The organism is Caldithrix sp. (assembly GCF_056497305.1).
This window is the reverse complement of the sequence record NZ_JBSMDE010000194.1, coordinates 1-57,671: the sequence shown is the minus strand read 5'-3', so window position 1 is coordinate 57,671 and position 57,671 is coordinate 1. Positions and strand designations below refer to the sequence as shown.

Below are 57,671 nucleotides of genomic sequence, written 5' to 3'. Positions count from 1 at the left end.
AAAGTATTTGACAAAGATGACAAAAATGAACTAAAAATTGATTAAAATGCTAAAGCGGGGGAGAACAAGCAGGTTAAGGAAAGCGATTGCCTGATGGGACATTAGGGGAATGAAATTTTGTTTTGACAAATGGTTTAAACTTAATTAAATTAAATGCTCAATTTTTTAAAGAGTAAATTTATTCTTAGGAGAATAGCATGTACGCTGTTGTGGAAATAGCAGGAAAACAATTCAGAGTGGAGCCCGATACAAATATTAAAGTCCCGTTTTTACATGTAGAAGAAGGTAAAAAGGTCAATTTTGACAAAGTCCTCTTGTTTGCAGATGATAAGGGTAAACGCCATATTGGCGCGCCGGTTGTGGAAAAGATGAACGTACAGGCCACTGTTGTGGCCCACGGGCGCGATAAAAAAATTGTTGTTTTCAAGAAAAAACGTCGCAAAGGATATCGTGTAAAAAAAGGCCATCGCCAGCAGTACACGCTGTTACATATTGAAAAAATTGCCCGAACACGTGCAACACGGGCACCAAAAGAGGCAATAGAAGAAAAAGGCGAGGCAAAGGAGGCATAAATGGCACATAAAAAAGGTGTAGGAAGTTCGCGCAACGGACGCGAAAGCGAGTCCAAACGTCTGGGCGTTAAAGCTTTTGGTGGGCAGTTTGTGACAGCCGGTTCCATCATTGTCCGTCAACGTGGGACTAAAATCCATCCTGGTGAAAATGTGGGGCGTGGTAATGACGACACACTTTTTGCCAAAATCGATGGGTACGTAAAATTTGAACGCAAAGACCGCACAAGGAAAAAGGTGAGTGTTTATCCGCAGGCGGTAAACTAAAAAGGTTCATTTAATATAGGAGGACGTCCCATGAAAAAAAATGTTGGCGGTCTGGACCGCTGGATCAGGATCATCGTGGGGATCGTTCTGATCTTATTGGCATTTGTCGGCCCTCAAACAAAGTGGGGCTGGATTGGTTTAATACCTTTATTGACCGGAGTGTTCAATTTTTGCCCATTGTATTTACCCTTCAAGTTCAGTACGCACAAAGAAGAGTAGATTCAGGTTATTTAAAAATGCAGGCATAAGCCTGCATTTTTTTTGGCTGTTGAGTTAATCTTCTTTAAAAAATAACTTGAAGTCTGGTACACCAGGGCCGGATGTACCGTTGAGGCTGTCGTCAACAAAATTTAAGTGGAGTAAAACCATAATGGTAAAAAGAGGGCTGTCAGTTGTCATTGCTGCCTTTCTTCTATGGATCGGTAATGGGTATGGACAAAATAAAGCGCTATTTGATCATTTGAAAAAAATTGAAAAAAAACAGAAAAACTACAATGCATTACAACCCGGCTGGAATGTCAACCTTTCCAGTACTCTGACGGTAACCCAAACCGCCTACCATCAATGGGCTGCCGGAGGCTCCAATGTTTTTGTGTGGATTGCCGGGCTGGATGGCAGCGCCATTCTGGATACCACAGACTGGAACTGGGCCAATGAATCCAAAGTTTTATTTGGTCGGGCCAGGCAAAACGGTGAACCGGCACGCAAAACAGATGATTTGATCGATCTGGAGTCTGTGTTGACCTATAAGCGAAAAGAGTTCCTGAATCCCTATATTTCGTTAAACTTCCGAACGCAAATGGCCCCTGGTTATAAGTATGTCCAGCAAAAGCGCATTAAGATTTCCAACTTTTTTGATCCTGCCTATTTAACGAACGGAATTGGTGTGGGATATGCTCCGAAAAAGACGTTTCGAACCAGGATCGGGTTGGCCACGCAAACCACTTTTGCCAATCAGTTTAAAGAGTTTGCGGAAAATAAACGAATTAACATGGAATCCGGTGTGCAGTGGGTGACCCATGCCGAGCGCCGCTTGTGGGAAAAGCTGCTAATCCGTTCTCGATTGAATATGTTTTCATCTTTTGAAAAATTCCAATACGGCAATATTTTTTGGGATACTTTGATTCAGGCTTCGATTACGCGCTATATTATTGTCAATTTACAGACACTGGTTTTGTATGATGCCAAGGTCTCTCCCAAAACACAGGTTAAAGAAGTGCTCAGCATCGGCATAAAATATACTTTTATTTAATCAAAATCCTTTGTATATTACATAACTCGATAATCATAAAAAATTTGACTATCGAAGCGATAATCTTTAAATTTGCCGTTTCGTTTTGATTTAAAATTTGGAGGAATGTCTTGAAAACCTATATAGCGAAAGAGCAGGAAATTCAAGATTCTAAACGCTGGTACGTGATTGATGCCGAAGGAAAAGTTTTGGGCCGTTTAGCCAGTCAAATCGCTACTATTTTACGTGGCAAGCATAAACCGATCTATTCGCCTCATCAGGACACAGGCGATTTTGTGGTGGTGATCAATGCCGAAAAGGTGCGTTTGACCGGTAATAAAATGCAGCAAAAGCAATATTTTCGTCATTCTGGTTACATTGGCGGAGCAAAATTCACTCCGGTCAGTCTGATGCTTAAAACCCATCCGGAACGAGTGATCGAGTTCGCCGTGAAAAGAATGTTGCCCAAAAATGCGCTGGGACGTAAGATGTTTAAAAAGTTAAAGGTCTATGCCGGTCCTCAGCATCCGCATCAAGCACAAAAGCCAGAAGAATTAGAATTGAAAGCTTAATCTTAAGGAGCGATTTTAGATGGAAGTTTATGTTGCAACTGGAAGAAGAAAAGAGGCTGTGGCCCGCGTGCGAATGAGGCCAGGTAGTGGTAAATTCATTATCAACGGTCGGGAAGGGTTGCTTGAATATTTTAAACGTGAAACCTTATTGATGGATATTGAACAGCCACTCATTTTAACCGATACGCATGGTAAATTTGATTTTTTTATTCGTGTAAATGGTGGCGGTTTGACCGGTCAGGCTGGCGCTGTGCGTTTGGGTATTGCCAGAGCTCTGGTAGCTTACAGCGAAGACTTCAGGCCTGCTTTGCGTAAAGCCGGTTTCCTGACCCGTGATCCGCGTCAGGTAGAACGGAAAAAATACGGTCTGGCCAAAGCCAGAAAACGTTTCCAGTTTTCAAAACGTTAATATTTTTTATTCAATTCACACACCATTCGTTTCCTTTCTGGGTGTCTGTTTTTGATAAAAAACAGATTGGGAAGGTTAGAGAGTGGTGGAGGCTTAACCCAAAATTTTAAGGAGAAGTTTTATGCCATCCGTTACTCTTGAACAGCTTTTAGCTGCCGGTGTCCATTTTGGGCATTTGACCCGTCGCTGGAATCCCAAAATGAAGCCTTACATCTTCATGGCTAAAAATGGGATCCACATCATTGATCTCAAAAAAACACAAAAAGCCCTCGATAAAGCGCTGGATGTAGTGCGTCAGGTGGTGGGCGAAGGCTATGAGGTATTGTTTGTAGGAACCAAGCCTCAGGCCAAGGATATCGTTACTGCAGAAGCGCAACGCTGTGGAATGTTTTACGTGACCCACCGCTGGTTGGGAGGCATGCTGACCAATTTTGCTACCATAAAAAAATCGATTAAGCATTACAAGAATCTGGAAAAAATGAGTACCGATGGTACCTACGAGAAAATTTCCAAAAAAGAGCGCTTAATGATCGATCGCGAAAAAGAAAAACTACATCGCGTATTGTCTGGCATTCTGGAAATGAAACGTTTACCCGGCCTGGTCTTTGTGGTGGATATTAATAAAGAGCATATTGCCGTTGCCGAGGCCAAAAAGATGAATATTCCGGTGGTGGCCATGGTCGATACCAATGTGGATCCCACCAAAGTGGATTATCCTATTCCGGCCAACGATGATGCGGCCAAGAGCATTAGTTTGATTACCAGTAAAATTGCTGACGCGGTTATTGAAGCAAAGCAAAAATACCAGGACCAAAAAGCATTGGAAGAGGCTGCTAATAAAGAGAGAGAAGCAAAGAAGCCGGAAGAGAAGAAACGTCCGGCCAAGGCAAAGAAAGAAGCCGCTTCTAAACCTAAAACAGAAAAAACGGAAAAAGTGGTAGAGGAGTCGAAATAATGGCAGAAATTACTGCAGCAATGGTAAAAGAACTGCGCGAAAAAACAGGCGCAGGCATGATGGATTGTAAAAAAGCCTTACAGGAAGCCGAAGGCGATTTTGAAAAAGCAATTGAACTGTTGCGTAAAAAAGGTATTGCAAAAGCAGCAAAACGGGCCGAACGTGAAGCCAATGAAGGTGTGGTTACGGCTTACATTCATCCTGGAAGTAAATTAGGCGTTTTGGTTGAAGTAAATTGTGAAACCGATTTTGTTGCCAAAACAGATGATTTTCAGGCCTTTGCCAAAAACATAGCCATGCACATTGCCGCCAGCAGCCCGCTGGCCGTTTCACGGGAAGAACTGGATGCGACCCTGCTGGAAAAAGAGAAAGAGATTTATCGTGAGCAGGCTCTGGCTTCTGGTAAGCCCGAACACATTGTCGAAAAAATCGTTGAAGGCCGCATGGAAAAATATTTTAGTGAAGTGTGCTTGTTAGAACAGCCTTATGTTAAAGATCCCGATAAAACCATCAAAGAGTTGTTGACAGAGACCATTGCCAAAGTTGGTGAAAATATCACGATTAAAAGATTTGCCCGTTTCCGTATTGGGGAATAAATAAGCATGGGATCTGCTCAGAAGCCCAGATTCAAAAGAGTACTTCTCAAGTTAAGCGGAGAGTCCTTAGCAGGAGATGCCAGAGTTGGCATCTCCGTTTCTCATTTACAATATTTTGTCCAGGAAGTTAAGTCTGTCGTTGAAAGCGGAGTGCAGGTGGCCATTGTTATTGGCGGCGGAAATATTTTTCGTGGGATCTCTTCTGACGACTTCAATGTGGCCCGCGTGGATGCCGATAAAATGGGAATGCTGGCCACGGTAATCAATGCACTGGCTCTAAAAAGCGCTTTCCAGAAACAAAATCTACCTGCCCGTGTTCTGTCTTCCGTTTCTGTCGGCTCCTTTGTAGAACCCTTTTCCAATGAGCAAGCTATTGAACACCTTGAGGCCGGCCGAATTGTAATTTTTGCCGGCGGCACAGGAAATCCGTTTTTCACCACCGATACCGCCGGTGTTTTACGGGCCATTGAAATCGATGCCGAAGTTATTTTAAAAGGCACCAGAGTCGATGGCGTTTACAATGCCGATCCCGAAAAATTTGAAGATGCCATTCTTTTCGATGAATTAACCTACATGGAGGTTGTACAGAGAAAATTACAGGTAATGGATATAACGGCCATTACCCTGGCCATGGAAAACAATCTGCCCATTGTTGTTTTCAATTTCAATAAAACAGGGAACCTGAAAAAGGTTGTGATGGGTGAAGCAGTAGGAACCAAAGTACAGGGGTAAAACGATGGACGCAAAAGAAATCATTCGCGATGCCAAACGACGCATGGATGGGGCCATTTCTGCCTTTCATGACGAACTGGTCAAAATTCGAACCGGACGCGCCACGCCAAATCTGTTGGATGGTGTAAAGGTGGAGTATTACGGACAGAATGTTCCCCTAAATCAGGTGGCTACAATCACCGCCCCGGAACCCCGGCTCATTGTTATTCAGCCATGGGAAAAGAAGATGCTTGCCGAAATAGAAAAAGAGATCCTGAAAGCCGATTTAGGATTTAATCCTAGCAACGATGGCACGGTTATCCGAATCCCTATTCCTCCTTTAAGTGAAGAGCGCAGAAAAGATCTGGTTAAGCTGGTGCACAAATTTGCTGAAGATGCTCGCATTGCCGTGCGCAACGTGCGCAGAGATGCCAATGACCATCTGAAAAGATTGGAAAAGGATCATGAAATCAGTGAAGATGAATTGAGCGTCTATCTGGATGAAGTGCAGGAACTCACAGATGAGCACATCAAAAAGATTGACGAGATGATGAAAACAAAAGAAGCTGAAATCCTGAAAGTTTGAGTAGTTGAGGATTTCATATCCTCAACTTCCTTGCTTCCTTCTTTTAGCAATCCAAAAAACTTAATTATCAGTAAAACTTTCCGATTAAATATATTATGTGAATAAATTTGTTGCAAAAATGCAATAAAATGAGCGCTAATTTGGTAATTTTGATTTTTAACACACTTTTTCTAAAAGGAATGTTGTAAAATAAGAGCGCTTTTAAAAATGGAATTTAGTTTTAATCTGTTTAGAGAAAAGAATGCAGAAAGTTCCTGAAAAAAACACATTGATTATCGGCTGGAATGTTGAAGCTGTCCAGTTGTACGATCGGTTGCTGGAAACGCCTGCCCTGGGATTTAATATTAAGGGCTTTATCCGGCCCGCAGGTAATGATCGAAAAAGACATTACAAAAATGTTCCTGTAGTCGGTGATCTGGAAAATTTTTCCGAATGCGTTAAAAAATATAAAATTACCGACGCCTTAATTGTTCTTTCGCCTTCAGAAAAACCGTTTCTCCCTCAGATTATTGATCTGTGTTCTAAAAACAATGTTGACTATTCCATCGTCTCAGATGCCTATCAGGAAGACTATGATCATGTCATCCGTCACGTGATTCGCGATGTCATTAGGCCCAGAGAATTTGGTTTCCGGAGAATATTTGACATCTTAATTTCGTTAAGCCTTTTGATTATGTTGTTTCCATTGTTTTTGATTGTGGCAATAGCTATCAAACTGGACTCTCCAGGCCCCCTCTTTTATTCCCAACAGAGACTGGGTAAGGATGGAAAGATATTTAAAGTATATAAATTCCGTTCCATGGTTCAGGACGCAGAGAAACTAACTGGACCGGTTTGGGCGGGTAAGGAAGACCCCCGTATCACCAGGGTAGGTAAAATATTAAGGAAAACGCGAATTGATGAGCTGCCGCAATTAGTTAATGTGCTGATGGGCGATATGAGCTTTATTGGCCCCAGACCAGAACGCCCCTTTTTTGCCCAGCAATTTAGAAAGCAGATCCCATTTTATATGGCGCGATTAAAAACTAAGCCTGGAATTACCGGACTGGCACAGGTGACTGTTGGCTATGATGAAACGATTGAAGACGTGAAAGAAAAGATCAAAAAGGATATTGAATATATTGAAAATAAAAATTCTTTGCTCCTTAATTTAAAAATTTTATTTAAAACCGTGCTGGTAGTCTTGAAAGGTGAAGGCCAGTAACTTTTCAAAATTAATTAATATTTTTTTGATTTTAGACGAATTATTTATTCGATGTTAGGCACGCAAATTAGAAGCAAATGTGCTATTTTAATATTAATCAGAGTGGTTTTGGATGATATTGTAGATTACACTAAAATGGTGTAATTGACGTGGCGGAGCTATAAATAAAGGTAGAAATGATGGAAAAATTACAAATTGAATCAAAATTTGCCGATCAGAGTGGTGAGATTATGTTGGTTGAGCTGGGCGGCCATGTTGACCAGTCCAATAGTTACCAGCTGGAACGGTTATTTGACAATATCATCGAAAGTGGATGCTATCGCGTCATTGTTGATTTTAGCAAAGTTCATTATATGAGTAGCGCTGGCTGGGGCGTGTTTGTGGGCGAGATTAAGCGATTTCGTGATCGTGGAGGGGATATCAAACTGGCCAATATGAATCCCGATATCTACGAAGTGTATCAGATGCTGGAATTTTATCATATTCTTGAAGACTATCCTAGTATTGAAGCGGCTGCCGCCTCCTTTAAAAAAGACGAAGAAGAGATTGACATGGTCATTGAGGAAATCGGCCAGGACGAAACGGAAGTTGTCCAACCTGAGCCGGTAGAAGAGATGGAAGAAACCGTTGAAGAAATAGACCTGGAAGAAATTGTTTCTGACCAAACAGAAAAAAAGCCAGAAGGCAAAGAGCAAGAAGACAAAAGGGAGACGCCCTCCCCTCTGTCTTCAACCGAATTTGGTAAAGAAGCTACCCATGAATTTGTGCCCACTTCTTTGCAATCGGAAGTGAAACTGGCCGATTTGCCTCTGCCGGAAAAGGTCAAACGTGTCATTGCTCAGAATCCGTTAGTGGGTATCTGGGGGATTAAGAAAATTTTAAGGCATCCTCATTTTGGCAAGACAAAAGTAAGCATCTTTCGGCTGTACAAAATTTTACGCGATTTAGACCTGGATACGAAAGCCAAAAGATATCGTTTTTATCGATCATGTTAAATTAATAGGTGAAGATATGCGAAAACTGATCTTTATTCTTTTTCTGTTCAGCATGAGTGCGTCGGTTTATGCTCAGGATTCGTTATTAAATTTTTATATGGATCCGGGATGGGCGCAATTTCCTTTTAAACCCGGCGATGCTTTGATGGTTTCTACCCTGCCCGATACCACTTCCATTTTAAACGGTGTTTATCCTATTGATGATCGTGGTTTTGCGGAATTCCCAATTATTGGAAAAGTGCAGGTAACCAAATTGAGCGTACCGCAGTTAGTCACCTTTCTTAAAAAACATTACGAAAATTATTTGCGCTATCCCAATGTCTATGTTAAACCACTGGTCAGAGTCAGCCTTTTAGGGGGCTTCACCAGGCCAGGGCTTTATTATGTGGATATTAACAGTTCACTCTGGGACCTGGTTAATCTGGCCGGAGGCACTTTGATGGAGGACGGGATTTACGAGATGCACTGGCAAAGGGGAGAAGATGATCGATCTGGCGATTTAACCAAATTTTTTGAAAACGGCGTTTCTCTAAAAAATATGGGTTTTCGATCAGGCGATATTTTTTGGACGCCTTCCCCAACCCGGCGAACGTTCTGGGACACGGTACGCGATGTCATGCCCATCCTGACCTTTGCCACGACCATCTGGGCTATTTACAATACGTATCAGCGTGATGTTTTAATTTTACGGAGTAGATGATAGTTAAAAGGGAAAATTATGAATAATCAAAAGAAATCACCGGATTTAAATTTAACCGATTCCAAGATGGACTGGCATCATTACTTACGCTTGTTCAGACGAAAAAAATGGCTGATGCTGGCGCTTTTTATCATTGGCTTCTTATTTACGGCCGCTTTTCTCTACAAAATAAGTCCCAGGCCGGTTTACCAAACTCAGGCTTTGCTGCAGTTTCAGGATACACGCTCTTTAAGTGAAATTGATTCAAGAGGCCGGCCGGATTTTGAGAGTAAGCTGGGTATTTTAATGAGCCGCAAGTTTTTGGGTAAAGTGGTGGATGACCTTAGTCTGGTGGTGCGCTTTAGCGGTGTGGATCGCCATGAAGCAGCCGATAGCGTATTTTTACAACCCAATTACCTGAAGGGGCGATTTGTCCTGAAAAAACAGGGTAATAAGTTGTTGTTGTTTTACACCAGTCAGGATCATACCATTGAAGACAAAAAAGTTCTGGAAGTGGACTACCCCGAAGATGGAATTGTGGTTTATGGCGGCGTGGGACTAAAGTTAAGAAAAGAGTATTGGAACGCTCATAAAGAATTAATTTATACGGTGAATTCAAGACCTCGGGCCATTGAGAATTTATTGAGTTCTTTGAGTTATCAGTTTAAAAATAGAGCAAGAACTCTACTTCTTTTAACCTTAAAAGGCGAAGACCGCTATTTAATTACGCAAACACTCAATGAAATTGTAGATCAGTTTGTACAAGAAAATCTAAATCTGAAAAAATACCAGACCAGAGAGGTGTTGAGTGTTCTGGAAGAACAGCTACAAACCGCTAAAAAGGAATTGGACGAAGCGGCTCAGGAACTGAAAAGATTTCGTGAAAGAAATCCATGGGTCGGTTTAACTGCAGATGCCACAGGGGCCATCAGTAGTGTTTCTGTTCTGGAAACGCAAAAAACGCAAATCTCCAATTTAAAACATGAATTGGAAAGTTTGATCAAGCGCCTGGAATCCAAAACTGGAGAAGATCGGTATTCTGTGTTAAATGAAATTATTTCATTTTTAGGTTCTCAGGGAGCCCCAACAGCCCCGGCGTTGGCCTCGGAATTTACCACATTAACCGCTGATCGAAACCGCTTATTGGGACAGTACGCCCCCTCTCATCCTTATGTAAAAGAAAATGCCAAAAAATTAAAAGATCTGGAGAACAAAGTCCTGTTAACGGCCCAAAACGTCCTTAAAAATTTTGACAATCAAATAACCGATTTAAATCGCAAGATTTCTGAAAACACAAGCAAAATACGAAGATTACCGGCCAAAGAGTTGAAATTGGCCGAACTGGAACGCAGACGTTCTGTGGCCGATGAAGTGTATTCTTCTCTATTAGTCCGTTACAATCAGGCTAAAATTGCCGACGCCGTGGAAGTTGGTGATGTAGTTGTTTTGGACAGAGCCGTGGTCCCTTTGAAAATCAGTGAACTCAAAACTTATTTGAAGATTGCCCTGTTTGGTTTGCTTGTAGGCCTGGGATTTAGTATTGTGGTCGTTCTGGTTTTGGACTTTTTTGACAAAACGGTTCGTAGCGCCGAAGAATTGGAAAAGAACATTCCCTTAAAGGTGATTGGTAAAATCCCGGTTATTAAAACAGAAAAAGAGATTGTGGATGTAAAATTTGATGATGCAGTGCGCGTGGACCCTAAGCTGGTAACGGCGGACTATTCTCCTACACCGGTAGGCGAAGCTTACAGAAGTTTAAGAACCCAGTTGTTGTTCAATTCGGATCGGAAATTGAAATCAATCTTTATTACCTCGCTCAATCCAGATGAAGGAAAATCCTTGAATGCCGGTAATCTGGCCATTACATTTGCTCAGCAAAAACTGCCGACCATTCTGATCGACGCCGATTTGAGAAGAGGCGTATTGCACAACTCTTTTGCCTGCAAAAAGAAACCTGGTTTTTCCGATTTTCTTTACAGTAATGCCGATATTACGGATGAGAATGTGCGCAAAATTATTCAATCCACCCATATCCCCAATCTGTATTTGATCAGCAGCGGCGTTCCTATCCCCAATCCATCTGAATTGTTGGGGAGCAGCCGAGCACAGGAATTGATTGCCTTTCTTTCCCACCGTTTTGGTTTCGTCATTATGGATACGCCCCCTCTGGCCGTGGCTTCGGATGCAGTCATTGTATCAAGGTATGTAGATGGCGGTTTGCTGGTGGTAAGGGCGGGCAAATCGAATATTGTGCAATTAAAAACCAAGATCAATGAATATCGCGACCTGAACAAAAAAATGGTCGGTGTTGTACTGAATTTTGCCAAAGAAGATTTTGATCATAAAAAATATCGCTACACTTATTACAATTATTGAGATTGTTTTTAAAAAAATGTTCAATTGTTTCAAAAGAGTGGGGATTTGATGTCTGTCGAATCCCCATTTTATTAATAACGCGGGCGAGAACATGCATTTAAAAAAACTGACTGAAGAGAGGCATCAGGATTGGGACCGATTTGTAGATAACCATCCCTGGGCCAAAATCTATCATAAAACCCTATGGAAAACTATCTTCGAAACCGCTTTCGGTCGGGAGACTCTCTACTACTTTGTGGAAAACAATCAGCAGCAGATAGAGGGCATCCTGCCTGTGGTGCGTTTTCATACCTTTATTGCCGGCAAACAATTGGTTTCGTTACCCTATGTAAATTATGGGGGGCCCCTCTGGACGTCGGAACAGGCCAAAAGCGCGTTGTTGACGAAGATGCATGAATTGCTCACAGAGACGGAATCAGATGTGCTGGAGATTCGTTATCATCAACCGCAGGCCTTCGATTTACCGGTAAAGACCAACAAGGTGACCTTTTATCTGAATTTGCCGGAAAATGAAGAGGAGCTGTTAAAGCGTTTTAAAGCAAAAGTACGCAGCCAGATAAAACGCCCTACAAAAGAGGGCATGTTCGCGCGCAGCGGGCATCTTGATTTATTGGATGATTTTTACTATGTATTTTGCCGCAACATGCGTGACCTCGGAACACCGGTGTATTCAAAAAACATCTTTCAGATCATCCTGAAATTACTTCCAGAACAAACGCATATTGTGGTTGTCTATTCCAAAGACCGATTACCGGTTGCAGCCGCCTTTTTAATAGGCTATAAACAAACAATGGAAATTCCCTGGGCGTCTTCATTGCGCAAATACAATCGTTTTAGCCCCAATATGCTCCTCTACTGGGAAGCTTTTAAAGTAGCTATTGAAAATGGCTACCGCGTTTTTGATTTTGGACGGGGAACACGTGATGGCGGTACACATCGCTTTAAAAAGCAGTGGGGGGGAGAGGAAATACAACTTTACTGGTATTATCTGTTAGGGCCGGAAGGGCAGTTGCCGGAAGTGAACAAAGAGAATCCCAAATTCGAGCTGGCCATCAAAATATGGCGAAAACTGCCACTATGGTTTACCAATTTGGCCGGCCCTTCAATAGTGAACAAAATACCATAACATAGAAAGGATCTATGAATTTAATCCAATATCACTTTAAAGAAATCGATAAATTGACAGAAGACTGGAATCATATCCAATCGAGTGAAAACAGGGCAAATCCTTTTACTTCGTTCGAATGGATTAATCTCTGGATACTTCACTTTGTCGAAAATAAGGATAATAATATAATCCACATTATTACCGATGATGAGAAACAAATTATTGGTATCATCCCGCTTATTAAAAATCAGCAAGAAATGCACTTCGGTTTAAAATTTAAAGGTCTGAGCTTTACCGCCAATTCGCATTCCTTCCGTACTCAGTTGACATTGGCGCCTCAAAAAAAAGAAGCCATTTTTCGTTTCTGGTTAAAGGCTGTTCAAAATAGAGACCAATTTGATTTTTTTAAGTTTCGGGAATTCATTTATGATGATCTGACCATCAAGGTATTAAAAGAAGAAAAAATAAAATTTAGCCTGGAGGAGCAAAAACGACCTCCCTATCTGGATTTGACAGGCGACTGGGAAAGCTATTTTGCCGGTTTGCGAGGGCATTTTCGACGGAATTTAAGACGACGCATGCGCAATGCAGAAAAAGAACATGGCAAGATTGAATATCGCGTTTTTGAGGGAAATGCTCAGGAGCTGGAAGCGTTTGTCCGGGCCGGGCTGGAACTGGAAGCCAGCGGATGGAAAGGTAAACAGGGGTCGGCCATTCTGAAATCGCAAAACGTCAAAAATTTTTATTTTGATGTGGCCCATCACTTTTACAAACGAGGCCTGTTACATCTTGGGGGACTCTATTTTGGCCAACGCCTGGTGGCCTTCAATTTTTCGATTATCTACGATCAGGTTTTTTACCTGCTCAAAGTGGCCTATGATGAATCAGTGGCTAAATTTTCACCAGGACAAATTATGATCTATTTTTTGTTGCAAAAATTGTTCGAACAAAAATTACAACGTTTCGATTTTTTAGGCCCTTCCATGCCCTGGAAGCTGGAATGGACCAACCAGCTAAATCAACATGCGACCCTATACATCTATGGAAATACATTCAAGGGGCGCCTGTTGTATCAGGTCAATGCAAAATTACTGCCGGCTCTAAGAAAGGTAAACTTCCTGAGAACTCTAAAACAGAAGATTGTGAAATAAGATGAAATATATTCCATCCCTGCAGGCCATCAGCCCCTTTTATTTTTTGAAACTTTCCAATAAGGTGTTTGAGCGCTATTTCCCATTCAATGCCACTGGTTTACACCTGTTTTATTTTGCCCGTAATGGCATCTATTTTTTAGGTAAATATTTAAAATCGAAAGGCATTGACCAACTGCTTTTTCCGGCTTACAACCATGGCAATGAAATCAGGGCCCTTTTGGCAGCTGGTTTGCAATTGGCGTATTACAATGTACATAGCGACACAACCATCGATTTTGAAGGGCTCGAAGAACAGTTAAAAACCAGGGTCTTTCGCGTTTTGTATTTCATCCATTATGTGGGTATTCCACAGTATCTGGACAAAATTCTGGAGTTGAAAAAAAAATACAATCTGATTTTGATCGAAGATAATGCTCTGGGATTATTTTCCACTTACAAAGGCAAACCTCTGGGTAGTTTCGGAGATTTTGGAATTTTTTGTTTCTACAAGAGCCTGCCCATTCCCAATGGTGGTGGGCTGGTTATTAACCAGAAAAATTTCCAGTTTGAGATTGAAACCCAGGCGCCGCAGATGTTGTCCACTTTGAGTAGAAGCGCCGGTCTGTTTTTTAACTGGCTTGATTTAAGATTTAACGGAATGGGACGAAAATTACAGGCAGCCAAAAGCAGGTTGTCATCCGTGGCTGATAAAATGGAAGTGGAACGCGTCCCTGTGCTCGATACCGGATTTGATGAAACAAAGGCAACCTGGGGAATTTCAAAACTCTCTCGTTATTTAATCAATAAAATTTCGGTTGATAAGGTGATTGCCAGGAGGAGAGAAAATTTCAGGTTTATGTTACAGCATATTCCTGAGAAATTTCATCTGTATTCAGAATTGCCCGAAGGCGCAGTGCCCTGGTTTTTCCCGGTGAAGATTGACAACAGAGAAGCCGTATTTCAGGAATTAACCCGACGTGGCATCGACTGTGCCAGGTTCTGGCGTCAGTGGCACCCTGATATTCCGGCAGATCGTTTTCCGGAAGTAGCGAACCTGCGCCAGACGATCCTGGAGTTACCCATTCATCAGGACCTGACTGCCAAACACTTAAATTTTATTTGCGAACAGTTTAATCAATTGGCGAAATAACACATGGCTAAATTCATATTCTGGATCACGTTCTTCATTTTAATCTACATCTATCTGGGCTATCCATTTCTTTTAATCCTTTTGGCAAAGTTTAAAACAAAAGCGGTAAAAGAGGACAAAGATTATTGCCCGTCTGTTTCCCTGATCATTTCTGCCTTTAATGAAGAAAGTGTCATTGCGGACAAGATACAAAACACTCTGGAACTGGATTATCCTGCAGATAAGCTCGAGGTATGGGTGGTTTCAGATGCTTCTACCGATCAAACCGATAAACGGGTTCAAGCATTTCGGGATCAAAGGGTACATCTATTCCGAATTAAGGAGAGAAGCGGAAAGACCTTTGGAATTACCAGAGTAATGGAAAAGATTGACAGCGAGATTGTGGTCTTTTCTGATGCCAACTCCATTTATGATAAACAAGCTATTAAAGAACTGGTCAAATATTTTGCCGATCCCGGGGTGGGATATGTTGTGGGGCATGCTCGTTATTATGAAAATCAAAGCCAGGCGTCGGCCAACCAGGAAGAGCTGTACTGGTCTTTTGAGATCAAAATGAAAATCAATGAGTCGAAAATCGGTTCTGTGGTAGGCGGCGACGGAGCCATTTATGCCATCCGTACAAAGTTGTTCAAACCACTGGCCGCCGATGATATTAATGATTTTGTAAACCCGCTGCACATTATTTTACAGGGGTATCGTGGCATTTTTAATCCCCATGCCATTTGTTATGAGGAAGCCGCGCCCTCTTTTCTAAAGGAATATTGGCGAAAACGCCGGATTGTGAATCGTAGCTGGCGCGGGTTGTGGAAAAATGTCCAGGTGCTCAACCCTTTTAAAACCGGATTGTTTGCCTGGGAAATCTTCAGCCACAAATTGTTGCGCTGGTTGGGGGGACTCTTTGTGCTGATTATTTTTGTAAGCAATGCTAAGATAACAGGTCTAAGCTCCTTTTACCGGTTGAGCCAGGTTGCACAGATACTTTTTCATGCTCTGGCTTTCTGGGGCTACCTGCGCGATCGTAAGGGGAAACGTTCAGATTTTTTTGTTAATTTCATCTATTATTTTGATATGGTTAATCTGGCTTCTTTACAGGGCATCTGGGATGCTTTTAGGGGGAAAACGTACACCACATGGAAGACAATACGCCAGGAGTAAACGATGGGATATCATGTTAAAGTAGCTGATCTGGAAAAGGATAAAGAGACGATTGTTGCCATCCTCCAGCGGAACAGGAGCCGCACCGATACGGATTACGAAAAACGATTCGATTGGATCTATCTAAATAATCCGTTCGGTCGGGCCACAGCCTGGCTGATCTATGATGATAAGACGGGAAACCCCGTGGGCTTTACCGGGGTTTTTCCCAGGCCGATATTTGTAGAAGGAAAAGAATATATGGCCTGGAATTGCGGTGACTTCTCAATTGACCAGAAATATCGAACCCTGGGGGTAGCTCTAAAATTACGGCGTGAAGCTAAAAACGGTGTGGATAGCGGTCAGGTGCCTTTCCTTTATGCCCATCCCAACAAGAGGATGGAGGTCATTCATTTTAGAGTGGGGCATAAAAAAATGAGTGAAATGCGTCGCTTTGCCCTGCCCTTAAAAATAGATCGCTATCTAAAAGATAAAATAACTATTCCCACACTGGCCAGAATGTTGGCCTGGCCTGTAAACACCGTATGGCGTGTAAAATATGCCCTGGCCGGCTCCGGAAGAGTGCAGGGTAAAATTCTACCAAACGTCCAGTGCAACCAGCAACACGAACAGGTGTTCGATGAGATGAAAAATCAGTTTAAAGTCATTGGAATCAGAAATTGTAAATTTTTAAACTGGAAATTTGCCCAACATCCCAACTTTTCATATCAGCAATTTGATTGCTTTTTGGATAATAGATTACTGGGGACGATTTTTTTTACGGTTAAACAGGACGTGGTGCATGTTATCGATGTGCTGATCCGAGACTATCACAGGCAAATTCAAGCGCTTTTTATTGAATTCATTAACACGGTGTACAAAAAGAGGTTCGGAGGCACACTTTCATTCATCTTACAGATAAATAATCCGATAATCCCATTATTACAAGAAATCGGCTTTAAGGAGCGAAATGACGCTACTTCATCGGTAATTGCCTATGCCAATGAATCGCAAAATGAAAGATTAGCTAATATGGTTTTAAATGGAGCCAACTGGTTTATGACCGTTGGCGATAGAGATGCGTAATGAAGGAGGTGAAATATGGATCTGCACAAAGAAATCATAAATTTCTTATATGACGAATCGTTGAAGGAAGAATTTGAACAACTCGACTACGATGACTCCCTTTTAGAACTGGGAATCATCGATTCGGTTAAAATGTTGGATCTCATTAATTTTATCGAACAAAAATTTAATATTCAGGTAGATGACGATGATCTTTATCCTGAAAATTTTGATAGTATTAATGCAATTGTGAATTACATTCACTCCAGACAGTCATAATCAACAAAAGGCATTGAAATTATGAATTTGAATGATTTAAAACGAATTCAAAAGGAATTTGGCTTCAGGGGCGTTTTGCATGCGCTTAAATATTCGTTTTTAAATAAGATTACTTTTTACAAAGAATTGCAAGGTATGATTGTTACCATGCAGACCCTGAATCCAAAGTATTTACAGGGCAATCCGCAATACACGCACAAGTTTTTAACCGTTGATGAGGTTAAAAAATACAGTGATGATCCGGAAACCCAGTTGTCAAAAAAATTTTTAGACCGCGCTTTGTCCAATGGCGATCGCTGCTTTGCTATCCTGGATGGAGACTTTTTGGCCAGTTATGGATGGTATTCCACCAAACCAACGCCCATCACCAGAGACCTGGTGCTGTATTATGATCCTGTGTGGGTGTACATGTACAAAGGTTACACGCATCCCAAATATCGAGGGCAAAGATTACATGCCATCGGTATGGCCAAAGCCCTGGAGACGGTTACCAATGAGGGGTATAAGGGACTCATTTCCTACGTGGAAACCAACAACTTCGCTTCACTGCGGTCTGTTTATCGCATGGGGTATGTTAATATTGGCAAGGTAAGCATCATAAAGATTTTAGGCCGTTACCACATTAAGGCCGACGCCGGCTGCGAAGCCTATCACTTTACAGTAAAAGCAAAAAATCCGGAAGAGCCGTCGCTTAATGTGCCCTCCTTCCGCTAATTTACGAGGAATCTGACATTGCCCAAAGATTTAAAAGAGCGCACAAAAGTCGCTGTTTTATGGAATATTTTCAATATTCTGTTTTCTAAAACTTCGCGCTTGATTACGTCCATTATTCTGGCCCGCATTTTATTTCCGGAAGATTTTGGGCTTTATGGTTTAACTCTGATTGTCATCCGATTTGGTCGGCGTTTAACCAATTTTGGCTTTTCGACCGTTCTGATTCAGAAAAAGGAAATTAATAAAAACGAAATAGACACGGTTTTTACGGCCAGTTTAATCATAAATCTGCTGGTGTTTACCGTGCTCTTTGTTGGAGCGCCATATTTTTCGCAATTCGTTCACAGCCAGCGCGTCATTAATCTGGTACGCGTTATTTCGATCAGCTTTATTTTAAATACATTTATCATGATTGCCGAAAGCCTTTTAAAAAGGGACTTAAATTTTAAAGGCATTTCCATTGCCCGCTCCGCGCGTTCCATTACCAGTTATTCGATCGCTATTGTCCTGGCTATCTTGCAATTTGGCGTCTGGAGTTTAATTATTGGAGAGGTGGCTTCGGTTTTCGTTAACCTGATTCTGGTGGTTATTTTTGCCCGCTTTGTGCCAAGACTCTATTTTAAACGGTCCATCTTTAAAAACCTGTACTCCTATGGCATGCGCGTTTCTTTTGTTCAATATCTAAACTATTTCATTAACAATATTGATTATCTGTTGATCGGGCGATTTTTGGGCACCGAAGCATTGGGTTATTATGAGCGGGCCTTTAATCTGATGGACATGACGCGTCGGCAAATCGGTCGTTCCATGAACGAAGCGCTTTTTTCTGCCTTTTCTAAGATCAAAGATGACGCTCAACGCGTGGTGAAAAATCTTACTCAGGTATTGAGCTACACCTCTCTGGTGGCCTATCCCATATTGATCGGGCTCATCTTTTTGGCGCCTTCACTGGTTTACAATTTGTATGGCCCCCGGTGGTTAAATACCATTGTGCCTTTACAAATTATGTGCGGCTCCGGCCTGGTCAAGACCATCATTTCCACCTTTTTTCCGGTGATCTTTGCCATGGATTTTATTAATCAAAGAATAAAAGCTCAGGTTGTTTACCTGATTTTGTTAGGCGGGGCCATCATGCTTTTTATGCCTTACGGAATCAATGGCGTAGCGGTAGCCGTGGTGCTTTCTACCCTGGTGTATGGTCTTTTGATTTTACGAATCATCCTGAAAGGCCTGCCGTTCGGCTTAAAAGAGTTCTGGACAACGCAAAAAGCGCCGGTCATGTACAGTTCGTTTCAGATTTTTTTTAGTCTGGTGGCATTAAAAATAGCGCTTCCCTATTTTGACATTAAAAGCATTCCCATGTTTTTTATCCTTGCAGGTACTTCGCTTGTTGCCCTGATTGTGGCCCATCTCATCATAAGGGATGCTACCTACAAAAACCTTTTACAGGAAATAACTTCTGTGTTGCAGAAATTCAATCGCACTAAACAAAAAGCGGTGAGTAAATGAGTGTGATATCGTTGCCCTGGGGCGCATGGTATCGGGATTCATCCCTGGATATTGAATTACCGGCTGAAGCTCATATCGATTATTACGATTTGAAAAATCAGCCACGCATGACTGAAACAGCCATTGTGGAAAAACTGGTTGATCTGGACAAAGCCATAAACCAACAAGCGCCCAAAAAAATAGTCATTGTGGTCGATGACCTGACCAGGCCAGTTAAGCTGGAGCCTTTGATTAAAGTTATTTTACAAAGGCTTCATGTTCTGGGCTTTGCAAAGCAACAAATCTCGTTTTTAGTGGGGTTGGGTTCTCACCGTCCGTTAAACAAAGCAGAAATGGCTCAAAAAATCGGACAGAGTGTTGTTGAGCAGTATCTCTGTTTAAACCACAATCCGGCAGAAACACTGGCCACCGGATTGCAATGGGGCAAAACCGAGGTTAAGATAAACAAGCACTATTTGCAAGCCGATTTCAGAATGGTAATTAGCGGCTTAACCCCCCACAGTTTTGCCGGATTTAGCGGTGGGGCTAAAATGTTGATCCCGGGTATTTCGGATCTTGAAATTATCAGCAAAACCCATAAGTCGGTTTTAATGGGCTTTATGGGTAAGCTGGGCGATGTTGAACATAATAAATTCCGGTCGGTGATAGAATCTCTTGTGGAACAGATTGGCCTGGAATATTTTATGGGTGTGGTCATTAATGCTGACCGTAGTATGGCCGATCTGTTTACCGGCGATTTTAAGGAGGCCCACCGCCAGGCGGCTGAAAAAGCGCGTCAGCTCTATTTAACTTCCGTACCTCGGGAAAAGGTTTACGACCTGCTCGTTCTCAATGCCTATCCCAAAGACACAGAATTGTTACAGGCCGAAAATGCTTTTATCCCCTTAAAATCGGCCGGGGGTTCCCTGCTCAGTGAGCAGGGAATGGTGCTGGTCACTTCGGCCTGTTCCGAAGGATTGGGGCATCACGGCCTGTTTGAACCCGGCGGGCGGCTTTACCGAAAGCCCAGGCCTTTGCGCTTTTTAAAAGGTCGAAAATTAATCTTTTATTCGCCGAACATTTCGGACGATGCATTTTATGCTGTTTTTCATTCCGACTATTTGTTGTTCAGAGAGCGAGAAAAGCTCAGCGCTTTTTTAGAACAGAATTTGCCGCGCCGACCGCGGGTAGGCGTTTTCCCTTTTGCCAGTTTACAATTAGCGAGCCGTTGAACCATGTCTATTTCAGCTATTTTATTCTTAATACTCTATTTTACGGGTCTGGTTTTAACTTTTCGGCATCCGTATTTTGGCGTGGCCACCTATATTTTTGAATGGCACAACCATCCTCCCTATCAGTGGTGGGGGAGCAGCTTGCCCGATTTTCGCTGGTCTTTTTTAATTTCCGTAGTCACGCTGGTCAGTTTGATTATTAACCGGAAAAAGCTAAAACCTCTGCACAGCGCAGATTACAAACTCATTTTCTGGCTCATCGGTTTTACGCTCTGGATGTATTTTATCAGCGCATTCTTCGCGGTTGATCCCAAGGCGAGCTTTAAAAAAGCGGAAATCTTCTACAAACTAACCATTCAAATTTTTTTAATGATGTACATCATTCGCGAGACAAAACACTTTCGTTTTATTATCTGGGTGTTGTTGTTAGGGGTGGCAAATTTCGGGCGCATCGCCTATGAACGGGGCTCGAACAGAGACCTGGGCGTCATCGCGCCCAATTCAACAGAAGAAAATGCCATTTCCGCACATGTGGCTGCCATGCTGCCCTTTTTTGGTCTCTACTTTTTAATCGGTAAAAACTGGGAGAAGGTGATTACGCTCATCTCAGTCCCTTTTCTGATCAATTTAATCATTCTGGCCAATTCAAGAGCGTCTTTTGTGGCAGTTCTGGTCATCGGTTTGCTGGCCGTTTTCTGGATTAAAGGCCGATTGCGCTGGCGCGTTATTCTAGCGCTGGTGGGTGGGGCCATTTTGGTTTTCACCCTGGCCAACGAACAATTCTGGGAACGGCAAAAGACCATCGATAATTATGAACAGGAAGGTAGCGCTTCCAGCCGCATTTACCTGTGGCGCGGAGCTATTGAAATGTGGAAAGATCATCCTATTGGAATTGGAGGCGACGGCTATCAGACGCTGGTCATGGATTATGTTCCAGAATTACGAGAGGTCATGGAAGAAAAGGGAGCGAAGACCGTCCATAATACCTTTTTCCTGGTGCTGGTAGAATGGGGCTTTGTGGGCGTTATCTTATTTTTTGGCTTTATTATTCACACATTCCTCATATTGGGCCGCATTCGGCGCGATCGCTTTAAGGCGCCGAGCTATCGCTACTATGTGGATGCCATGGCCATTCAAATGGGATTAATCGGTATTCTGGTGGCCGGAATGTTTCACAATCGGCTCTACTCAGAGGTTATTTATTGGTTTGGGGCCTTTGCCGTGGCTTTAAGAAATATTCAGGTCAATGAAATTTATGAGAATGCCGAAAAGGAATTAGCCCTGGAAGAAGTTTAATCATCATTATTAAAGGTTTAATATGTGTCAAAAGAATATTCTATTTGTGACGGTCAATTTCCCACCCAATCCATCGGTGGGAACGCGACGCGTGGCTAAAATTTTGAAATACGTGGACCACAATACATTTAATTTTTCAGTATTAACCTTAAAGGAAGAATATTACAATCAGGAGCTGGGCCAGTTGATGGGCAATCAGGCCAAGATTCCCCCATCGGTTAAAGTATTTAGAACGCACAAAAGCGATTTAACCCATCTGTTTACCTTTTTAAAACAGAGCCTGGGTTCCCTGTTAAAAAAACGAAAAAAAACCTCCGGAGCGGTTAAAATTTCAGTCGATAAAAAAAAGGCAGGAATTGTTGCGTCCTCCGGGGGGAGCTGGAAAAGTAATGTGATTGACGCCTTGCGTCGTTTTTTCTTTGCTATTTTTGAATTTCCTGATAAATATATCGGCTGGCTTCCGCACGCTGTGGCCGAAGGAATTCGGGTGATCAGACATGAAAAAATCGACATTATCTTAACCACAGCTCCCCCGCATTCGGCCTTTATTATTGCCATGATTTTAAAAAAGTTGATGCACAAAAAATTAGTGCTCGATTTTAGGGATCCCTGGGCCCTCTCGCGCTGGGATCGAGGCCATGTTTTGCGTTACCTGGCTGAGCGAGCGGTGGAAAGATTGTGCGTTAAAAGCGCCGATAAACTGTTTTTTGTTACCTCTAAAATGCGCGATGAATATTTAAAGTTGTACAAAAATGAAAAGCCGGAAAAGTTCATCCTGTTTTACAACGGGTTTGATCCCGATGATTTTGTATTGGATTCCACCCCACCGGTTGTTAACTCGGCAAAGGGAGTCTTCCGTTTTGTCCATCTGGGTACATTGTACAAACGCAGGAATCCGGAACCATTACTGGAGGCCATTCGCCAATTGCATCAGGAAAAATTGATTACGCCCGGGCAGGTCAAATTTGAGTTTATCGGAAGCGTGGTCACGGAATTAAAATTCATTTATCAAAAGGTACAAACACTACAGGTAGAGGATTACGTTGTTTTTAAACCGCCGGTGAGTTTTGCGGAAAGCATTCGAACCATGTACCAGGCAGACGCCCTGTTGTTGATTCAACCGGAAACCGACCTGCAAATTCCGGCTAAATTATTTGAATATATTTACACCGGTAAGCCCATTCTGGCCATTGCAGAGGAGAACAGCGCTACGCATCAAATTTTAAAAGGAGGAAATTTGGGACTACTGGCGCCTTCAAAAAATATCCAGGCCATTGAAGAGGCCATTCTGGCCATTTTGAATCGTTCTTATCCCTTTAATCCGGATCCGGACTACATCGACCAGTTCAATTATCAGAAATATGCCAAACAATTTGAAAAGGTTTTGAATGAACTCTAAAAAGATTCGCGTGGCTCATCTGATTAATTATCTTTCACCAGCCGGTAAAGAGATGGGCATTGTCAAGCTGCTCAACGGGATGGACAGCGAACGTTTTGAAACGTTTTTGATCGTTTTCGATCGAGTATTTGATACGTTGAATCTGGACACGGAAAAAACCAGATTGATCCCCCTGAACAAAAAAGAGGGCAACGATCCTTCTCTAATTTTAAGATTGCGGCAAACCTTTAAGAAAGAACAAATCGACATTTTGCACAGTCATTCCTGGGGCACACTATTGGAAGGCGTTTTAGGGGCTAAACTGGCCGGAGTACCGGTCATTTTGCATGGCGAGCATGGTACGTTTCACAAGGATTTCAAGAGAAAATGGATTCAGCGTTTACTCTTTAACTTAACCGATCAGTTGCTTTCGGTTTCGTCCTTACTGGCTGATGAACTGAGCCGCACTATCGGGATTAAGCGCGAAAAAATTGTTACCATCCTCAATGGGGTCGATGTAACGCGTTTTAAGCCGGACGCGCAAAAAAGAGCCAGGTACCGTAAGGAATTGCTTGCTGATGACCAGACCATCCTGATCGGTACAGTGGGCCGGCCAATGAAGGTCAAGAATCATCAGTTGATGATTCGCGCCCTGGCCGAACTTAAAAAACAAAATTTGGCAGCTAAATTTATGATCATTGGCGATACGCCCAAGTATTCTCTGGTCGAAGAATTAAAAAAATTGTCCCGCGATTTAAATCTGCAAAACGATGTGCAGTTTTTGGGCTATCGAAAAGATATTCCAGGATACCTAAATGCTTTTGATATCTTCGTCTTGCCTTCTTTAAGTGAGGGTTGTTCAAATGTCATTCAGGAAGCCATGGCCACAGGGCTGCCGGTGGTGGCCAGCAATGTTGGGGGCACGCCGGAATTAATTGACCATCGCCAGAACGGTTTACTATTTGCTTCCAATTCCGTTGAGGAGTTGAGCAAAGCGTTGCAATGGTTAATCCGGAATCCTCAGAAAGCCAGAGAATTAGGCCAGAACGCCATGCGTAAAGCAAGAGAAGAATTTTCTTTGCCGGTGATGATCCAGAATTACGAAAATCTTTATCTGCAATGGATGGAGAAAAAGAAGGTTTTTTATGCGTGATTTAATCAAAGGAGCTTTTTTTATTCTCTGGGATTTGATGGGTAAAAATAGGGAGGCATTCCGTAAAAAATGGCCTTCGGTTACCATTTTTACCTATCACTCCGTTTTGCCCGATGCGGTAAACATTACCGCTTACGAAAATCGGAATGCGGTGTCCGTTTCTGAATTTGATCGACAACTAAAATGGCTGAAAAGCGTCTTTAAAGTTATTTCGTTGAAAGAAGCTCACCGTGTGCTGACCTCCGGTGATTTGCAGGAAAACTACGCGGTTATTACCTTTGATGATGGTTACCGGAATAACTTTGAGTATGCCTGGCCGATGCTGCAAAAAAACGATCTGCCGGCTGCTTTTTTTGTAACCACCGCGCTGGTGGGGAGCAACGACTGCCTCTGGACCGACTGGGTAAATTACCTCTTATTCCGAACAGCCCAAAAGGCGGTGACCCTGGAATTTAAAGAGCATAAGTTCCATTTTACATTGCAATCAGAAAAAGAAAAAATCAGAGCTTCCTCAGCGTTACGCAAATACATGAAGACGCTCAAACGCCAGGAAGCGGATCAGTTGTTACAACAACTGAAAGCTAAAACAGAAGTGTCTACCCATCCAGTGCAGGAAGTGCCGGAACGTTACGCTTTTATGGATTGGCCTCAAATAAAACAGATGGCCGACCGGGGCATGGACATTGGTTCGCATACGCACACCCATTCTTTGTTGAGCATGCTAACCCTTCAGAGTGTAGAGCAGGAGTTGAAACGTTCGAAAACGTTGATCGAAGAACACACGTACCAGCCCTGTACATTTTTTGCCTACCCCAATGGTCAGCCGGGCGATTTTACCGGGGAACACATCGAGATCATGCGTAGTCTGGGCTTTGCCCTGGCTCTAACTCAGATCCCGGGCTACAATCAATCCGGAGATGACCTGTACCGTTTACGGCGTATTAATATCACCAGCAAAATGCACCTGCCGGTTTTTAAGGCCTATGTCTGCGGAAGCAAAAAGAGTAAATATCATAACGCGTACTGATTCGGGCGGAAGGCATGATTACATCCTTTAGGGCGCAACGGACCGTTAATCGCCATTACAAGCGCAAGACTCTACAACTCAACTATGATCAGCTCATGAGCCTGCTGGAAAAACATCTCTCCTGGTCTCCGCAGCAGATAGAGGTGCAACAGTTTTTGGAAAGGCCCTTTTCCCTGATTTTAAAGATGGCAGTCCGGAACAGACCGCAGGAATCATACTTTGTCAAACTTTACAAGGTGGTTGATCTGCCCAGGCAACGTTTCAATATTAAAAAAGAGTACGCCATCAGTCGCTACTGGTTTGAAAAGTTTAAACCCAATGTCCGTTTTCAGGTTATTGAACCGCTCTGGTTAGATGAACAGCACTTAATCATTGTCACACGTGAGAGTCCGGGCAAAAATTTACTGAGTTTGACCAACACTCTCCGCTTATTACCTTCTAATTCATGGCTCTCTCAGGTGTTGCACTTTATTGCCCAAAGCGGAGAGTGGCTAAAAATATTCCAATCCTTTCCCACTGACGATGATGTGCCCTATCTGGAAAAACCGGTAGCTGTTTCCCTGGCCTATCTGCAGGAATATTTATTGATTCGCATGCAAAAAATGGTTAAAAATCCTCACATCGCCTTTGATGCCGGCTGGCAAGAAAAGATTCTTGCCTATCTGCAAAATCAATGGCAACAGGTAGGACCAAAAAAAGATGCATTGTGTTTTACGCATACCGATTTTTCGTTGTCCAATGTTCTGGTTTCCCAAAATAGAGTAACGATTCTGGATTTTGGCAAGTGCGAGATCAATTCGCCCTACAAAGACCTGGCACGCTTTTACCATCAGCTTTACCTTTTGGGTTTTAAACCGTCCTTTCAAAAACAGGTGGTGCGTAAAATGCAGCAGGCCTTTCTGGAAGGCTATGGCGATCCGCAGGCGAATCAGCATCCCCTGTTTAAAATCTTCTTTCTTATTCATCAGGTAACGCATTTAGGTAAAATTTCCCGTTTCTGGGAGCATGGCTTAATTGAAAATGTGTACAATCGCTATCTGGCGAAACAGGTTCTAAAAGACTTAAAGGAAACGGTGCAGCAATGACTGTAATGAGTAAACTGAAACGTTTGCGTTCGCTTTCCATGGACGAAATCCGCTTTCGGCTGGGCGAAAAGTTGATTATTGCCCGCGAGAGAAAACATCTGAAAGACCGTGTGAAGGCCTATTATTCCGATGATTTTAATCTTTTCTCAGAAGAGCATGCCTCTTTACAAAAAGTATTTCAATCTAATGAAATTGTTACCCTCAGTCTGGATCGGCGCTATTTCAGAACCCTTGCCGATCCTCTTGATGCGGACAAGGCTGCCATATTCAAAAAACAATTTCCGGAAAAGTTTGCTTTAAGCATCGACCGGGCCGAAAAATTTTTGCAAAATCGCTTTCAATTTTTAGGGGTTTCCTTCCAGTTGCCTGATCCCATTCCCTGGCAATCCGATCCGGTTTCTTTGAAGCCTTTTCCTACTGGCTTTTACGAAGATATTGATATTTTTACCAATCAGAATCCAGGCGATGTAAAACACGTGTGGGAAGTGAATCGGTTGCAGTTTTTAATTGAAATTGCCAAAGCCTATTATCTGACCGGGGATGTCCGGTACCAGAAAAAGGTAGACGATTTGATTTCTGATTGGTACCGCAAAAATCCTTTTCAGACCGGAATTGCCTGGGCCAGCGCCCTGGAAGTAGGAGTGCGTGCCCTGGCCCTGATCTGGACGCTCTATTTTTATTCCGCAGGTCAGCGGCCCAATCCGGACACGATGCGCACCATTTTAAAAATTTTGTACTGGAGCGCCAGACACCTGAACGATCATCTTTCCCTTTACTTTAGCCCTTACAACCATTTAATCGGCGAAACGGCTGCGCTGTTTGCGATTGGATTTTTGTTTCCGGTATTTAAAGAGGCCGATGGTTGGGCGTCCAGAGCGCTACAGATTTTAAACGATCAGGTAGAAAAGCAATTTCATGCGGATGGTGGCAGCGTGGAACAGGCCACCTTTTATCACCATTTTACCCTGGGCTTTTATCTGCAAACCATATCCCTGCTCAAACACAATGGCCAAACGGTTCCGCAAAAGATGCTGCGCCGTGTGGAAAAGGCCCTTGAGTTTTCCATGTACATGATGCGGCCCGATGGCGCCTTGCCCTTCATAGGCGATATCGACGATGCGCGATCCATCTATTTTTCTGATCCAACAAACTGGGATTTTCGTTCGTATCAATGTTTTGGCGCGGCGTGGTTTGAGCGTGAAGATATGAAATTTATGTCCGGCGGTTTGCAAGAGGACGCTTTCTGGATGCTGTCTGAGGAGGAAAAAGCGTGTTTTGCTAAGCTGGGAGAAAAGGCACCGCATTCCCAAAATATTATTCTCAAACATTCCGGTTACTACATCTTTCGTTCAGGATTTAAAGCCGATGCCCATTTTTCCTTTATGGATGCCGGGCCCCTGGCGGATGGCGTTTTCCATGACGAAAGGTCATCGGCGGCCCATGGTCATGCCGATCTGCTGGCCATCGAAATTGCCCCATTTGGCGAATCGTTATTGATTGACCCCGGTTTTTCAAATTATCGGGGGGCGTATGATTGGCACAGCTATTTTCGCAGCACGGCTGCCCACAACACGCTGACCATCAACAGGCAGTCGCAGGCCAAGCAAACAGGCATTTTAAAGTGGAGCTTTGCTCCCAGGTTCAAGGTGCTGCGCACGGTAGGGCAGGAGCGTCTGGCCCTTGTGGAAGCTGAACATTACGGTTTTCAGCGCTTACCCCATGCGCCGGTGCATCGGCGACTCTTTGCCTTTGTGGACCAAACCTTCTGGCTGGCCATCGATTCCCTGTTTGCTCAGGATGCATTTTCCGCAACAGTGCAGTGGTATTTCCATTTTAATCAAAAAACAAAAGTTGCATTTGAACAACAGAACAGAGAATTTAGAGTTCAGGGACCGGGCGCAGGCCTGCAACTCCTTTTTGAACCTCTGTTTTCCGCTGAGTGGCAGCAGCATATCTTTGAAGGAGGTCAGGAGCCGCAAGAGGGCTGGATTTCGCCCACCTATCGAGCCAGGACGCCGGCTCCGCTGCTGGAAATAACGGCCGAAACCGCTTTCCCGCTGCAGGCTCTTACATTGTTTTTGCCGACACGCAAAGAGGAGCAGTGGCAAATTCGTCGCAGCAGGGGAGGCATAGAACTGCAATTTGAAAAACAGATGTACAGAATTGAGACGGATGAGGCCATTACGCTACAGATCGGGGAGGAAACCATTTCGTTAGTAACCAGGGTGGGGTGATTCAGGAGGCAACCGTAGAGCGGGGGAGTAGTCCTCACCCCCTGGCCCTCTCCCCCTAACGAAAAATCGGGAGAGGGGGAAAATCGGAATGACAGACGAGGCCAATCAATTAATCAATCATTTAACCAATCACTAAAGGAGCTTAAAACGGTGAAGGACAAACAGATAAAAGTACTGGAGATTTCTTCCTATCCACCCCCGCGTGCCGGTTGGGGGATGCGCATCTATTTTCTGAAGCAGGAAATGGAAAAACAGGGCCACATTTGTGAAGTACTCAACACCGGTAAGGGCCGCTTTTTAACCGGTCGCGATTTTATTCCGGTATTTAGCGGGCTGGATTATGTTAAAAAGGTATTTAAATACCGGCTAAAGGGCTATTTAATCCACATGCATTTAAACGGCGATTCGCCCAAGGGATTTGTGTTGACGACTCTGGCTCTGCTTATTTCGTTGTTGACATTTCGGCGTCCGGTGATTACTTTTCACGCCGGTCCGGTACAAAAATATTTTCCGCAATTTAAAGCGCCTTTATTAACGCCGCTGTACAAATTTATCTTTACAGCGCCACGTCACATTATTTGCAATAACGAAGCGGTTAAAGAAAAGATCGTGGGGTATGGAATTAATTCGGACAAAATTATCCCCATCCAGGCTTTCAGTAAGCAGTACCTGAATTTTGAGAAAGTGGAACTAAAACCGCAAGTGGAACAATTTTTTGCCGAACACGATCCGGTCATCTGTAGCTATGTGTTTTTCAGACCGGAATTTTTCATTGAAGACATGATTCATGCCGTGGCCAAATTGGTAGAAACCTACCCCAAATTTGGGCTGATCATCATGGGCTCTGATTTAGGCTCTGAGGAAATTCGGGCGCTCATTAAACAATTGGGGATTGAAGAGCATGTGATTCTGGCCGGCGATCAGGATCATGACGCCTTTTTAACCATCATGACGCGCTCCAAACTGTACCTGCGAACTCCTTTTAAGGATGGCATTGCCTCTTCTGTGCTGGAAGCCCTGGCGTTAAAAGTGCCTGTGGTGGCCTGCGACAATGGGAGTCGCCCACCGGGCACAGTCACTTATGAGAATCGTAATGTGCAGGACATGGTGGGAAAAGTGCGTTATGTGCTGGAAAATCACGAACAGGTTGTCCAGCAAATTACGCCCCCGGAAATTAAAGACACGATTGTAGATGAAATAAAGGTGCTCGGTTTATGAAAATTTTGTATCACCACCGAACTCTGGGCGACGGAGCCGAAGGCATTCACATTCAATCCATTGTCAATGGCTTAATTCAGCTTGGGCATCAGGTTATGGTGGTCTCGTTAGTGGGCGAAAAAACGCAATTTCGTAAAGCGCAGGATGCCAGGGAGTCGCGCTGGGATTGGATTAAAAATCGTATTCCCGGCCCGGTTTACGAACTGGCTGAAGTGGCTTACAACATCAAGGGCAAACGCATGTTGCAAAAAGCAATTAATGACTTTAAACCGGATATTATTTACGATCGGTATGCGCATTTCAGTTTTGCTGCTTTATGGGCTGCCAAAAAGAACAATCTGCCCCTCATTCTGGAAGTGAATTCGCCTTACTCTATCCAGAAACGGCAGTGGGAAAAATTGTACTTTCCCTGGCTGTCGCAATATGGTGAAAAGAAGATTTTTAATGCCGCCCCGCATGTGATTGTGGTTTCCACGCCTTTAAAAAAGATTGTGATGGATTATGGTGTGCCGGAAGAAAAGATCACGGTGTTGCCCAATGGTACGGATCCAGAGCGCTTCAATCCGAATATTGACGACAGACCGTTACGCAAAAAACTGAATCTGGAAGGCAAGATTGTACTGGGTTTTGTGGGAATATTACGTCGCTGGCACAATATTGATAAACTGATTACCGTGTTAGAAGATTTGAATCTGCCTAAACTGAACGCCACCATGATCTTTTTAGGCGACGGCCCCAGTTATCAGGAACTGGTGGAATTTAACCTGGAAAAAGGCCAAGAAGCGTGGATCCGCTTCTTGGGGCGTATTCCTCATGCCGAAATTCAGCAATACATTGCCATGATGGATATTGCGATTAGCCCCCATGCCACGCCGTATTCTTCGCCTATGAAAATTCTGGAATACATGGCCATGGAGAAAGCCATTTTGGCCCCGGACATGGAAAATATCCGCGACATTTTAAGGAATGGTGAAAATGCCCTGCTTTTCAAAGCGGATGATTCTGAATCTTTGAAGGAAAATCTGCTGCGCCTGATCAAGGATGCGGATTTGCGGCAGCGGTTGGGGAAAACCGCCCGGCAGGACGTGATCAAAAATTTTACCTGGTTGGGTAATGCACAGAAAACAGCGGAAATTGCCCAGAGACTTATTGAGGCTAAAAAATAAAATGAACTCTGGCATTGCTTTTGCTTTTAATTAACTTAAATGCTAGCAAAGGCCAGTAAAATCAAAAAGTTTAGGAAACGATGATTAAGAATGTTGTAAATTTGTGTCTAATTTTTACATTAATTTTAGCCCTTACAGGCGCTGTTTCTGCCTTTACCCCAAAATCCGATTCTCCATTGGCCCGGCATGAACATCCGCGGTTGCACATTACCGTTGACAAATTGCCTTTCTGGCGAGAAGTGCTTTCTCAGGAGTACAGAAATGAGTATCAGGATTACGTGAACTGGGCTGCTGAGATGTCGGACAATGATGATTACAATGTCCTGGGTGAAGCGGGGCATGATCCCCTGCGTGCCGTGATGGTACACCAGGCCTTCATCGCTGCCATCGGCCAGGTGCAGGGTATCAATTATCCCATTCCAATTGAAAAATATGCTGAGAGGGCAATCAACAGCCTTATCCGCCGCTTAAAAGCCGGAGATGAACTGGCTTATGTCGCCGCCTTAACCTATGATTGGACGTACCATTACATGACAGAGGCCCAGCGCAAAGAAATCGCCGATATGGTTCGCGACAGGCCTGTTACGCACAAGGTCTTTGACGTCAGTTTAAGTAATCCTGTTTTTACCCCGGAGCAAATGTTCAGCAGTAAATACTATGAGGGCTGTTATCCCTGGTACATTGGGCTGGCTTTCTGGGGCGACGGGCTAATTGATCAGGAAGCGGATCAGGCGCTGGAAAGTTTTGATCAGGTGATGCTCAATTACGGCTATCTCGATGCTCATAATTTTGTAGCCGGAAATAGTGGCGGTTGGTCGGAGTGGATCGGTTATTCCAGCTGGCATCCGCGCACCCATTTTTTGAATATAGATGCCTGGTACACGGCTACAGGGCAGGATTACATTTCTCAAACTTCAACCGTAAACGGCAATGCCATAGCCAATTATCCCAGGTTCATGTATTACATGTTGGACCCGCACAAATATTTTAATGAACATTATTCGTACATTCGCACCGGTATTGCCGAGGCAACCGATCCTTCTTTTGAACATCGCTCCATGCGCGAGCAAATGTATGCGCTGCCGCGCATATTGGATCAGGTGGGGTTGAGTGACCAGGCCGGCCTATTGCGCCATTTTATTGAAACGTACGACGTACAGTGGGGCAGTTACGAACATCACTACCTGTGGGGATTTTTAGGGCTCCATCGTTCGGTAGAGGAAAAATTGCCTGAGCAATTAAATTTAGGGCATTCGTTGTGGGCCAAACATTTAGGCATTTTTGCAGCCCGCACCGGTTTTGATAATCCGGCTGATGGCGTTTTTATGGTTATGGATGGACATTACCGCTTTGAAGGTCACGGTGGGGCGGATGATACCCCCGGTTTTGCCCTGGCCAAATTTGGCGAGCTGGTCAACACACGTAATGTGGCGCATCGCGGTTATGGCAACCTGGATGATTATCTGGGAGCGCATAAGAACAATATCATCTATTTTGAAGGCGGCCACACAGTAGAACACAAATCCATGGCCGATCCGTCCGATCTGCAGGCAGCGGTTAACGGTCAGGGGGACTACGATTGGGGCGGCATTGAACAGGTGACACAAAGGGACGGAATCTTTTACCATGTTCGCGTCAACCGCTCGCCCATGTTTCAGCAAGGTGTGGAACATGTCCGTGAATATGTTTGGTTTCCGGGTGAAAATCCGGCCACCGATTCTGATTTTTTGGTTGTCTTTGATCGGACGGTTGCACCGTCCAACCCGCAATGGGTGTATCATGTCCCCTGGAAACCGGAAGCCTTGAATTATCAGTCCTCAGAGGACCTGACCACAGGTTCCGGCACCAGCGATCGTATTGGAACGGCCTACATTGGTCCTCAGGTGATCATTAAGGAGTTCAATGGCCTGGGGGGTGAAAAAGACGGCGATGGTGGAGACGGCGATTATGTGGGGGGCGCCAATGCCCATGGCGTTGTATTTTGTAAAACTATTTTACCAGAACAAGCCAGGGTTGAGGTGACGCGTGTGGCACGCTTCGATAGCGATGTCATGAAACGCCAACACCATCTGGCCATTAAAACCCATCGCTGGCAGGTCTCTGTAAAACCGACGAGTTTCAGCCAGGAGCAACTCTTTTTAAATGTCTTTCAAGCGGCAGATGCCAATACCACGCCGGAAATGACCGAACTTCAATCCATACGCAGTGGCAACGTGATGCAGGGCGTCTTCATCCAGAGAGAGAGTGCGTCTCGTCCAAACATTCTGACATTATTCTATCAGAAAGATAGTTTAAACACTGGAACGGTGACTTACAATATCAATGGCCAGGGCCGAACCATCCATGTGATTAGCGGTCTATTGCCCGATATGGTTTACGAAATTACACGCATGTATGGCTCGCAAAGTGAAAATTTCATGGCCCGCAGTGAACGTTCCATGCAAACCTGGGATTACAAAGGTCAGCGCAATCTGATCAAATCGGGCGTACTCTACTTTGAAACCGACATAAACGGTTCTGAAACCTACATTGTCAATCCTTTGGGCAATCGTGACGGCCAACCGCCGGCCAAACCGAAAGGTTTGCGATTGAAATAATCCTGGAATATTAATGTGTTAAAGGGGGCCGTGGGTAGCCCTCATCCCTCAGCCCCCTCGCCCCGAAAATCGGGATAAAAGTGGAAATTGAAACTCCCGGTATACACAGGCTTTAAGCCTGCTAATTGTTATTTCGTCCTTACATCAGTCTCGAGCTAAAGCTTGAGTTACGCTGTTCATGCTAATTACATTTGTACTGTGTGCAAGTGAAATGAAATTCTCACTAATAGTGTAAGGGATCCCTCGTCCTTCCGACAGGTCGGAAGTCCTTCGGGATGACGCCTGACGTGAGCCCTCATCCCGATGAAGCGGGATTCAGAATGACACGTAGGCACCATTCAACAAATTACCCAATCAGCCAACTAACAGGAATGCAGTCATTATGATCCATTTTTTAGTAACCATCGACACCGAAGAAGAACGCGAGTGGGGCACAGCCTATCACGATCATACGAACTACACCGTGCGCAATATTCAGTTCCTGCGACCTCTGCAGGAGCTGTTTGACAAACATGGCGTAAAAGCAACCTATTTAATTGATTACCCGGTGGCTATCGATGAAACGGCCATGCACATCTTAAAAACCTTTCACGATGCGCATCAGGCTGAAATCGGTTTACATTTGCATCCCTGGGTGAATCCGCCTTATGAAGAAGAACGCACGGTGGCCAATTCTTTCCCCATGAATCTGCCGCCTGAATTACAGTACAAAAAGTTGAAAGTTCTCTCCGAGATCATCGCCGACAAGCTGGCAGAGCAACCCGTCAGTTATCGGGCAGGACGCTATGGGTTTAATGCTTCTTCTGTCAGCGTACTGGAACAGTTAGGCGTTCGCGTCGACAGCAGTGTGGTGCCCTTCAGGGTGGGCAAACAGGCTTTTGAACCCTCATTTGGCTATCTGGAATCCATTGAGCCCTATTTTTTGGATCCTGCAGACATCCGGCAAAAAGGGGATTCATCCCTCCTGGAAGTTCCGGTAACCGTGGGCTTTAATAAAAAGGTACCTAAAGTTTTAGCCCGCCATTACATCCATTTACCCAATATTGGCTTGCGCAGATTGTTAAAAAAAATATGGGACATCGATATTTACTGGCTGCGACCATCGTACGCCACCTTGCAGCAGATGATCCAGTTAAGTGATCATCTCATTGCCTACGGAACCACGTTTCTGAATATGATGTTCCACTCCAATGAGCTCATGCCTGGCGGTTCAAAATATTGTAAAACGGATGAGGATGTGCAGCGCTATTTAAAACGTCTGGATGACTATTTTACATACCTGAATCACAACCATTCCATCCATTACGTTCAGTTAAAAGAGATGTACGAACTGTACAAAGATCGAGCATGAATATTTTGTTGACCGGCGCTTCCGGTTTTATTGGCTCCCACGTGGCACACTGTTTGTTGCAGAAAGGACACCGCATTTTTGCGCCGCTGCGTCCTGGAGCATTGGAGCGCATGGAGGGCCTGATAAGCCATGCCCATTTTCAACCCTTAAGCGGCCAATTTTACGATCTGCATCTTCTTGAAAAAATACGAGAGCCCATCAATCTGGCCATTCATCTTGCGGCCATCAGAGGCGCCGGCAGAGCTACGGAAGACCAGTATCGGCAGGTTAATGTTGAGGGAACCAGGCAGCTGTTGAAGTGGGCCAGAGAACGCCAAATAAAACGGTTTTTGTATGTTAGCACCGTTGGCGTTTTAGGTACGATTCCTGCCACAGTTCCCGCAACAGCCAACCTTAGTCCTGATCCCGACGGTCCCTACCACCGCAGCAAATATCAGGCAGAACAACTGGTAACGGCCTGGCAGGATCTGCATTTTAGAACGCTCATTTTGCGACCGACCATCACTTATGGTTCAGGAGACGATGGCTTTATTATAAAAATGGTAGAGCTGATCCAGCGCCATAAAATGGTTATTCCCCGAAAAGAAGTTTTGATCCATTTGCTGGATGTGCAGGCCTTTGCTCACCTGATCGGTGAGGTGGTAGCCGGCGATCTATTTGATAATCGGATTTACCACGTAGCGGACGAGCAAGCCATCGCCCTGGCTCGTCTGGTTCGGCTGATTCAGAAGGAAAAAGGCGGGAAATTCTGGATTTTGCCTCATGGGCTTTTTACTGCTGCCAAACAATTCTGCCGACTGGCCGGCCTTGATTCTTTAAAGATCAGTCTGCAATTGATTAGTGAATCCTGGTATTACGATATTCGTTCTACCTTAAAGAGGCTGGGCTACGTGCCAGTCGCTACAGAAGAACAATTAAAAGGATATTTGGCCAACAATGTCTATTAAATCTTCTGCAAGTAATTTTTTCTTTCCTATCATTGATACCTGGCCCGAATATTTTGAAGATCCGCATGAAGGATTGGGCACAACTTACGAGCGTTTTTTATTGCATGAATTCTTTGAGCGGCTGAATTGCCAGTACCGAATTGAGCGTCTGATTGAGGTGCCCAGCTTTGGAATGACCGGGATCAGCGGCATCAATAGCCTGTGGTGGGCACAGCAACACAAACAGGTGACCCTTGTTGATGACCACCTGGAGCGTTTGGTGCAGGTGAAAAAGGTGTGGTCTTCGTTAGGGCAAAAAGCGCACTTTGTTTTGACCGACCGCTACGAGCAACTCCCCTTTTCCGATCAGAGTTTTGATTTAAGCTGGAATTTTGCCAGTTTGTGGTTTGTTCAGAATCTGGAATCGTTCTTAATGGAATTAAGCCGCCTGACGCGCCAGGTCATTTTTATTTGTGTGCCCAATCGCCTGGGGCTCGGTTACCAGTTGCGCAAGCATTGGCCGGGCGCGCGCCTTCCGGATTTAAAGTTTGAAAATATTAGAGCGTCGAAAATCAGCAGCATTTTACAACAGTCGGGCTGGCAACTCAGGGAAAAAGGATATTTTGATATTCCCCCCTGGCCCGATTTCCCTTTAAAAAAAGAAGCTCTTTTCCGTAAGCTGAAGCTCGCTTTCCTATTACGCTTTTTCAATCGGAGTAAAACGCATTCCGGTCAGCCTCAGAGGATGAGCATTGTAGATTACTTTTCCGGGGAACGTCCCGACATGCCAGAGGAGGTATTTAAGTTTAAATTTTTAGAGAGGGCCCCTTTTCCGGTAAAACAGCTCTGGGCTCATCACCAATATCTGATATTTGACAGGCAATAAAATGGTTTCTGTGATTATCCCCTCGTACAATTCGGAAAAGACCATTAGCCGTTGTTTGCAGGCTTTAAAAAATCAGTCATTTGATGAAGCCTTTGAGATCATTGTGGTTGACAGCTCTTCGGACCGCACGCCGGAAATTATCCGGGAGCAATTTCCGGAGGTTGGATTAATTCGTATTGAGCACAAAACCGATCCGGGTACGGCGCGGAATGCGGGGGTGAAGAGCAGCCGGGGCGACATCATTTGTTTTATTGATTCGGATTGTGAAGCTGCGCCCGATTGGTTAGATCAATTGGTCTCGGTGCATCGGCATTACGATTACGATGCGGTTGGAGGCGCGGTAGAAAATGGCAACGAGCGGGACAATGATGTAGCCTGGGCCGGTTACATGGCCGAGTTTCGCGAATTTTTAGCGCAGTACCCGCCGAGCGAAAGAGAACACATTCCTACCTGTAACATCTCTTACAAGCGTCGTGTTTTTAAAAAAATTGGTTATTTTAATTCCCGTTATTATCCCCAGGAAGACCTTGAATTTAATTATCGTTTAAGACAAAATGGGGGCAAAATCTTCTTTATTCCTTCAGCCAAAATTTTTCACCACCACCGCGGTACGATGAAATCCTATTTACAGCACCAGAAACGGGTGGGCCGAATTACGGCGCGCATGTTAAAAATTTTGCCCCTGGAGGGAGCCTTGATTGCCCGAAATAAATTGCTTGCTACGCTCGCAATGCCTATTTTACCTGTAGTCAAGTTGTGGCGCACCGTTATGGTTTTTCTGAAATGGAGGTCAGAAATCATACGAGAACACCCATTAGCCACAGGCATTCTGGCGATTGGCCTTGTACCCTGGGCGTTTGGATTTTTACAGGGGGCTTGGGAGAAGACCGATGCCTGAGCCCCGTGGTCTGGTAATTATTCCTACATGGAATGAGGCGCAGCATATTGCGGATATTTTACTGGAGATTGTCGTTAAATATCCCCAGCTGGATGTTCTGGTGGTTGATGCCCGATCCGAAGACGGCACCGGGCAAATTGTGGAGACTTTGGCAAAAGACCATCCGCAGATTAAAATCATCTATCAGGAAAATCCGGGTAAATTTGGAGAAGCCCTGCGCATGGGCTTTGCTTTTGCGCTGGAACATGGATATGATCCGGTTCTTACCATGGATGGCGATCAGTCGCATTCCCCCCGTTACATCAAAGATTTTTTAAAGGTTTCGGAAAAATACGATCTGGTTATTGGCAGCCGTTACATCGACGGAGTGCGCGTCGAAGGCTGGCGCTTTCGGAAATTGCTGGTCAGTAAGCTGGCCAATATGTTTGTCTCTTACATTCTGGTAAAACCTATCTGGGATTTTACTTCTGGCTTTCGCTGTTACCGGCGACATTTGTTGCAGAGCATTCCGCTGGATGAATTGTACAACGAAGCCTATATTGCGCAAATTCAGTTGTTGCATCTGGCCTATCAGCACCATTTTCGGGTAAAAGAGATTCCCTTCATCTACAGAGGAACGCCCGATGCCGTTTCCAAAGTGAGTCTGCACACGAGGCGTAAAACGTTTCGCTATGTTTTTAAATTTCGCGCCCCCTGGTGGGAGATTTTTCGCCATCTGGTCTATTTGAAACGTGAATATGAACGTTTTGTGGATGAGTATGAAGAGTTTGTTAATTCGCCGGAATTAAAAAATGAAGGGCGTTTTGAATTAAAGGATTCCTATGAGATCAGTATTGGGGTTATGGCCTACAACGAGGAGAAAAATATCGCCCGATGCCTGGAGGCCCTGTTACAACAAAAGGTTGAAAGCGGTACTATCAAAGAGATTCTGGTCGTATCTTCGGGCTCTACAGACCGCACCGATACCATCGTGCAGAGCTTTGCTCAAAGGGAGCAGCGCATCCGGCTCATTCGTCAGCCCAAAAGGTTAGGGAAAGCCAGCGCCATTAATGAATTTTTGCAGCAGGCCAGCGGCGACATCGTCATCATTGAAAGCGCAGATACCATCGCGCATCAAAATACGGTGGAGGAGCTGGTCAAGCCCTTTAAATATGTCGATGTTGGCATGGTGGGGGCGCATCCCATTCCGGTGAATGATAAAAAGAGCTTTGTGGGCTTTTGCGTGCACAAATTGTGGGAGTTGCACCATCACATGGCGCTGGAATCTCCCAAATGCGGTGAAATGATCGCTTTTCGAAATATTGTTTCGCGCATCCCAAAATACACGGCGGTTGATGAGGCTGCCATCGAAGCCATTATTTCCAAAGCCGGTCTGAAACTGGCCTATGCCCCAAAAGCCTATGTTTCCAATAAAGGCCCAGAAACTCTACGCGATTTCTTTAAACAGCGCCGCCGAATCGCCTCCGGTCACCGCCATTTAAAAGCTTTGATTGGCTATGAAGTGACCACCCTTAAAGCCACCAGGATTTTAAAATTGGTTTTGAAATTACAGCGCTGGACCATTAAAGAGACCATTTACACTGGGCTGTTGATTTTTTTTGAAGCAATCGCCCGTTTTATGGGCCTGCTCGATTTTTATCTGCGGGACAAAAATCCCTTTATCTGGGACATCTCGGTCACAACCAAAGAAGTACACATTCTGGATGATCAAGTGAATGAAAAGAGTGATTAAAGATCAATTACCCGCGTCACTGCTGCTTTCTTTTTTTTTAATGGCCGCCGGACTTTTACGTTTGTGGTTTATGCTTTCCAATCACTACCTTTCGCCTGACGGCGCGCACTATGCCTCCCTGGGCTATCATTTGATTCATTCCGGAGCGTATGTTAGTAATGGTAGCCAATTCCCGGATATCATCCAGCCCCCGCTCTATCCACTGATTTTGGGATTGTTCTCATTGGTACTGAATCCGGTCCTTGCCGGGAAAACGGTCTCCTTCCTTGTTGGTATGGGGCTTATCGGTGTTGTTTACTGGTTTGTTGTTAACTTGTCTCAAAACAAAAGATGGGCGCTCATCGCGGCATTGCTGGTAAGCTTCAATCCGGCTTTTGTTTTTATCTCTGCCCAAGTGGCCACGGAATCCCTGTTTTTCTTCCTTCTTTTTTTATCTTTTGCCAGCCTGCTCTTTTATCTGAAAGAAGAGAAGCGTAAATTTTTAATCATTGCAGCCCTCGCTTGCGGGCTGGCCTACCTAACCCGCCCGGAATCGGTAAATTACATTGTGATGATGGTGTTGATTCTGTTGATCTGGCGTAAAAAAATAGGGGCTCTGCTGACTTTTAGTGGTATCGTTCTGTTCTTTGCTGTTCTCTACGGTCTGTTCGTGTTTTCAATTTCCGGTAAGGTGATGGCGTATCCTAAAATTCAGTTTGTCCGTGTGCATGCCCGGATTTCCAGATATTTCCTGGCCAGGGAGCAACAGAACGGTCAAACATCAGATTTTAAACAACATCTTTATCGCGTACGCTATGCTCTGAATTCTTCCAAAGATGAACTGCTGGCCAATGCCCTGTTTAATGGCACCGAGCAATTGGAAAGCCGGGCCTTAAAAGAAAAAAAAGGCGGCCAGCGTTTCAAGGAATTTCTGTCCTTTGCCTCGACCAATTTCATTAAAGCGCTGAAAAAATTTTTATTGGGCTTAATATTGCCTCCGGGTTATTTGATTTTTCTGGTTGTTGGTCTTTTAAAATTCCGTTGGAGAAAACACAAAGGTCTCGTGCTGTATTGTATCTTTTTTATGCTGCCCACGGTCCTGGTTTTGCTGGCCAATGTGGAACAGCGTTTTGTATTCTTTCCGGGATTGATTCTATTACCTGTGGCGGCCTTTGGTCTGCTGAAGTTTACGGAGAGCTTTTTTAAACCGGTTAATCAAACAACCAGGAAGAATGGCATCCTTGCAGGTTTGATTCTGTTTACCTTGCTGACCGCCCTTCCGGCTTTTGCAGAAGGAGCGAAAAATTTGTCCAGAGGCGAATACTATTTTAGCGCAGGACGCTGGCTAAAAAACAGCCTGAAAAAGCAGGTGGTGATCGGGGCCACGGTTCCGCAGCCGGTGTTTTATGCCGGTAAGAAATATGTGGTTTTGCCGTTTGCGCCGCTGGATTCTTTGCAATTATATTTGCTTAAAAAACAAGTTGATTATATTTTAATTGAACAAAAAGACAGGTTCCGCAGGCCCTGGCAACCGGAAAGGCAGAGATGGCCAAAATTTCTGGAACTGATTGATGCCAGGACGTTTGATAATCAGAAGATGTTTCTTTTGCGTGTAAAAAAGGAGTGACTCATGAAAGAAAAAATGCAGCATATTAAGCGCTTAATCGATGATGAAATTGACAAACGATTACAGAATGACAATCCTCTGATCGAAGCTCTGTACAAGTCGGCTGCCTATTCAGCTGCCGGTGGAAAGCGCATCCGGGCTATTTTTGTTTTTTTTACGGGCGAGTTATTCGACGTTCCTGAGGAGCGCTTGATTAATGCAGCCTGTGCCATTGAATTAATCCACGCCGCCTCTTTGATCATGGACGATTTGCCCTATATGGATGATTCTCAGTTGCGGCGCGGTAAACCGGCCAATCATGTAGTGTTTGGCCAGGATGTGGCCCTTTTGGCCAGTATCGGATTGATTTCTGAAGGAATGCAGTTGGTCCTTTCGGACCAACATTTAACAGCAGATGAACGCCTGGGGGTCGGGCAGGTACTCAGCGCGTCTTTTGGTTTTAACGGGCTGGCTGCCGGGCAATTTGTCGATCTGAAAATTAAAGACAAACACGTTAATTTCGAAATTATTGAGTTCATCAACCAGAAAAAAACGGCCGCCCTGTTTTCTGCTGCCGGCAAGATTGCCGCCCTGATCGGCCATGCCGATGCACAACAAACCAGAGCGATCCAGGATTTTTCGGATGATATCGGTTTTGCCTTCCAGATTGTTGACGACATGCTCGATGTGATCGGCGAAGAAAAGATTGTGGGAAAAAATCTCGAGCACGATCGGATGAATTTTGTGAAGCTGGTGGGTATGGAAAAAGCTCGTAACTATTTGCAGGAATACCATGAAAAGGCGGAAAAAGCGCTGCAAATCTTTGGTGACAAAGCGAAGGGATTGTTGGAACTAAGCGAGTATTTGATCCAGCGTGTTCGTTAATTTACCTGAAAACATGTACCATACAATCAGGCCTGGCTACTCCAGGTCTGTTTTTGTTTTAAGCCTTATGGCCTTCTTATTGGGGGGCACTTCTTTATTACGCAGTCAGCAGCAAATATTGCCCGTTAAATTGGACGACTTCAACCAGCCACACGGCTGGTGGGTTTACCACAAAGATGGAACGGCCCAGAATGATGAACAGGCTCTCACCCTGGCTAATGGATATCTCAGGCTTTCGCTTAAAAATCCCTCAAATACATTGGAATGCAATGTAGGCATTTCAGAAGCGCAAAACATCTACTCAAAAGCGATTAAAAAGCTGACCGTGGAAACACGGGTTAAATTGCTTACGGCCATGCAGCCGGGGAGCAGGGGGTGGGGCCTGTGGAAGAGCCGAAAAGGCAAGGGGGCTCATTCGCTGGCCTGGTTCATGCAACAACAGGCTGTGGGACGTCCCTCTTTAACCTGGCATCTGGCCGGCACCGTAGCCGGTGGAAAACGCCAGATCGTAACCTGGCAACCCGATTTACAACAGTGGCATGTGTACCGAATTGAGCGTAATTTGGTCAACAAAACGACCTTCTTCTGGATTGATGATCGCCTGGTTTTAAAAACGGCCGGTCTGGTGCCTTTTGGACGGCTCTCTTTTCACCTCTGGATTGATAATCAGGTCTATTCAAAAGAGGGTATTTTAAGAACAGGCTGGTCTGGTGAAAATGCTTTGATCGTAGATTACGTTAAGATTACAACCGATCATTTTCCATCTGCTGGAGTAACGGAGCTGGCCCATCCGGCTGTGCTCTTTTACAAAGAATGGGCCGATGTGTTTACCGGACTTGACGTGTTTAACATTGAAGAAATTCCCTTCACATCCCAAAGTTCTGTGGTCTATTGCCTGATCAATGCCCGTCTGGAAAGCTGGAGCGCCTATGACACCGATGATGAGCTGCTGTTGTTTCTGGATGGGGATTCTGTTCCTGTAGAAACATTAACGGGCAAAGTGGGCAGGGGGCAAACGCGCAGTTTTATGATCCCGCTGCGTCTTACGCCTGGCCGCCATGTTTTGCACCTCAAAGGGAAAACCTCGCCTGTGTTGTACGATCTATTACTGCTCGATAGTAGCCGGAGCTCCATGGTTTTGGAAAAACAAAATTGGTCGCCATCCAAGGATGAGACGGAATGGGTTGTTCAGGTACAGAAAAACAGACCCCTGTTGTTTTATGTGGCGGCCAGCCTCAACGAAGCGCCGGGCTTTGATCCTTTTACAACAGCCTTCAACCTGGAAGAGAAGGACGAAGATTTGAACCTGTTTGTGCAAGGTAAAGATCGGTCCTTTTCTAAAACCTTATCGTTTTGTGGAAACCAGGCATTCGGAGCGTGTCAGTCCAGAGCCATGGTCATCCATCCCCAAGCCGACACCCTTCACATTCGCCTCAAATTCAGTGGCCAACCCAGGGTACACCGGTTGTTGCTTTTTCAGTTGCGCTGAGCCCCGGGAAGGGCCATCCAGCGTCTTTTTTTATGGCTGACTGCGGTTGATCATTTTTTTTAATTCCCGGTGATCTGCAACATGGTTGTTTCAGAAAAATCGGATAAATTCAGAATAAAACGACTGACATAAAAATGGGCGAGTTCATTAAAAAATACATTGGTTGGCGCAACTGGGCTGTATTTCGTTACAATTCGGTTTTCGAAAATTTATTTGTCCTGTTCCTGATTGCGCTTGTACAAAAGAGGAGTGGCTGGGTGTTTGTCACAGACAGCCTGCTATTTATTGTATTTAGCATTTTTGCCACCACCTACGGCTATTTAATCAATGATTATGCCGATATGGAGCTGGATCGTTTGCATGGTAAGCCCAATACCTTTGAAAACGATTCCAGAAGCAAAGCTCACATGGTGGTCTTTGTGGTGCTATTGCTGGCCGTTGTGAGCAGTATCTTTTTTTGGAATCATCCTTACTTTATTCTGCTGAGTCTAATCTGGTTTGGGATAGCGACTTTTTACAGTTTACCGCCGATCCGTTTAAAAGAGCGTGGAACGGCCAATATTGTTTTTGTGGTCATAGCCCAGCGTTTGTTACCCATCGTTATTCTTTTTGCTGCGTTTGATTTTCGGAATGTTATGTTCTGGCCTGGTATTTTAATGTACGTCTTTTTACGAGGGCTCTCTTCGGATCTGAATCATCAGCTGGAAGATTACAGCAACGATGTCAAAACAGGAACGCGTACATTTGTGGTCAGCAAAGGCTACGATAGAGTGCAACGTTGGTTCACATTTAATTTGCACCTGGAAAAAGTGATGCTGGCCATTATTTTACTGCAGATTTCGTTTATCATAGAGTGGGATGCGAAATGGAGCCAATGGATCTGGGCTGGAACGGCAGGCATCTATTTTGGCGCTCTAATCTGGTTCTGGTTGGACAGGAGCCAGTGGTCCCAGAACCCGTTTGATCCTGAGCGGCGGAATCTCGCTCAATTTTTGCACCACGCCTATCCGACTGTGGCCTTGCCATTGGCTTTAAATCTGTTGGCGATCAAACAATCGGCGGCTTTTATTGTTTTACTGATTTTTCAGATAGGGATCAGACGGTTGTACTCTTTGCAAATTCTTAAAAGTAATTTTGTGGTCCAATTCTTAACTCAGAAATTAAGGGGTTAAAGAATGAAGAGAATTTTAATCTTGATAAGTTGTGTAGCTTTTCTACATGCTCAAACATATATCATTCCGGATCTGCAACGGGATGATTTTAAAGATTTAAAGAGCTGGTGGACGGTAAATATCTGGGGGGTCAATCACTCCTGGGTTGTTTCCAACGGATATTTTTTAGCCAATCTGGTTAATAGTTTAGACGGCGGCCAGGGCGGGTCTTTGCAATCAGACGGCGAGGGGATGGAAAATATTGGCTTTAGTACGGCCTACACCATGATGGTCTATAATAAAGACGACACCATCGACGTGCGGATCCGAATCAAATATTTGACCCCTTTATTGCCTGGCAGCCGGGGTTTTGGACTGTGGCATTCAGAAGCCGTACCCATTACAATCAATCAGGCCTCATGGTTTATGGAGCAAAAAGCAGATTCCAGCTATCCATGGGCCAGCACAGAAAGCTGGTGGTATGGCAGGATATCCAGAGGCGTTTCTGAATCCAATGAAGTAAAAGCCGTTCCGCCCGTATCGCCGCAGGAATGGCATTACTATCGGGTTTATCGTCAGGGGAGAGAGTTTTATGAGCTCTATGTGGATGGCGATACCATTCCACTGGTGCATGCCACGCCGGATGATCTGGGAGGGATTTTAAATGAGGATTTTGGTTTCAATTGCTGGAATGATAATCTGGTTTACCACCACACACAGAACGCCTATTCAGGACAGGATACCATCGAAGTCTATTACAATGGCTGGCTTGGAACCTGTACATTTATTGTGGATTTTGTGGAAATCATGAGCGGAAAATATCAATATGGGCATGCGATTCCTGCACAGGGTCCGGTGCGCTTACGCCAGGTGATTAACGAAATCGATAATGGGGTGCAAAATGGGCTGTGGAAAGGTCCTTATGATTTTACGGTAAGCGGCGGACGCTGCATCATTTTAGCTACGGCCAAAGCTGAAAATCTGGATGGCTACGATGACGATGACGATTTGAAGATGGTTCTGGATACAAAAGATTTTGGCTACAATACGGCTCGCAGCTGGGATGGCAATACAGACGACGGACAGGTAAAAACGATCATGATTGATACGGTTCTGGCCGCCGGGAGTCATCAATTAAGTTTTTACAGCGAAGCCACCCCAATTCTTTATGATGCGACCGTGCTGGAATCGCCGAATGGGGAATTGGTGATTAATCAGCAGCTCAATGAAACAGCGCCGGCAGGGAGCCAAAACTATCTCTGGAAAACCTTTACGTTTAATTGCGATTCCGGTATGGCGGCCGTTTACATCAGCGGTAGCGCCGATGAAGAGCCCGGCTGGGATTACCTAAACGACAACATCGACAGTACGGATGATGATGAGTTGCGCATCATGATTGATGATATCGATTACGGCTGGGGAAGCGATAGCGCCATGATGGGCAACCGACTTTTTGGTGATAGTAAAACGATTTTGATCATGCAAAATTTACCTGCCGGAAACCATACCTTAAAATTATATGCCAATGAAACACCCACTGTTTACAATGTAGTGGTTTACGTGGAAAATAAAGAGAGCGCAAGCGCTCTTAAAACGAAAAAAAGTAATTTGGTTAAAACATTTGGCCTGGAAGCAAACTACCCCAATCCCTTCAATCCCGTAACGACCATTCCTTTCCACATCCCTGCTGCCGGACATGTTGTTTTGCAAATTATCGATATGAATGGACGAAACCTCCAAACTCTGATTAATCGCAGGCTAAATGCCGGAAATTATAAAATCCGCTGGGATACGGGGCAGCGCTTCGCCTCGGGTATCTATTTTTGCCGATTAACATTTAACGGTCAGAGCCAGATGCGTAAAATGGTCTTATTGAAGTGAAGGGTACAGACAGGTGATCAGTAAACGTGCCATTCTTCTCTTATTATGTAATATTTTTCTTGTTATGGGCCAAACCTATATTGTCCCAGATTTGCAACGCGACGATTTTGATGGGACCACTCTCTCGAGCTGGTGGAAAAATTCTATCCGTCCGCCCAGTAGTTCTTCTCATCAATTAGGTGTATTCCAGGGCTATTTAAAGGCCGACCTGGTTGATCCGCTTGGTGGTGGAAATGGAGGCCGCCTGCAGAGCGACTATTCCGGGATGGAAAATATAGGCTTTGCCTCGGCAACGGACCGTATTTACGATAAGAATATGATTATTGACATTACCATACGTATCAAAACCTTAAATGCGCTGCCTGTAGGCAGCCGGGGCTGGGGGAGCTGGCGTTCGGAAGGCGTTCCGGTGACCATCAATCAGAGCGTCTGGTTTATGGAACAAAAAGCGCATCCCGATTCTTCATGGGCTACGGATGAGACCTGGTGGCGGGCCAGAACAGAAAATGGCGTGGATGATCAGAATGATAAATTCAGTAATTTGAATACGGTGGACAATACGCAATGGCATACCTATCGCATGGTCCGGTACTCGGCCGGGACCAGTGAAGGCTATTACGAGCATTACGTGGATGGCAACCTGGTGCAACGTATTACGCCAGCCGATTTTACGCCGACCAGCGTGCTTAATGAGGATTATGAATTTCACTGCTGGAATGATAATCTGGTGTACCATTTTATTGATCGGACCGCTCAAGGACTTCCGGATACCATAGAAGTATTTTACAATGGTTGGTTGGGGACCAGCAGTTTTGTAGTCGATTTTGTGGAGATTCGGAAAAATAATTACGATCCTAGTTATCTTGTTAGTCCGGTTGATGCTTCAGATTTTTTACGTTTGCGCGCCTATGAAAGTGAGATAGACGACGGTGTTTCGGATGGTTTGTGGAAATCCTACTCCTTTGACACCAATGCCGGAAACACCTTTATTATCATAACGGCCAAAGCCGAAAATTTAGGTAGCTATGATGGCGACGATGATCTGAAAGTAGTTGTGGATGCTACGGATTATGGCTACGATAATCTCAATAGCTGGAATGGCGATGTGGATGGCGGGCAACCTAAAACTCTCGTTTTTACGCCAACTTTAACGGCCGGAAGTCATACCCTTAAGCTTTACAGTCAAAGCACGCCCATTCTCTACGATGTGAATGTGTTAAATGCTTTAGAGGGCACTTTAGTATTAGATCAGACATTAAATGAAACGGCTCCTGCCGGAAGCAGCAACTATTTATGGAAGCAGTTTTCATTCAGTTGCGATGCCGGTCCTATTGCCATCTATGTCAGCGCCAGTGCCGATCATGAACCCGGCTGGGATTTTAAAAATGTCAATATTGACAGCACGGATGACGATGAATTACGTATCGAGCTGGATAATACCGATTTTGGCTGGGGCGACAGCCTCGGTTTTGAGGGCAATACCCTGCACGGCGACACTAAAACCGTGCTGATCAAGGATACGGTGGCCGGCGGTTCGCATACTCTCAAACTGTACGCCAATGAGACGCCAACGGTTTTCCGTGTTCTCGTTTTTGCCGAAAATGGGGATTATTCATTGCCGGTTACTCTTTCTGCTTTTTCAGCAAATCGCAAAGACAGCCTGGTTTATCTTCAATGGCGTACGGAAAGCGAAGTCAATGTGCAGGGCTTTAATCTGTTTAAAGCGGTGAGCAATGAAAAGAGGCAACCAAAAACATCGAGTTTTCAGAAAATAAATAACTTTTTAATTCCAGCGCAGGGCAATACTTCCTCGGCTCAACATTACGCCTTTGTGGATACCCTGCCAGCCCAAAATCAGTTTGCGTGGTACCAATTATGGGCGGTTGGTGTTGATGGCTCCACGGAGTTGTTGAAAACAATTACTACGTTTAAAGATGCGGAACATGTTGTGCAAACCGTGCAACTCTTTCCTAATTTTCCAAATCCTTTCAATCCTCTGACCCATATTCAGTTTACCCTACCTGAACGTCAGGAAGTGAGCATAGAAATTTTCGATCTCAGGGGGAAAAAAGTGCGTCATTTATGGAACGGCGTACTGGAGGCCGGAACACACAAAATTGCCTGGAATGCGCGGGATGATGCCGGCCAATTGCTCAGTTCGGGGATTTATTTTTACAGGATTCAATCCCGCGGAAAACAGTGGTTGGGAAAAATGACCCTGCTTAAATAGACCTTTTTCCATCAAAGAAAACGACTTATGAAACGATCTGATTTTTGGTATTACATGCAGAGTATTTTAGGTTCGTATCCGGCTCTTTATTTTAAGGTTTTTGCCCTTCGTTACCCATTTAAAGAAATGAAAGTAAGGCATGACACAGAAATTTGTATTGAGGGCTTTCCGCGTTCGGCCAACTCTTACGCGGTGGTGGCTTTCAGACTGGCTAATCCAGAGGTTAAAATTGCCCACCATCTGCATGTTCCGGCTCAATTGCTACGCGCCGTTAAATGGGGAATTCCAGCGCTTCTTTTAATTCGCGATCCACTGGAGGCGGTGGCTTCTTTTATGGTTTTTCAACATTCCAACGATGCTGATTTGTATTTGAAAGCCTACATTCGGTTTTACAGAGCGCTGGAAAAAATCAGGCCTCATCTGGTGGTCGTTGATTTTAAAACAGTGGTTCGTGAATTTAATACGTGTATTTTGCAGGTGAATCAAAAATTTGCCAGAGACTTTTCCCTACTTCACAATCAGAGCGCACAGGAGCCGGAAATATTTCGTAAACTGAAAAAGGTAAATGATCAGTTTTTCAGAGGGGAGTGGCACAAAAGCATGTATCCGGATCAGAATCGTAAGCAGTACAAAGAACAAGCGCGAAAGCTGATCGAAAAGAGCCGGTTTTATGGGGAGGCGAAACAGTATTATGAGTTATTTTCCGGCGTTGCGCATAATGATCGTTTTAAGGCAGACCAATTCAGAAAAAATTAAAGACCAGCAAACATTTTTCAGGCTATGGAACAACGCTTAAAAATTCGGATGGCTCTTGCCCTATCTATTATGATCATCACGCCGATTGGATTTTTAACCAAAGCGTATCATGGGCCACTGGCCAGCTGGGTTAATGATTCCCTTGGAGGGCTGCTTTACGTTACCTTCTGGTGTCTGGTGGCCGCGTTTTTCAACCCCTTCTGGTCAGAGAAAACGGTAGCATTCATCGTATTTGTCATTACCAGTCTATTAGAAGTTGCCCAGCTGTGGCATCCGCCCTTTTTGCAATGGGCCCGTTCCTACTATCTTGGTAAAGTGCTACTGGGAACCACATTTGTACTGAGCGATTTTTTTTATTACGTATTAGGCGCCTTGCTTGGCTGGTGGTGGATTAAAAAAATAAAGACCCAGATGCACTTTCCAGAGTAAAATAACAATCGTTGCTATGGTTGGGAATGCTTCCTTTAAAAGATCTATTCCCGCCACAGCGGGATGCGAAAATTTTTATGCAGTGTGAAGAAGCAAATCTGTTGAATTGTTGATTTGTTGAAGGGTTGAATGAGCATCGGGCTGACATAGCGAATTTCCATTAATCGTGAATGGGGCCATGAAAGAAAATCTTCAACACAGGTGGTAAGCCTTCCCCCTCTCCCAGACTTTGATTCTGGGAGAGGGGGATCGAGGGGGTGAGGGCTAATTCATGAAATGACTTCTGCTGTTAGAAAAGTAAAGTTAAGAGTATATGAGTGTAAGAATTGAAGGGTTCCGGGCAACGGCCTGTCATTTTTTAAAGAAGTATTTTTGTTGCGGCACTGCTGCTTTAGATTTTTTAATAGCAGAATTTTAAGAACCGATGAAAAATTTTGTACGGACAGGATAAAGTGATGAATGAAAATCCCTCCCTTTTTGAATGGTTTTACATTGACGTCCATCAAGCTGATGGTCATGACCTGGTGTTTACGCTACACACTCGTCCCTTTATGTCGCAGTTTAAAATTGCCATATTCGATGTTTTTCTTTATTACCAGAATCAATCCATTTTCCATGAATTTTTTGCCATTCCGCAAGGAGAGGTTCAACAATCCGAAGAAATATTAATTGTAACAAAAGCTGGTTTTTATTTAAATTTAAAAATTGGCAATACAAAATCGGTTCTTAAGGTAAAGTCAGCCACGGTTCAGATTCACCTTGAATTGGAGAGCCGGTTCAGGGAGGGATTGCCTTTAGTTCTTGATCTGTTTGATAACAGACAGGACAAATTTTTTCAATGGAAATTGTTCATGCCTGAGGCGCAGGCCAGAGGGGAAATAGTTTACCAACAGCATAAGAAGGCATCGGCTGTGTCTATGAAGATTGAAGGTAAAGGTTATTTCGATTCAAATAGGGGTAACATCAATCTGAAAAAGGAATTGGCCTACTGGCAGTGGGCCAAAATTTATTTTAAAAAGGCTTTGTGGATTGTGGGCTCAGTAAAGCCTGTTGATGGGGATATTGGTAAACTGCTGGTGAAATGTAGGGCAGATGCTGTGCAGGTTGAACGAAATGTAGCCATCGGTTTCAGGAAAGATGAGTGGGAAATCGCATCGGGAGAGGAGGCTGTGAAGCTCCGTTTAACTTCGGAACAAATCACCGATGATATTCGCTTTTTAGTGGCCTGCTGGCCGCAGGTTTTTAATTGGCCCATGAAAATCATCGAAGTGATTGCCGGGCTGGCCATTCAAAAGAAAAGGTTCTCCTGGCTGGTTAAGGTGTTAACCAATGGGCATTATTTGCGCAAGCGCCGGCAGGCCCGAACCGAGGCCGGAGAAACAGTTGAAATTTTTGGCGAAGAGATGTTTTTAAATGGCTAAATGGATTGTTTCATTAAAAAGAGTCAGATCAACAGAGGCCTTTGGGCAAAAAGCCTTTAATCTTTCGCGATTAATGCGATGGGGCTTTAAGCTGCCGGTTACCCGGGTTGTGCCGGTGGCGGCTTTTGAAAAGGCGATACGTAAAATTCCGGAGGTCAGGCAAATCGCTTCACTCTGGCCGGACCATCCGCAGGATTTGTTTCAAACTCTGGCGAAAATAAGCAATCAGCTGGAAGATTTACCTCTGGAAACGGACTTTAAAAAGGAACTCGACGCTCTGGTTAGCGAGTGGCAGGCATTAGGAGTCGATGAGGTCGCTGTGCGCTCTTCGGCGCTAAGCGAAGACCAGGGCCATTTTTCTTTTGCTGGACAATACAAGACGATTCTGAAAGTCAGGCTGAATAGGGAGGCTCTGTGGGAAGCGATTAAAGCGGTTTGGGCTTCTGTGTTTGACAGGACGGTCTGGGAGTATTGCCAGAAAAATGATCTGCCGGCGCCGCGCTTAAAAATGGGCGTCATTGTACAGGCTATGGTAGCGGCAGAATATGCGGGCGTGGCGTTCTCTGTGGATCCGAATCGACCGGAAAAGGAGCTTTGCGTCATTGAATATGTAAAAGGGCAGGGTGAGGCTCTGGTTAGCGGAGAAGAAACACCAATGCATCTGGAACTCAATCGGCTCGATCTGGCTAAGAGCGCGGACTTGATGTTGCCTTTTGACAATGTGTCATTGTTGGTGGAGGAGGTTCTGCGTCTGGAGCGATTGATGGGGCAGCCCGTCGATGTGGAGTGGGCTTACGCCGATCATCAGTTTTATTTTTTACAGGTGCGGCCTATTACTACTTTACAAAATATGGTGATCTGGACCAGGGAGAATGTGGGAGAGGTCATTCCGGATGTGGTTACGCCGTTCACCTGGAGTATTCTGGAACCGATTACCAATCGGGCTTACCATTTCTTTTTAAAGCGGAATGGAATAAAATCTGGTTTTGAAACTTTGTTTACTCTGTATCAGGGGAAGGTTTATTTCAATCACAATGCCTATCAAAAGATGGTCAGTAGTTTCTATCTTAGTCATTATTTGATTCCTGGGCAGTCCGTATGGTTGAATGGGTTAAAGACTCTGAAATTTTCTGGTACTTTATTACGGCTGTTTGCTTTTAGCAACATGTTACCCGGAAAAATTAAACGCGTGATTAAAAAGCAGGAGCGGGAATTTAAGCGTCTGCGTCATTTAAGAAAAGATCGTCAGCCATTTAAGACCATCCAGAGAGCGGTTCGGATGCTAAAAGAATTGATGAAAATTCATGTTAGTGTGACTATTCTGGCTGAATTGTATTACCAGCTTTTGGACAAATTCTGCCATGAGGCATTGCCCCAAAGTGAGGTGGACGCCAGTAAATTATTGCAGGGCATTGGTCAGGTAGAAAGTCTCAAGCCCACGCTGGCTTTATGGGAAATTGCGCACTGGATTCAGGAGAATGAGCGTTATCGTCATGTTTTTTTGACCACGGAAACGAAGGCTTTAATTGCCTGGTGGGAAAATTTGCCTGCTTCTGATATTTTAAAAAAGGAATTGAGGCTGTTTCTGGACAGTTTTGGCCATGCTGCACTGCATGAGTTTGAAATCAGTTATCCACGCTGGGGCGAAGACTATGAATATATTTTCAATACTCTAAAACAGTACGTTAAAGCCGATTCAGGCTATGCGGCGATTAATAAGCAATATCAGCAAACGGAGCGCGAGCGTCGAATGCTGGTTGAAAAAATCAGCAACCATCTTGAAAGACAGGGGTTAAGAACAAAGAAAGCGTTGTTCAGGCATTTGTTGAGCAAGGCAGAATATTTTAGTTTTCACAGAGAACTATTAAAACAAAAAATTTTAAAATGGCTGGCTTTGCTCCGAAACGAACTACTTTTAAGCGGAGGGCAATTTTTTGAAAATGAAGAGGATGTTTTCTATTTGAAACTGGAAGAGTTTAGAGACCTTGTATCTGGCAAATTGTCCAGAGAAGAGGCTGAGTTCTTAATTCTGCTAAGGAAAGATGAGAGGGAGAAGGCGCTGAGATTCAGGCATCCTTTTAAAGTGAAACAAATAGGTGATAAATGGATTCCGGTTGCAGAAGAGACTGCGCAAGGGGCTCAGATGAGCGGTTTGCCTTGCAGTTCCGGGATTGTTGAAGGAAGAGCCTGTGTTGTGCTGGATGCCGAGCGTCAGAGCGATCAGTTATTAAATGGAGACATTTTAGTGACCAGGGCAACCAATCCTGGCTGGACGCCTCTAATGGCGCTGGTCAGTGGGGTTGTGACAGAAATTGGCGGGGCACTTTCGCATGGGGCGATCATTGCCAGAGAGTTTCACATTCCTATGGTGGCGGCGGTGCCGAATGCTACGCAAAAGATTCGAACAGGACAATGGATTCGGGTCGATGGACAGAAAGGAACGGTTGAAATATTGAAAGGGGCTGTTCAGTAAGATGAAGCGTGTGTTACTGATTCCCAGCGATCATGGCGGCGGGCGTGGACATGTAAGTCGTTGTATTTATCTGGCCAAAAAATTACAGTCAGCCGGTCATGAGGCAGCGCTGGTTCTGGAAAATAAACATTTTCAGGAAGGAATTGAAGCCGGCATTGCCACATTTCTATTAGATACTAAAAAGGAAAAAATTTTAAAATTTCAGTTTCGAAGACCGTTCTGGCCCGGGATTCGAATGGTTGAAAAGCCTGAGCGGCCTCCCATTTTTTTAATGTTTTCCGGACTGGCCTACCAGGTGCCCAGAGATCAATACTTGTCTTACGGCATTGTAATGCGACGCTTTAAAAAGTTAAGCAAAATTACCGAGCAGTTTAAGCCAGATATTCTGGTAGGTGATACCCATTTCTTGACCTTTATTTTAGGTAAAAAGTTTTCGTTGCCAGTCGTGCAAGTTACGCGACTGGCCGGCTTTCCACCGGCACCTCATTTTTTGTGGTGGATGCAGCATCCTCCTCAGATGGTAGAGCCGCAGGCCGTGAAGCCATTTGTACCCCTTTTAGAGAGATTGGGACTGCTGGGAATTAAGCGTGCGGAAGATTTGCTGCGCGGGGATTTGTATTTGATTCCGGCCACGTCAAAGATCGAGCCCATTGCCGGGCATCAAGACAAGCTCTTGTTTTGTGGGCCATTGACTGAAAATTCGATGGTCGATCAAAAGATTTCTTTTTTTGAAGAACCGGCAGATGTGCCCAATATCTACGTTACAGCTGGAGGGGGCGCCAATCGTTTTGGACAGGCGCAATTTTTTGAGTCTATTTTAAACGTATTTGATAAACGCGATTTTCGCGTATTGGTCTCAACCGGTGGACTGGTGCCCGCCAAGAATTTAAATGGCCGTTCTACCAATGTTTTTTTTGTGGACTGGATTGATGGTCTGTCCGCTATTCGTAAAAGCGATCTGGTGATTCATCATGGGGGCTATGGCTCCATGATGGAGACCCTGCTTTCTGGAAAACCTTCCATTGCCATCCCTTTTCATTCGGAACAGGAGGGTAATGGGCGGAGATTGAAAGAACTGGGCATCGGGGACTTCTATTTGCCTTTTAAGGGAAAAATGCAAGAAATTATTTTTTCATGGCCTTTTGGGATGTATTCCATGCTGGCTGGTTTTAATTTGACTTTACAGGCTGAAGAACTGATTGCCAAAATCGATCAGATCTATGATCAGGCATTGTATCAGCGGATAAAAAAGGTCAGCGATGAACTATCAGAACTTCAGCGCAATTTTGATGTGCAGCAGATGATTCAGCGTTTGTGAACCATTACCTTCTTTTGAAGCAAAATATAATCTGCACCGAAATAAGTATTACGCCTTCCTATTTAATCCACTAAATCAAACTCCACTCTATTGCTTACCTTTTTCCCGCTGTTCAAATCTTTTACGGTTATAATTAACTCTTTTTTCCCTTTTGGTAATAATGAAAAATCAAAAGCGGAATATTCTGAAGCCGTAGGGGAAGCGCCAACCTGAGTTCTGGTAATCGAGATTTCTTTGGTGCCAATACCCAGTAATCGTTTAAAATTTGTGAAAATATTTTTGGTTTTAACAGGGCGGATGCGTTGTTCGATTTCGTATTCGGTCTGGCCGTTTTTCATGGACAAATTGTACAGCTCGAAATACAGATAGACCAGTTGTGAACGTTCAAATTTAAAGCTGGTGTTGGGTTCGATGAACATGTGATGAAATACAAATGGTGATTTTGAAGTGGAGGGTTCAACTTTGCGTCCCAGAACCAGATCACTGATGCTTAGTTGGTCAGGGCTAAATGGTTCGGATTGTAGTGCGAAGCGGAAGCCGCCCAGTTGATTGCCATGAGAGCTGCGCACATGGGTTGACAGATACAATTTGCATTGATCAGTTTCGAATGTGTATGGAATGATGTATTTATTGCGAAAGACATGGAGCGTGTCCTGAAGAGCCACAGGAACATTTTTTAAGAAGCGTTTTAACTGGGCCCAGGTTGAATCGTAAACAGCCAATCCGGTTTCCAGGTAGATGGTGTCTTCGGTGGTATTGAGTCGGTCGAGGGAGTTAAGATCAATACTAACCCAGACCAGGTAGTCATTTTTCAGGTTGGGGGAACGGAAACGAGCAGACATTAAGTTCATGGAAATTGGTTTGAGAGTATCGCTCCAGGTTGGGCGTTCTCTTTCCATGGCTTTTGGGATAGTATTCTCGGCCTGCATGCGTAATTCATGCAGTACAGAGCGGGCCTCTAATTCATTATTGGCAAAGAGGTAACGGTCTAAGGTTGGGTCCCATCCCAGGCGCGATTCCAGCATGCCCCGATCTGAAGGCACGGGCACCAGGCGCCAGTCCCCGGGTGGAGCGTGTTCGGAAATTTCAAAATGAAAGATCAGTTTTGGGTTGTAAGCTGTGGGGTAATAAAGCCAGGACTCATTGGAGACCATGCCGTCGCTTAATGAGACGGCTCTGTCATCCGGTTCGCCGTAGCGAATGTAAACCAGACCTTTATCGTTAAACTTGGTGTTGCGTAAAACAACCTGTGGTAATTTGAGAATGCCCAGGCGATCGGGGTTATTGATGGTTAGGCGCACCCGATCATAGACAAAGTCTTTTTCGGCCTTGATTAATCGACGGTAATGTTCGGCAAGACGGGGATTGTAAGGCAGGCTGCCTAATGGATTGTGTTTATTCCAGAAGCGGTGATAAAAATCCTTGACAGCTTTTAATGATTTAAAACGTTTTTGCAAGTCTTTATCGGTCATGATGTATTTAATATCATCGAACACAAAGCGCATTTCCCAGAAATGCTTGAGACGGTCAATGGCCTGCCAGTAGGTTTTTTCAGCTATTTTGGGACGATCGGTCTGGTAATAGAGGCGTACCAGAGAGAGGTAAATAGGGATTTTGGGGAAGGGTAATGGGCGTTTTAGAAGAGCATAAAATATGGAATCGGCCCGATTAAAGTGTCCCAGACGGCGGTATTTTTCACCGAGAAAGTATTGGTCATAAGGGCCATTTCGTTTTTTTAGCCATTGGATCTGATATTCATCCTTATTGCGTGTTTGAATGATAGCTGTTTCCCCTCCGTGATAGAGGAATGAATCGTAGAATCCGAAAATATCGTATCGCGCCTTAGGCGCATGAGGTTTGATGCGGAGTTGACGTAAACAAAGATTGATGGCGTCTTCATATTCTTCTTGTTGTAATTTTAGATGGGCAAATTCTGTAAAGACTTCCTTGTAAGTGGAATCGAGTTCAATGACTTTGAGAAAGTGCTTTTTGGAATTGCGCCACATGATTCGTTTCCATATCTGGTCCCGTCCAATAGCATCCTGCCGATCTGCAATGGCCATCTGGTAATGGGCTTCGATGTTGTTTTCATCGGCTTTAATGACCATGTTCAGGTAGGGTTTAGCATCGTGCCATTTGCGTTGCAGTAACAATAATTTTCCCAGTTCCAGATAGGCTTCTGTGCGTTTATTATCGAGTTTAATAGCTTTACGCAGAACTATTTCAGCATCTTTCCAATAGTAATTTTCGATCAAATCTCGCGCTTCGCGTACAAGGATGTCGTAATCTGAAATTTGAGCAATGCTTTGAAAAGGCAATAAAAGCAGGAAGAGTAAAAGGGCAAATTTTTTTAAAGGGGCCATCTATCGCCAACCTCTCTAATATATGAATTTAATGACTCAATAGTGTACAAAATAAAATTTTCAATTCCAAATTTTCGATGTTTGACCTATTTAAATAAACGATTTTGGGGGATAAAAGGTTTAAGAAAAAATGGAGGAAAGCTTAGAAGTTTTAAGGGAGGTGTTCTAAGGCAGCATAGCCGCAACCAAAAGTGATAGAAACTGTTTTAATCACAATTATATTTCGCGCAGATTTAGCAGATATTCGCAGAAATAATTTAAACCAATTCTTCAACACGTCCTCCCTAAAA

At 44.3% G+C, this 57,671-nt stretch carries 50 protein-coding genes (1 of these 50 running past the window's edge); 49 read left to right on the top strand and 1 reads right to left on the bottom strand.

Annotated features, from left to right (window positions below; all coding sequences use genetic code 11):
* The 49 genes from ACWB0I_RS15860 to ACWB0I_RS15620 all read left to right on the top strand — a co-directional run.
* A protein-coding gene (locus tag ACWB0I_RS15860) for an Rne/Rng family ribonuclease (protein WP_479389056.1) crosses the window boundary here: on the top strand, positions 1 to 45 show its 3' portion. 1,482 nt of this gene lie to the left of the window's left edge; 45 of the gene's 1,527 nt are visible here — the last part of the coding sequence; its start codon lies off the left edge, out of view; its stop codon occupies positions 43 to 45.
* 152 nt (positions 46 to 197) lie between these two features.
* Positions 198 to 572, top strand: a complete 375-nt coding sequence (gene rplU / locus ACWB0I_RS15855; protein ID WP_479389055.1) for a 50S ribosomal protein L21 — start codon at positions 198 to 200, stop codon at positions 570 to 572.
* The gene (gene rpmA / locus ACWB0I_RS15850) at positions 573 to 836 is read left to right on the top strand and encodes a 50S ribosomal protein L27 (RefSeq protein ID WP_479389054.1); all 264 of its coding nucleotides are present in this window, start codon (positions 573 to 575) and stop codon (positions 834 to 836) included.
* Positions 837 to 866: 30 nt separating this feature from the next.
* Positions 867 to 1,055 (top strand): YgaP family membrane protein, encoded by a 189-nt coding sequence (locus ACWB0I_RS15845; protein WP_479389053.1) that lies wholly within the window; start codon positions 867 to 869, stop codon positions 1,053 to 1,055.
* 151 nt (positions 1,056 to 1,206) lie between these two features.
* Complete coding sequence (locus ACWB0I_RS15840) at positions 1,207 to 2,088, top strand: DUF3078 domain-containing protein (RefSeq protein ID WP_479389052.1); 882 nt, start codon at positions 1,207 to 1,209, stop codon at positions 2,086 to 2,088.
* 110 nt (positions 2,089 to 2,198) lie between these two features.
* The gene (gene rplM, locus ACWB0I_RS15835) at positions 2,199 to 2,639 is read left to right on the top strand and encodes a 50S ribosomal protein L13 (RefSeq protein ID WP_479389051.1); all 441 of its coding nucleotides are present in this window, start codon (positions 2,199 to 2,201) and stop codon (positions 2,637 to 2,639) included.
* A gap of 19 nt (positions 2,640 to 2,658) precedes the next feature.
* Entirely contained in the window at positions 2,659 to 3,048 is a 390-nt protein-coding gene (gene rpsI / locus ACWB0I_RS15830; protein WP_479389050.1) for a 30S ribosomal protein S9, read from the top strand.
* 121 nt (positions 3,049 to 3,169) lie between these two features.
* Positions 3,170 to 4,003, top strand: a complete 834-nt coding sequence (gene rpsB / locus ACWB0I_RS15825) for a 30S ribosomal protein S2 (protein WP_479389049.1) — start codon at positions 3,170 to 3,172, stop codon at positions 4,001 to 4,003.
* Positions 4,003 to 4,599 carry a translation elongation factor Ts gene (gene tsf, locus ACWB0I_RS15820; protein WP_479389048.1) on the top strand — a complete coding sequence of 199 codons (597 nt, stop codon included), beginning with the start codon at positions 4,003 to 4,005 and terminating at the stop codon, positions 4,597 to 4,599. The genes rpsB and tsf overlap by 1 nt, the downstream gene beginning before the upstream one ends.
* Before the next feature lie 6 nt (positions 4,600 to 4,605).
* Complete coding sequence (gene pyrH, locus ACWB0I_RS15815) at positions 4,606 to 5,331, top strand: UMP kinase (RefSeq protein WP_479389047.1); 726 nt, start codon at positions 4,606 to 4,608, stop codon at positions 5,329 to 5,331.
* A gap of 4 nt (positions 5,332 to 5,335) precedes the next feature.
* Entirely contained in the window at positions 5,336 to 5,896 is a 561-nt protein-coding gene (gene frr / locus ACWB0I_RS15810; RefSeq protein ID WP_479389046.1) for a ribosome recycling factor, read from the top strand.
* A 241-nt stretch (positions 5,897 to 6,137) separates the two neighbouring features.
* Entirely contained in the window at positions 6,138 to 7,100 is a 963-nt protein-coding gene (locus ACWB0I_RS15805; protein ID WP_479389045.1) for a sugar transferase, read from the top strand.
* A gap of 176 nt (positions 7,101 to 7,276) precedes the next feature.
* A complete protein-coding gene (locus ACWB0I_RS15800) occupies positions 7,277 to 8,095 on the top strand; it encodes an STAS domain-containing protein (protein ID WP_479389044.1) in 819 nt (272 codons plus the stop codon).
* A gap of 16 nt (positions 8,096 to 8,111) precedes the next feature.
* Positions 8,112 to 8,795: a polysaccharide biosynthesis/export family protein gene (locus tag ACWB0I_RS15795; RefSeq protein WP_479389043.1), complete on the top strand. Its 684-nt coding sequence runs from the start codon at positions 8,112 to 8,114 to the stop codon at positions 8,793 to 8,795.
* An 18-nt stretch (positions 8,796 to 8,813) separates the two neighbouring features.
* Complete coding sequence (locus ACWB0I_RS15790; RefSeq protein ID WP_479389042.1) at positions 8,814 to 11,150, top strand: GumC family protein; 2,337 nt, start codon at positions 8,814 to 8,816, stop codon at positions 11,148 to 11,150.
* Between the two features lie 91 nt (positions 11,151 to 11,241).
* Positions 11,242 to 12,276, top strand: coding sequence for a FemAB family XrtA/PEP-CTERM system-associated protein (locus ACWB0I_RS15785; RefSeq protein WP_479389041.1), 1,035 nt, complete (start codon positions 11,242 to 11,244; stop codon positions 12,274 to 12,276).
* A 14-nt stretch (positions 12,277 to 12,290) separates the two neighbouring features.
* Positions 12,291 to 13,409, top strand: a complete 1,119-nt coding sequence (locus tag ACWB0I_RS15780; RefSeq protein ID WP_479389040.1) for a GNAT family N-acetyltransferase — start codon at positions 12,291 to 12,293, stop codon at positions 13,407 to 13,409.
* Position 13,410: 1 nt separating this feature from the next.
* Positions 13,411 to 14,541: a DegT/DnrJ/EryC1/StrS family aminotransferase gene (locus ACWB0I_RS15775; RefSeq protein WP_479389039.1), complete on the top strand. Its 1,131-nt coding sequence runs from the start codon at positions 13,411 to 13,413 to the stop codon at positions 14,539 to 14,541.
* A 3-nt stretch (positions 14,542 to 14,544) separates the two neighbouring features.
* On the top strand, positions 14,545 to 15,696 hold the full coding sequence (locus ACWB0I_RS15770; protein WP_479389038.1) for a glycosyltransferase family 2 protein: 1,152 nt from the start codon (positions 14,545 to 14,547) through the stop codon (positions 15,694 to 15,696).
* 3 nt (positions 15,697 to 15,699) lie between these two features.
* A complete protein-coding gene (locus ACWB0I_RS15765; protein ID WP_479389037.1) occupies positions 15,700 to 16,761 on the top strand; it encodes a hypothetical protein in 1,062 nt (353 codons plus the stop codon).
* Positions 16,762 to 16,776: 15 nt separating this feature from the next.
* Complete coding sequence (locus tag ACWB0I_RS15760; RefSeq protein ID WP_479389036.1) at positions 16,777 to 17,019, top strand: acyl carrier protein; 243 nt, start codon at positions 16,777 to 16,779, stop codon at positions 17,017 to 17,019.
* A 21-nt stretch (positions 17,020 to 17,040) separates the two neighbouring features.
* Entirely contained in the window at positions 17,041 to 17,733 is a 693-nt protein-coding gene (locus ACWB0I_RS15755) for a GNAT family N-acetyltransferase (RefSeq protein WP_479389035.1), read from the top strand.
* 18 nt (positions 17,734 to 17,751) lie between these two features.
* Entirely contained in the window at positions 17,752 to 19,242 is a 1,491-nt protein-coding gene (locus ACWB0I_RS15750) for a lipopolysaccharide biosynthesis protein (protein WP_479389034.1), read from the top strand.
* Positions 19,239 to 20,453 (top strand): lactate racemase domain-containing protein, encoded by a 1,215-nt coding sequence (locus tag ACWB0I_RS15745; protein ID WP_479389033.1) that lies wholly within the window; start codon positions 19,239 to 19,241, stop codon positions 20,451 to 20,453. Before ACWB0I_RS15750 ends, ACWB0I_RS15745 begins: the two co-directional genes overlap by 4 nt.
* 3 nt (positions 20,454 to 20,456) lie before the next feature.
* The gene (locus ACWB0I_RS15740) at positions 20,457 to 21,749 is read left to right on the top strand and encodes an O-antigen ligase family protein (RefSeq protein WP_479389032.1); all 1,293 of its coding nucleotides are present in this window, start codon (positions 20,457 to 20,459) and stop codon (positions 21,747 to 21,749) included.
* Positions 21,750 to 21,771: 22 nt separating this feature from the next.
* The gene (locus ACWB0I_RS15735; protein ID WP_479389031.1) at positions 21,772 to 23,148 is read left to right on the top strand and encodes a glycosyltransferase family 4 protein; all 1,377 of its coding nucleotides are present in this window, start codon (positions 21,772 to 21,774) and stop codon (positions 23,146 to 23,148) included.
* Positions 23,138 to 24,280, top strand: coding sequence for a glycosyltransferase (locus ACWB0I_RS15730; protein ID WP_479389030.1), 1,143 nt, complete (start codon positions 23,138 to 23,140; stop codon positions 24,278 to 24,280). The genes ACWB0I_RS15735 and ACWB0I_RS15730 overlap by 11 nt, the downstream gene beginning before the upstream one ends.
* Positions 24,273 to 25,307 (top strand): polysaccharide deacetylase family protein, encoded by a 1,035-nt coding sequence (locus tag ACWB0I_RS15725; RefSeq protein WP_479389029.1) that lies wholly within the window; start codon positions 24,273 to 24,275, stop codon positions 25,305 to 25,307. The genes ACWB0I_RS15730 and ACWB0I_RS15725 overlap by 8 nt, the downstream gene beginning before the upstream one ends.
* Positions 25,308 to 25,321: 14 nt before the next feature.
* Positions 25,322 to 26,392 (top strand): phosphotransferase, encoded by a 1,071-nt coding sequence (locus ACWB0I_RS15720; RefSeq protein ID WP_479389028.1) that lies wholly within the window; start codon positions 25,322 to 25,324, stop codon positions 26,390 to 26,392.
* A gap of 5 nt (positions 26,393 to 26,397) precedes the next feature.
* The gene (locus ACWB0I_RS15715; protein WP_479389027.1) at positions 26,398 to 28,626 is read left to right on the top strand and encodes an alginate lyase family protein; all 2,229 of its coding nucleotides are present in this window, start codon (positions 26,398 to 26,400) and stop codon (positions 28,624 to 28,626) included.
* 150 nt (positions 28,627 to 28,776) lie between these two features.
* On the top strand, positions 28,777 to 29,844 hold the full coding sequence (locus ACWB0I_RS15710) for a glycosyltransferase (RefSeq protein WP_479389026.1): 1,068 nt from the start codon (positions 28,777 to 28,779) through the stop codon (positions 29,842 to 29,844).
* Positions 29,841 to 31,010, top strand: coding sequence for a glycosyltransferase family 4 protein (locus ACWB0I_RS15705; protein WP_479389025.1), 1,170 nt, complete (start codon positions 29,841 to 29,843; stop codon positions 31,008 to 31,010). The genes ACWB0I_RS15710 and ACWB0I_RS15705 overlap by 4 nt, the downstream gene beginning before the upstream one ends.
* Before the next feature lie 80 nt (positions 31,011 to 31,090).
* Positions 31,091 to 33,607 (top strand): hypothetical protein, encoded by a 2,517-nt coding sequence (locus ACWB0I_RS15700; RefSeq protein ID WP_479389024.1) that lies wholly within the window; start codon positions 31,091 to 31,093, stop codon positions 33,605 to 33,607.
* Positions 33,608 to 33,989: 382 nt separating this feature from the next.
* Positions 33,990 to 34,958 carry a polysaccharide deacetylase family protein gene (locus ACWB0I_RS15695; protein WP_479389023.1) on the top strand — a complete coding sequence of 323 codons (969 nt, stop codon included), beginning with the start codon at positions 33,990 to 33,992 and terminating at the stop codon, positions 34,956 to 34,958.
* Complete coding sequence (locus tag ACWB0I_RS15690; protein WP_479389022.1) at positions 34,955 to 35,905, top strand: NAD-dependent epimerase/dehydratase family protein; 951 nt, start codon at positions 34,955 to 34,957, stop codon at positions 35,903 to 35,905. Before ACWB0I_RS15695 ends, ACWB0I_RS15690 begins: the two co-directional genes overlap by 4 nt.
* Positions 35,895 to 36,770, top strand: a complete 876-nt coding sequence (locus tag ACWB0I_RS15685) for a methyltransferase domain-containing protein (RefSeq protein ID WP_479389021.1) — start codon at positions 35,895 to 35,897, stop codon at positions 36,768 to 36,770. The genes ACWB0I_RS15690 and ACWB0I_RS15685 overlap by 11 nt, the downstream gene beginning before the upstream one ends.
* Before the next feature lies 1 nt (position 36,771).
* Entirely contained in the window at positions 36,772 to 37,668 is an 897-nt protein-coding gene (locus ACWB0I_RS15680) for a glycosyltransferase (protein WP_479389020.1), read from the top strand.
* Positions 37,661 to 39,400, top strand: coding sequence for a glycosyltransferase family 2 protein (locus tag ACWB0I_RS15675; RefSeq protein WP_479389019.1), 1,740 nt, complete (start codon positions 37,661 to 37,663; stop codon positions 39,398 to 39,400). The genes ACWB0I_RS15680 and ACWB0I_RS15675 overlap by 8 nt, the downstream gene beginning before the upstream one ends.
* Positions 39,384 to 41,006: an ArnT family glycosyltransferase gene (locus tag ACWB0I_RS15670; protein WP_479389018.1), complete on the top strand. Its 1,623-nt coding sequence runs from the start codon at positions 39,384 to 39,386 to the stop codon at positions 41,004 to 41,006. Before ACWB0I_RS15675 ends, ACWB0I_RS15670 begins: the two co-directional genes overlap by 17 nt.
* Positions 41,007 to 41,009: 3 nt before the next feature.
* Positions 41,010 to 41,870 carry a polyprenyl synthetase family protein gene (locus ACWB0I_RS15665; protein ID WP_479389017.1) on the top strand — a complete coding sequence of 287 codons (861 nt, stop codon included), beginning with the start codon at positions 41,010 to 41,012 and terminating at the stop codon, positions 41,868 to 41,870.
* A gap of 13 nt (positions 41,871 to 41,883) precedes the next feature.
* The gene (locus ACWB0I_RS15660; protein WP_479389016.1) at positions 41,884 to 43,359 is read left to right on the top strand and encodes a LamG domain-containing protein; all 1,476 of its coding nucleotides are present in this window, start codon (positions 41,884 to 41,886) and stop codon (positions 43,357 to 43,359) included.
* A gap of 134 nt (positions 43,360 to 43,493) precedes the next feature.
* Complete coding sequence (locus tag ACWB0I_RS15655; protein ID WP_479389015.1) at positions 43,494 to 44,531, top strand: UbiA family prenyltransferase; 1,038 nt, start codon at positions 43,494 to 43,496, stop codon at positions 44,529 to 44,531.
* Between the two features lie 3 nt (positions 44,532 to 44,534).
* Positions 44,535 to 46,391 (top strand): T9SS type A sorting domain-containing protein, encoded by a 1,857-nt coding sequence (locus tag ACWB0I_RS15650; RefSeq protein ID WP_479389014.1) that lies wholly within the window; start codon positions 44,535 to 44,537, stop codon positions 46,389 to 46,391.
* Between the two features lie 13 nt (positions 46,392 to 46,404).
* The gene (locus ACWB0I_RS15645) at positions 46,405 to 48,621 is read left to right on the top strand and encodes a FlgD immunoglobulin-like domain containing protein (RefSeq protein ID WP_479389013.1); all 2,217 of its coding nucleotides are present in this window, start codon (positions 46,405 to 46,407) and stop codon (positions 48,619 to 48,621) included.
* Positions 48,622 to 48,648: 27 nt separating this feature from the next.
* Positions 48,649 to 49,377, top strand: a complete 729-nt coding sequence (locus ACWB0I_RS15640; protein ID WP_479389012.1) for a hypothetical protein — start codon at positions 48,649 to 48,651, stop codon at positions 49,375 to 49,377.
* Between the two features lie 24 nt (positions 49,378 to 49,401).
* A complete protein-coding gene (locus tag ACWB0I_RS15635) occupies positions 49,402 to 49,806 on the top strand; it encodes a ribosomal maturation YjgA family protein (RefSeq protein ID WP_479389011.1) in 405 nt (134 codons plus the stop codon).
* Positions 49,807 to 50,261: 455 nt separating this feature from the next.
* Positions 50,262 to 51,227 (top strand): hypothetical protein, encoded by a 966-nt coding sequence (locus tag ACWB0I_RS15630; RefSeq protein WP_479389010.1) that lies wholly within the window; start codon positions 50,262 to 50,264, stop codon positions 51,225 to 51,227.
* Entirely contained in the window at positions 51,220 to 53,700 is a 2,481-nt protein-coding gene (locus tag ACWB0I_RS15625) for a PEP/pyruvate-binding domain-containing protein (RefSeq protein WP_479389009.1), read from the top strand. The genes ACWB0I_RS15630 and ACWB0I_RS15625 overlap by 8 nt, the downstream gene beginning before the upstream one ends.
* A 1-nt stretch (position 53,701) precedes the next feature.
* Complete coding sequence (locus ACWB0I_RS15620) at positions 53,702 to 55,018, top strand: glycosyltransferase (RefSeq protein WP_479389008.1); 1,317 nt, start codon at positions 53,702 to 53,704, stop codon at positions 55,016 to 55,018.
* Positions 55,019 to 55,080: 62 nt separating this feature from the next.
* Here the strand turns inward: ACWB0I_RS15620 and ACWB0I_RS15615 are convergent, their stop codons facing one another.
* On the bottom strand, positions 55,081 to 57,381 hold the full coding sequence (locus ACWB0I_RS15615) for a hypothetical protein (RefSeq protein WP_479389007.1): 2,301 nt from the start codon (positions 57,379 to 57,381) through the stop codon (positions 55,081 to 55,083).
* Positions 57,382 to 57,671: the final 290 nt, after the last annotated feature.

Bases quoted from the DNA above. Each gene is read 5' to 3' on its own strand.
- rplU (WP_479389055.1), top strand. From the start codon at position 198: ATGTACGCTGTTGTGGAAATAGCAGGAAAACAATTCAGAGTGGAGCCC.
- rpmA (WP_479389054.1), top strand. From the start codon at position 573: ATGGCACATAAAAAAGGTGTAGGAAGTTCGCGCAACGGACGCGAAAGC.
- ACWB0I_RS15845 (WP_479389053.1), top strand. From the start codon at position 867: ATGAAAAAAAATGTTGGCGGTCTGGACCGCTGGATCAGGATCATCGTG.
- ACWB0I_RS15840 (WP_479389052.1), top strand. From the start codon at position 1,207: ATGGTAAAAAGAGGGCTGTCAGTTGTCATTGCTGCCTTTCTTCTATGG.
- rpsI (WP_479389050.1), top strand. From the start codon at position 2,659: ATGGAAGTTTATGTTGCAACTGGAAGAAGAAAAGAGGCTGTGGCCCGC.
- rpsB (WP_479389049.1), top strand. From the start codon at position 3,170: ATGCCATCCGTTACTCTTGAACAGCTTTTAGCTGCCGGTGTCCATTTT.
- tsf (WP_479389048.1), top strand. From the start codon at position 4,003: ATGGCAGAAATTACTGCAGCAATGGTAAAAGAACTGCGCGAAAAAACA.
- pyrH (WP_479389047.1), top strand. From the start codon at position 4,606: ATGGGATCTGCTCAGAAGCCCAGATTCAAAAGAGTACTTCTCAAGTTA.
- frr (WP_479389046.1), top strand. From the start codon at position 5,336: ATGGACGCAAAAGAAATCATTCGCGATGCCAAACGACGCATGGATGGG.
- ACWB0I_RS15805 (WP_479389045.1), top strand. From the start codon at position 6,138: ATGCAGAAAGTTCCTGAAAAAAACACATTGATTATCGGCTGGAATGTT.
- ACWB0I_RS15800 (WP_479389044.1), top strand. From the start codon at position 7,277: ATGATGGAAAAATTACAAATTGAATCAAAATTTGCCGATCAGAGTGGT.
- ACWB0I_RS15795 (WP_479389043.1), top strand. From the start codon at position 8,112: ATGCGAAAACTGATCTTTATTCTTTTTCTGTTCAGCATGAGTGCGTCG.
- ACWB0I_RS15790 (WP_479389042.1), top strand. From the start codon at position 8,814: ATGAATAATCAAAAGAAATCACCGGATTTAAATTTAACCGATTCCAAG.
- ACWB0I_RS15785 (WP_479389041.1), top strand. From the start codon at position 11,242: ATGCATTTAAAAAAACTGACTGAAGAGAGGCATCAGGATTGGGACCGA.
- ACWB0I_RS15780 (WP_479389040.1), top strand. From the start codon at position 12,291: ATGAATTTAATCCAATATCACTTTAAAGAAATCGATAAATTGACAGAA.
- ACWB0I_RS15775 (WP_479389039.1), top strand. From the start codon at position 13,411: ATGAAATATATTCCATCCCTGCAGGCCATCAGCCCCTTTTATTTTTTG.
- ACWB0I_RS15770 (WP_479389038.1), top strand. From the start codon at position 14,545: ATGGCTAAATTCATATTCTGGATCACGTTCTTCATTTTAATCTACATC.
- ACWB0I_RS15765 (WP_479389037.1), top strand. From the start codon at position 15,700: ATGGGATATCATGTTAAAGTAGCTGATCTGGAAAAGGATAAAGAGACG.
- ACWB0I_RS15760 (WP_479389036.1), top strand. From the start codon at position 16,777: ATGGATCTGCACAAAGAAATCATAAATTTCTTATATGACGAATCGTTG.
- ACWB0I_RS15755 (WP_479389035.1), top strand. From the start codon at position 17,041: ATGAATTTGAATGATTTAAAACGAATTCAAAAGGAATTTGGCTTCAGG.
- ACWB0I_RS15745 (WP_479389033.1), top strand. From the start codon at position 19,239: ATGAGTGTGATATCGTTGCCCTGGGGCGCATGGTATCGGGATTCATCC.
- ACWB0I_RS15740 (WP_479389032.1), top strand. From the start codon at position 20,457: ATGTCTATTTCAGCTATTTTATTCTTAATACTCTATTTTACGGGTCTG.
- ACWB0I_RS15735 (WP_479389031.1), top strand. From the start codon at position 21,772: ATGTGTCAAAAGAATATTCTATTTGTGACGGTCAATTTCCCACCCAAT.
- ACWB0I_RS15730 (WP_479389030.1), top strand. From the start codon at position 23,138: ATGAACTCTAAAAAGATTCGCGTGGCTCATCTGATTAATTATCTTTCA.
- ACWB0I_RS15725 (WP_479389029.1), top strand. From the start codon at position 24,273: ATGCGTGATTTAATCAAAGGAGCTTTTTTTATTCTCTGGGATTTGATG.
- ACWB0I_RS15720 (WP_479389028.1), top strand. From the start codon at position 25,322: ATGATTACATCCTTTAGGGCGCAACGGACCGTTAATCGCCATTACAAG.
- ACWB0I_RS15715 (WP_479389027.1), top strand. From the start codon at position 26,398: ATGAGTAAACTGAAACGTTTGCGTTCGCTTTCCATGGACGAAATCCGC.
- ACWB0I_RS15705 (WP_479389025.1), top strand. From the start codon at position 29,841: ATGAAAATTTTGTATCACCACCGAACTCTGGGCGACGGAGCCGAAGGC.
- ACWB0I_RS15700 (WP_479389024.1), top strand. From the start codon at position 31,091: ATGATTAAGAATGTTGTAAATTTGTGTCTAATTTTTACATTAATTTTA.
- ACWB0I_RS15695 (WP_479389023.1), top strand. From the start codon at position 33,990: ATGATCCATTTTTTAGTAACCATCGACACCGAAGAAGAACGCGAGTGG.
- ACWB0I_RS15690 (WP_479389022.1), top strand. From the start codon at position 34,955: ATGAATATTTTGTTGACCGGCGCTTCCGGTTTTATTGGCTCCCACGTG.
- ACWB0I_RS15685 (WP_479389021.1), top strand. From the start codon at position 35,895: ATGTCTATTAAATCTTCTGCAAGTAATTTTTTCTTTCCTATCATTGAT.
- ACWB0I_RS15680 (WP_479389020.1), top strand. From the start codon at position 36,772: ATGGTTTCTGTGATTATCCCCTCGTACAATTCGGAAAAGACCATTAGC.
- ACWB0I_RS15675 (WP_479389019.1), top strand. From the start codon at position 37,661: ATGCCTGAGCCCCGTGGTCTGGTAATTATTCCTACATGGAATGAGGCG.
- ACWB0I_RS15670 (WP_479389018.1), top strand. From the start codon at position 39,384: ATGAAAAGAGTGATTAAAGATCAATTACCCGCGTCACTGCTGCTTTCT.
- ACWB0I_RS15665 (WP_479389017.1), top strand. From the start codon at position 41,010: ATGAAAGAAAAAATGCAGCATATTAAGCGCTTAATCGATGATGAAATT.
- ACWB0I_RS15660 (WP_479389016.1), top strand. From the start codon at position 41,884: ATGTACCATACAATCAGGCCTGGCTACTCCAGGTCTGTTTTTGTTTTA.
- ACWB0I_RS15655 (WP_479389015.1), top strand. From the start codon at position 43,494: ATGGGCGAGTTCATTAAAAAATACATTGGTTGGCGCAACTGGGCTGTA.
- ACWB0I_RS15650 (WP_479389014.1), top strand. From the start codon at position 44,535: ATGAAGAGAATTTTAATCTTGATAAGTTGTGTAGCTTTTCTACATGCT.
- ACWB0I_RS15640 (WP_479389012.1), top strand. From the start codon at position 48,649: ATGAAACGATCTGATTTTTGGTATTACATGCAGAGTATTTTAGGTTCG.
- ACWB0I_RS15635 (WP_479389011.1), top strand. From the start codon at position 49,402: ATGGAACAACGCTTAAAAATTCGGATGGCTCTTGCCCTATCTATTATG.
- ACWB0I_RS15630 (WP_479389010.1), top strand. From the start codon at position 50,262: ATGAATGAAAATCCCTCCCTTTTTGAATGGTTTTACATTGACGTCCAT.
- ACWB0I_RS15625 (WP_479389009.1), top strand. From the start codon at position 51,220: ATGGCTAAATGGATTGTTTCATTAAAAAGAGTCAGATCAACAGAGGCC.
- ACWB0I_RS15620 (WP_479389008.1), top strand. From the start codon at position 53,702: ATGAAGCGTGTGTTACTGATTCCCAGCGATCATGGCGGCGGGCGTGGA.
- ACWB0I_RS15615 (WP_479389007.1), bottom strand. From the start codon at position 57,381: ATGGCCCCTTTAAAAAAATTTGCCCTTTTACTCTTCCTGCTTTTATTG.